General features: G+C 54.3%; 45 protein-coding genes and 6 pseudogenes (1 of these 51 running past the window's edge). 32 read left to right on the top strand and 19 right to left on the bottom strand.

All coding sequences use genetic code 11. The annotated features are described in order from the left end of the window. The first annotated feature begins 694 nt into the window (after positions 1–694). On the top strand, positions 695–1588 hold the full coding sequence (locus ABE528_RS11030; RefSeq protein ID WP_346652942.1) for a serine hydrolase domain-containing protein: 894 nt from the start codon (positions 695–697) through the stop codon (positions 1586–1588). Between the two features lie 20 nt (positions 1589–1608). Here ABE528_RS11030 and ABE528_RS11025 read toward each other — a convergent pair whose 3' ends face one another. From ABE528_RS11025 to ABE528_RS11015, 3 genes are read right to left on the bottom strand one after another with little or no spacing between them, the layout of a single operon-like run. Then, positions 1609–3135, bottom strand: coding sequence for an IS66 family transposase (locus ABE528_RS11025; RefSeq protein ID WP_346652941.1), 1527 nt, complete (start codon positions 3133–3135; stop codon positions 1609–1611). A 49-nt stretch (positions 3136–3184) separates the two neighbouring features. Beyond that, a complete protein-coding gene (gene tnpB / locus ABE528_RS11020) occupies positions 3185–3520 on the bottom strand; it encodes an IS66 family insertion sequence element accessory protein TnpB (protein ID WP_057433590.1) in 336 nt (111 codons plus the stop codon). Beyond that, on the bottom strand, positions 3517–3834 hold the full coding sequence (locus tag ABE528_RS11015; RefSeq protein WP_057433589.1) for a transposase: 318 nt from the start codon (positions 3832–3834) through the stop codon (positions 3517–3519). The genes tnpB and ABE528_RS11015 overlap by 4 nt, the downstream gene beginning before the upstream one ends. A gap of 102 nt (positions 3835–3936) precedes the next feature. On the opposite strand from ABE528_RS11015, the gene ABE528_RS11010 reads away from it, so the two are divergent. After that, a complete protein-coding gene (locus ABE528_RS11010) occupies positions 3937–4254 on the top strand; it encodes a hypothetical protein (RefSeq protein ID WP_346652940.1) in 318 nt (105 codons plus the stop codon). Between the two features lie 127 nt (positions 4255–4381). On the opposite strand, the gene ABE528_RS11005 is transcribed toward ABE528_RS11010, so the two are convergent. Continuing rightward, entirely contained in the window at positions 4382–6100 is a 1719-nt protein-coding gene (locus ABE528_RS11005; RefSeq protein ID WP_346652939.1) for an ATP-binding protein, read from the bottom strand. Next, positions 6097–7401, bottom strand: a complete 1305-nt coding sequence (locus tag ABE528_RS11000) for an SIR2 family protein (protein ID WP_346652938.1) — start codon at positions 7399–7401, stop codon at positions 6097–6099. The genes ABE528_RS11005 and ABE528_RS11000 overlap by 4 nt, the downstream gene beginning before the upstream one ends. Before the next feature lie 310 nt (positions 7402–7711). Between ABE528_RS11000 and ABE528_RS10995 the strand changes: the two are divergent. Further along, a pseudogene (locus ABE528_RS10995) lies at positions 7712–8014 on the top strand (IS3 family transposase); the annotation flags it as partial. Between the two features lie 150 nt (positions 8015–8164). Beyond that, entirely contained in the window at positions 8165–9790 is a 1626-nt protein-coding gene (locus tag ABE528_RS10990) for a methyl-accepting chemotaxis protein (protein ID WP_346652937.1), read from the top strand. Between the two features lie 145 nt (positions 9791–9935). Here the strand turns inward: ABE528_RS10990 and ABE528_RS10985 are convergent, their stop codons facing one another. Next, positions 9936–10337, bottom strand: coding sequence for a response regulator (locus ABE528_RS10985; RefSeq protein WP_252461100.1), 402 nt, complete (start codon positions 10335–10337; stop codon positions 9936–9938). Between the two features lie 255 nt (positions 10338–10592). Here ABE528_RS10985 and ABE528_RS10980 point away from each other — a divergent pair. From ABE528_RS10980 to ABE528_RS10955, 6 genes and pseudogenes are all read left to right on the top strand, one after another. Then, positions 10593–11657, top strand: a pseudogene (locus ABE528_RS10980) (NtaA/DmoA family FMN-dependent monooxygenase); the annotation flags it as partial. Positions 11658–12467: 810 nt separating this feature from the next. Beyond that, the gene (locus ABE528_RS10975; RefSeq protein WP_252461099.1) at positions 12468–13781 is read left to right on the top strand and encodes a PAS domain-containing methyl-accepting chemotaxis protein; all 1314 of its coding nucleotides are present in this window, start codon (positions 12468–12470) and stop codon (positions 13779–13781) included. Positions 13782–14186: 405 nt separating this feature from the next. Further along, the gene (locus ABE528_RS10970; RefSeq protein WP_339533467.1) at positions 14187–14600 is read left to right on the top strand and encodes a DUF393 domain-containing protein; all 414 of its coding nucleotides are present in this window, start codon (positions 14187–14189) and stop codon (positions 14598–14600) included. Further along, on the top strand, positions 14585–15145 hold the full coding sequence (gene folE, locus ABE528_RS10965; RefSeq protein WP_054881842.1) for a GTP cyclohydrolase I FolE: 561 nt from the start codon (positions 14585–14587) through the stop codon (positions 15143–15145). The genes ABE528_RS10970 and folE overlap by 16 nt, the downstream gene beginning before the upstream one ends. Positions 15146–15518: 373 nt before the next feature. After that, positions 15519–16499 (top strand): TerC family protein, encoded by a 981-nt coding sequence (locus ABE528_RS10960; RefSeq protein ID WP_346652936.1) that lies wholly within the window; start codon positions 15519–15521, stop codon positions 16497–16499. 18 nt (positions 16500–16517) lie between these two features. After that, entirely contained in the window at positions 16518–16997 is a 480-nt protein-coding gene (locus ABE528_RS10955; protein WP_339533540.1) for a LysR substrate-binding domain-containing protein, read from the top strand. 14 nt (positions 16998–17011) lie between these two features. Here ABE528_RS10955 and ABE528_RS10950 read toward each other — a convergent pair whose 3' ends face one another. Together ABE528_RS10950 and ABE528_RS10945 are read right to left on the bottom strand one after the other, a co-directional pair. After that, entirely contained in the window at positions 17012–17371 is a 360-nt protein-coding gene (locus ABE528_RS10950; protein ID WP_339533466.1) for a cyclophilin-like fold protein, read from the bottom strand. A 242-nt stretch (positions 17372–17613) separates the two neighbouring features. Continuing rightward, on the bottom strand, positions 17614–18522 hold the full coding sequence (locus tag ABE528_RS10945; RefSeq protein ID WP_252461156.1) for an AraC family transcriptional regulator: 909 nt from the start codon (positions 18520–18522) through the stop codon (positions 17614–17616). A 262-nt stretch (positions 18523–18784) separates the two neighbouring features. Here ABE528_RS10945 and ABE528_RS10940 point away from each other — a divergent pair, with 262 nt between their 5' ends. The 4 genes and pseudogenes from ABE528_RS10940 (at position 18785) to ABE528_RS10925 (ending at position 22446) form a co-directional block, all read left to right on the top strand. Beyond that, entirely contained in the window at positions 18785–19813 is a 1029-nt protein-coding gene (locus tag ABE528_RS10940) for an alpha/beta hydrolase (RefSeq protein ID WP_252461096.1), read from the top strand. 79 nt (positions 19814–19892) lie between these two features. After that, positions 19893–21086 carry an MFS transporter gene (locus ABE528_RS10935; RefSeq protein WP_252461095.1) on the top strand — a complete coding sequence of 398 codons (1194 nt, stop codon included), beginning with the start codon at positions 19893–19895 and terminating at the stop codon, positions 21084–21086. Between the two features lie 21 nt (positions 21087–21107). Then, positions 21108–21395, top strand: a pseudogene (locus ABE528_RS10930) (DDE-type integrase/transposase/recombinase); the annotation flags it as partial. 268 nt (positions 21396–21663) lie between these two features. Beyond that, positions 21664–22446, top strand: coding sequence for an EAL domain-containing protein (locus ABE528_RS10925; protein ID WP_252461094.1), 783 nt, complete (start codon positions 21664–21666; stop codon positions 22444–22446). A gap of 286 nt (positions 22447–22732) precedes the next feature. Here ABE528_RS10925 and ABE528_RS10920 read toward each other — a convergent pair. Then, positions 22733–23046 (bottom strand): annotated as a pseudogene (locus tag ABE528_RS10920) (DUF1264 domain-containing protein); the annotation flags it as partial. A gap of 295 nt (positions 23047–23341) precedes the next feature. Between ABE528_RS10920 and ABE528_RS10915 the strand changes: the two are divergent. The 4 genes from ABE528_RS10915 to ABE528_RS10900 all read left to right on the top strand — a co-directional run bounded on the left by ABE528_RS10915 (position 23342) and on the right by ABE528_RS10900 (position 26027). Further along, positions 23342–23908, top strand: a complete 567-nt coding sequence (locus tag ABE528_RS10915) for a TetR family transcriptional regulator (protein ID WP_252461093.1) — start codon at positions 23342–23344, stop codon at positions 23906–23908. Between the two features lie 53 nt (positions 23909–23961). Beyond that, the gene (locus tag ABE528_RS10910; protein WP_346652935.1) at positions 23962–24438 is read left to right on the top strand and encodes a nuclear transport factor 2 family protein; all 477 of its coding nucleotides are present in this window, start codon (positions 23962–23964) and stop codon (positions 24436–24438) included. Positions 24439–24637: 199 nt separating this feature from the next. Beyond that, complete coding sequence (locus ABE528_RS10905; protein WP_346652934.1) at positions 24638–25114, top strand: nuclear transport factor 2 family protein; 477 nt, start codon at positions 24638–24640, stop codon at positions 25112–25114. A gap of 193 nt (positions 25115–25307) precedes the next feature. After that, positions 25308–26027: a type 1 glutamine amidotransferase gene (locus tag ABE528_RS10900; RefSeq protein WP_252461483.1), complete on the top strand. Its 720-nt coding sequence runs from the start codon at positions 25308–25310 to the stop codon at positions 26025–26027. A 441-nt stretch (positions 26028–26468) separates the two neighbouring features. Here the strand turns inward: ABE528_RS10900 and cynR are convergent, their stop codons facing one another. After that, a complete protein-coding gene (cynR, locus tag ABE528_RS10895) occupies positions 26469–27356 on the bottom strand; it encodes a transcriptional regulator CynR (protein ID WP_346652933.1) in 888 nt (295 codons plus the stop codon). A gap of 109 nt (positions 27357–27465) precedes the next feature. Between cynR and ABE528_RS10890 the strand changes: the two genes are divergently transcribed. From ABE528_RS10890 to ABE528_RS10875, 4 genes are all read left to right on the top strand, one after another. Continuing rightward, a complete protein-coding gene (locus tag ABE528_RS10890) occupies positions 27466–28125 on the top strand; it encodes a carbonic anhydrase (protein ID WP_252461479.1) in 660 nt (219 codons plus the stop codon). A 39-nt stretch (positions 28126–28164) separates the two neighbouring features. Further along, a complete protein-coding gene (cynS, locus tag ABE528_RS10885; protein ID WP_252461477.1) occupies positions 28165–28635 on the top strand; it encodes a cyanase in 471 nt (156 codons plus the stop codon). A 109-nt stretch (positions 28636–28744) separates the two neighbouring features. Further along, the gene (locus ABE528_RS10880) at positions 28745–29002 is read left to right on the top strand and encodes a DUF2790 domain-containing protein (RefSeq protein ID WP_252461475.1); all 258 of its coding nucleotides are present in this window, start codon (positions 28745–28747) and stop codon (positions 29000–29002) included. A 45-nt stretch (positions 29003–29047) separates the two neighbouring features. Beyond that, on the top strand, positions 29048–30064 hold the full coding sequence (locus tag ABE528_RS10875; protein ID WP_252461474.1) for an alpha/beta hydrolase: 1017 nt from the start codon (positions 29048–29050) through the stop codon (positions 30062–30064). Between the two features lie 301 nt (positions 30065–30365). On the opposite strand, the gene ABE528_RS10870 is transcribed toward ABE528_RS10875, so the two are convergent. Further along, on the bottom strand, positions 30366–30749 hold the full coding sequence (locus tag ABE528_RS10870; protein ID WP_346652932.1) for a helix-turn-helix transcriptional regulator: 384 nt from the start codon (positions 30747–30749) through the stop codon (positions 30366–30368). A gap of 192 nt (positions 30750–30941) precedes the next feature. Between ABE528_RS10870 and ABE528_RS10865 the strand changes: the two genes are divergently transcribed. Then, positions 30942–31187 (top strand): hypothetical protein, encoded by a 246-nt coding sequence (locus ABE528_RS10865; protein WP_252461472.1) that lies wholly within the window; start codon positions 30942–30944, stop codon positions 31185–31187. 610 nt (positions 31188–31797) lie between these two features. Here ABE528_RS10865 and ABE528_RS10860 read toward each other — a convergent pair. Beyond that, positions 31798–32016: pseudogene (locus ABE528_RS10860) on the bottom strand (ethanolamine ammonia-lyase light chain EutC); the annotation flags it as partial. A 38-nt stretch (positions 32017–32054) separates the two neighbouring features. Here ABE528_RS10860 and ABE528_RS10855 point away from each other — a divergent pair. From ABE528_RS10855 to ABE528_RS10845, 3 genes are all read left to right on the top strand, one after another. Next, the gene (locus ABE528_RS10855; RefSeq protein ID WP_252461471.1) at positions 32055–33425 is read left to right on the top strand and encodes a sigma 54-interacting transcriptional regulator; all 1371 of its coding nucleotides are present in this window, start codon (positions 32055–32057) and stop codon (positions 33423–33425) included. Positions 33426–33588: 163 nt separating this feature from the next. After that, positions 33589–34737: an iron-containing alcohol dehydrogenase gene (locus tag ABE528_RS10850; RefSeq protein ID WP_252461470.1), complete on the top strand. Its 1149-nt coding sequence runs from the start codon at positions 33589–33591 to the stop codon at positions 34735–34737. A gap of 67 nt (positions 34738–34804) precedes the next feature. Further along, on the top strand, positions 34805–36205 hold the full coding sequence (locus ABE528_RS10845) for a hypothetical protein (protein ID WP_252461469.1): 1401 nt from the start codon (positions 34805–34807) through the stop codon (positions 36203–36205). A gap of 392 nt (positions 36206–36597) precedes the next feature. Here ABE528_RS10845 and ABE528_RS10840 read toward each other — a convergent pair whose 3' ends face one another. Further along, positions 36598–37239 carry a 4-carboxy-4-hydroxy-2-oxoadipate aldolase/oxaloacetate decarboxylase gene (locus tag ABE528_RS10840; RefSeq protein ID WP_346652931.1) on the bottom strand — a complete coding sequence of 214 codons (642 nt, stop codon included), beginning with the start codon at positions 37237–37239 and terminating at the stop codon, positions 36598–36600. Positions 37240–37488: 249 nt separating this feature from the next. On the opposite strand from ABE528_RS10840, the gene ABE528_RS10835 reads away from it, so the two are divergent. The 4 genes and pseudogenes from ABE528_RS10835 (at position 37489) to ABE528_RS10820 (ending at position 42077) form a co-directional block, all read left to right on the top strand. Further along, positions 37489–38142, top strand: coding sequence for a GntR family transcriptional regulator (locus tag ABE528_RS10835; RefSeq protein WP_346652930.1), 654 nt, complete (start codon positions 37489–37491; stop codon positions 38140–38142). Positions 38143–38547: 405 nt separating this feature from the next. Further along, positions 38548–39933 carry an MFS transporter gene (locus ABE528_RS10830; protein ID WP_346652929.1) on the top strand — a complete coding sequence of 462 codons (1386 nt, stop codon included), beginning with the start codon at positions 38548–38550 and terminating at the stop codon, positions 39931–39933. Between the two features lie 54 nt (positions 39934–39987). Further along, positions 39988–41049 (top strand): hydroxyacid dehydrogenase, encoded by a 1062-nt coding sequence (locus ABE528_RS10825; RefSeq protein WP_346652928.1) that lies wholly within the window; start codon positions 39988–39990, stop codon positions 41047–41049. Positions 41050–41445: 396 nt separating this feature from the next. Next, a pseudogene (locus ABE528_RS10820) lies at positions 41446–42077 on the top strand (amidohydrolase family protein). Between the two features lie 203 nt (positions 42078–42280). Here ABE528_RS10820 and ABE528_RS10815 read toward each other — a convergent pair. Both ABE528_RS10815 and ABE528_RS10810 read right to left on the bottom strand, forming a co-directional pair. Continuing rightward, positions 42281–43645, bottom strand: coding sequence for an MFS transporter (locus ABE528_RS10815; RefSeq protein ID WP_346652927.1), 1365 nt, complete (start codon positions 43643–43645; stop codon positions 42281–42283). Between the two features lie 133 nt (positions 43646–43778). Next, a complete protein-coding gene (locus tag ABE528_RS10810; protein ID WP_346652926.1) occupies positions 43779–44750 on the bottom strand; it encodes a LysR family transcriptional regulator in 972 nt (323 codons plus the stop codon). A 47-nt stretch (positions 44751–44797) separates the two neighbouring features. Here ABE528_RS10810 and ABE528_RS10805 point away from each other — a divergent pair, with 47 nt between their 5' ends. After that, on the top strand, positions 44798–45970 hold the full coding sequence (locus tag ABE528_RS10805) for an alpha-hydroxy acid oxidase (RefSeq protein ID WP_346652925.1): 1173 nt from the start codon (positions 44798–44800) through the stop codon (positions 45968–45970). 194 nt (positions 45971–46164) lie between these two features. On the opposite strand, the gene ABE528_RS10800 is transcribed toward ABE528_RS10805, so the two are convergent. From ABE528_RS10800 to ABE528_RS10790, 3 genes are all read right to left on the bottom strand, one after another. After that, positions 46165–47469: a cation:dicarboxylase symporter family transporter gene (locus ABE528_RS10800; protein ID WP_346652924.1), complete on the bottom strand. Its 1305-nt coding sequence runs from the start codon at positions 47467–47469 to the stop codon at positions 46165–46167. Between the two features lie 86 nt (positions 47470–47555). Beyond that, entirely contained in the window at positions 47556–48764 is a 1209-nt protein-coding gene (locus tag ABE528_RS10795; RefSeq protein WP_346652923.1) for a pyridoxal phosphate-dependent aminotransferase, read from the bottom strand. A 10-nt stretch (positions 48765–48774) separates the two neighbouring features. Further along, the gene (locus tag ABE528_RS10790) at positions 48775–49437 is read right to left on the bottom strand and encodes an RraA family protein (RefSeq protein ID WP_346652922.1); all 663 of its coding nucleotides are present in this window, start codon (positions 49435–49437) and stop codon (positions 48775–48777) included. Between the two features lie 220 nt (positions 49438–49657). Here ABE528_RS10790 and ABE528_RS10785 point away from each other — a divergent pair, with 220 nt between their 5' ends. Next, entirely contained in the window at positions 49658–50566 is a 909-nt protein-coding gene (locus tag ABE528_RS10785) for a LysR family transcriptional regulator (protein WP_346652921.1), read from the top strand. A 168-nt stretch (positions 50567–50734) separates the two neighbouring features. Here ABE528_RS10785 and ABE528_RS10780 read toward each other — a convergent pair whose 3' ends face one another. Then, positions 50735–50859: the 3' portion of an NAD(P)H-quinone oxidoreductase gene (locus tag ABE528_RS10780; protein ID WP_346652920.1), read on the bottom strand. The gene runs 871 nt beyond the window's last position; only the last 125 of its 996 coding nucleotides appear in the window; its start codon lies beyond the right edge, outside the window — the gene reads right to left on this strand; it ends in the stop codon at positions 50735–50737.

Here is a 50859-nt window from a genome sequence, read left to right as displayed (position 1 = left end):
CCTGATGAGCCACTACAACTGGATCCGACCTCATCAGTTCAACGATGGACTGGCTCCGGCGAAAGCTGAAGAAAAACTCAAAACCCTGTCCGGGATGAGTTGACCACTACAATTTGTGGATGTCATCCACTAGGCGTTTCCAACGCTCGGCTTGGCGTTTGCCGGCAGGGTCGCAGGAGAAAGTAGGAGCGTTAAGGAGTGACTCGTAATAACCGGGCGCAGCTAGCGTGCTCAAGCGGGATGCTCCAGAGATTGAACTTGAGACAAGGTTATCATGCGTACACTCAATCGCCTGTTACTGGCCCGTCAGGGGTAGGCTCCTCGCATCTAGGCGCTGGAAGCTGTGCATTGAGTTGTGGCGTCTGGCTAGGCACATGCAGGCAGTTTGCGGAGGTGCTGTATGAAGGTAAGCGTCTGGCCATCACACGATAAGCCCGCCTCGCTCGATTGGGATAAAGATTGGCTCCGCTTCCTGCCACCCTGAAGCAATCGCTTCGCGCGTGAAGCTATGACCGAGTATCAGGATCTTTTCGAGTGTCCGCTGTGAGGACGCATGTAGCTACCGTAAAATGGAAGCAATCTGCGATTGATCCCTGGGCAGTCTGCACGGCCACTATACCCTGTAATAGTCAATGCTCTTTTCTGCCGAAGCCTTCGCTGGTTTCAAGCCTTCGCCCTACAAGGAAGTCTAAGGATGCTTTGTTCCACAATATTGAACGGTAAACAGTTGCCTCCGGAGCAATCACAAGTGGTTGTCCCTTGGTGGAGCTTTACCAAGACGGTGTTAGCTGCGGCGGCGCTTTCTCTTGTTCGTGACGGATTGATCCAGCTTGACGATCATGTCCAAGAAGGCCAGTTCACTCTTCGGCAACTGCTCAAACACCAAGCCGGACTTGCGGACTACTCAGAGCTGGAGGAGTACTACGCGGCTGTTGCCGAGGGCCAGGCGCCGTGGTCAGCAGATGAAATGATGCAACGTCTTGACGGTGCCAGACTACGTTACGCACCAGGGGCTGGCTGGCGATACTCCAACGTAGGCTACATGCTTGTTGCCAGACTGATCGAGCGAGTTACGGGGGTAAGTCTAGGAACTGCACTGACCCAACGTGTGCTGTCGCCCCTCGGTTTGACACATACTCGGCTCGCAAAAAAGCAAGAAGATCTGGATGAGGTATATCTGGGAGCCATTGAGTCATACCACCCTGGCTGGGTCTATCATGGTTTGCTGGTAGGCCCGCTCTCAGAGGCGACTATGTTGCTGAACAAGCTGCTGACCGGGAAGCTTCTTCCTTCTTCATTGCTGCATGAAATGCATGATGCAATTGTGCTCGGAGGGCCAATGCAAGGAAGGCCGTGGGCCAGTCCGGGCTATGGGCTGGGCTTGATGATCGGCGGAACTAAAAGTGGGCATATGCTTGTTGGGCACACAGGAGTCGGGCCAGGCGGCGTAATCGCAGTATTTCATTATTCAAGTGGCAATAATGCGGCGACTTGCTCTGCGTTCAGGGAGGGCAGCGATGAAGGGGGGGTTGAAGCGCAGGTCTTGGAGCGGCTTTTAGCCGCTGTCGGAACTTGTGAAGATAGATGACCGCACTAGAGATACGTGATTCAGGCAGGTGTCCATTGATGCGGCAGCAGTTGGCCGATCTCGCTGGCCCGCTGCGTCGGCAGCCGCGTCAGCACATCCTTGAGGTAAACATACGGATCATGCCCATTGATACGCGCCGACTGGATCAGGCTCATGATCGCCGCCGCCCGCTTGCTGCTGCGCAGCGACCCGGCAAATAACCAGTTAGACCGCCCAAGCGCCCACGGCCGGATCAAGTTCTCGATCTGGTTGTTGTCGATGGGCACAGCACCATCTTCCAGGTAGCGCGTTAGCGCTACCCAGCGTTTGAGGCTGTAATCCAGAGCCTTGGCCGTGGCCGAACCCTCAGGCACAAGTTCACGCTGGGCCAACATCCACTCATGCAGCTTTTCGGCGATGGGCACGGCTGTTTCCTGACGTAATCGCCAACGGTCTTCGTCGCTCATTTTCTTGGCGTGTCGCTCGACTTCGTACAACCCGCCAATCGAGTGAAGCGCCTGCTCCGCCAATTGGCTCTTATTGGCTACATGCAAGTCAAAGAACTTGCGGCGTGCATGGGCCATGCAGCCGATCTCGGTGATGCCCAGCTCGAAGCTGGCCTTGTAGCCGGCAAAGTCATCGCAGACGAGCTTGCCGTTCCAGGGGCCCAGGAAGTTACGCGCATGTTCGCCAGCACGGCTGGAGCTGAAGTCGTAGACCACAGCCTTTAAGACCGAGAACGGCGTAGTGCCGTAGGCCCAAACGTAAGCGCGGTGGGTTTTCTTCTCGCCTGGAGCCAGCATTTGTACCGGCGTTTCATCGGCATGAACCACGCGCTGGGCCAACACCACTTCGCGCAGCGCATCGACCAAGGGCTGAAGCTGCACGCCAGTTTGGCCCACCCACTGTGCCAGGGTCGAACGCGGGATGGCCAGACCGGCACGACCGAAGATCTTTTCCTGTCGATACAGCAGCAGGTGGTCGGCGAACTTGGCCACCATTACATGGGCCAGCAGGCCCGGCGTGGGGATGCCTTTGTCGATTACCTGCGGCGGCACCGGCGCCTGGATCAGCGTTTCGCATTGGCGGCAGGCCCATTTCCCACGAACGTGCTGTTCGACGGTGAACACGCCCGGCGTGTAGTCCAGCTTCTCACTGACATCTTCGCCGATACGCTGAAGCTGGCAGCCGCAGGTGCATTGGGTGTTGTCTGGCTCGTGATGGATCACGGTACGCGGGAACTGCGGCGGTAACGGCGCACGCTTGGGTTGCTGGCGTGGTTCTGTCTGCGCAGGTGCGGGATGAAGGGCTTTTAACTCCGCCTCGAAGGCTTCGAGGTCGGTATTGAGCAGGTAATCAAGCAGGCTGTCTTGCGCCGGGCTGATATGCTCGCTGCGCTTGGCGAACTTGTGGCGTTTGAGAATGGCGATTTCGTGAGTGAGTTGCTCGATGATCGTCTCAGCACGATGAATCTTTCTGTCCTGGGTCTCAATCTTGGACATCAACTGCGCAGCCAGTGCGCGCAGTTGTTCGGGAGTCATTTGGTCGAGATCGGGCAAGGAAGTCATGCCGTGGATTTTACCAAAGCAGCCCGAGTGCTACAGCCGAAAGGAGCGTTCAAAGCAATGTAATTGCGCCGCCCGCACCGACTCGTTGCCAGGGCAATCCAAGTACCAGCGCCTGAAGTTGTTCAGGGTCGAGTTCGACCTCCGTCCCACGATGGAGGCCTGGCCAATGAAACTTACCTTGGTTCAAACGCCGCGCCGCCAGCCAGATACCGACGCCGTCGTGCACCAGGACTTTCATCCGGTTGGCCCGGCGGTTGGCAAAGATGTAAGCGCAGTGCGGCTTCGCCGCACCGAACACCGCGACCACTCTGGCCAATGCAGTCTCAGTGCCGGCGCGCATGTCCATGGGCTCGGTGGCGAGCCAGATGGCATCGACGCGAATCATAGGGCCAAGCCACGAATGAAACACGCGCAGCCGTCCGGATCCGAGGCTGGCCACTTTACGGTGATGGACTTATCGCCCAGAGGCAGCGAGATGATCACCATCTCTTCTGATGCTCGCCTTGGTGCCGTTTTCACCGGAACGAAAGCAGGCAAGGTTGCATGCGATTGATCCCTGTAAGTCGGTAGCCACTTGCGGATAACGTTGGCGTTGATGCCGTGATGGATGGCTACGCTGGAAATCGTCGCTCCGGGTTGCAGGCATTCCTGGACGACTTGGGCTTTAAATGGTTTGGGGTAAGAGCTTCGTTGGCGCATGCAAATCCTGGCGATAAGGGCGATCGCGTCCGCTTAAAAATACGCGGACACCATCGCCCTTAATGCTGGAGTTCGGTAGGTGACTTGGCCGGACGGTTACGTATGAAGGTCACGCAAGCAGGTGAACATGACATGGCCATCGACGTGATTTGCGATGTTTGCGGTATGTCTACGCGAGATGGCGAAGGTGAGCCTCAGTACGGAACGATGCATGCGTCATGGGGCGAGGGTTCAACATATTGCGGCGAGGAGTATGAGCTTCACTTGTGCGAGAGCTGCTTTTTCTCGCAAGTAGCTGAGATGAAGCGGGCGCGGTGGCTTGCTGTGATGTTCGATGAGGAAGGCGATGCGATTTTGGTTGATGACGCCTACGGAAGGGTTACTAAATCTGCCAAGGAGGGCGGCGGAGAGCCTTGCTGACCGTAAGCCGACGGTTTAGGTCGAATTATGGAAAGGCAATAATTATTGCTGACACATAATTTTCGCCAGCCTGCAGCGACCGCAAGTGGCGCGCTTCAACGATAGAAGGGCGCCACTGGGTAGTAGACTAGCTTGGCTTCCCCCAAGTGCTTTGGAAGCTGGGGCCGTCAGACTTTGGTGGCTGAGTTGGTTTGGCAATCTGAATCGTCACCGGGATCGGGAAGTCGACACCTACCATCGCCACTTCACCTTGCTTTAGGTTTGGCAGGAATGCAGCAGCGGAGCGATCGATCTCACCGCAGGCTCGTTCAACGACTTCGCGGTCACGGTCGTTAGTAAGCCGGTGGACGAGCAGGGTACCCATCTGACTGAGCACGCCTTCGGTTATGTCTCGCGGCCGCTGCGTCGCTAGGCATATGTTCAGCCCGTATTTACGACCCTCCTTCGCGATTAGTTCAAAGGCATCCAGATTCTGTAGGTCATCCTCGTTACCGACCGTTTTCCCCAGGAAATTATGGGCCTCGTCGAGGATAGTGATCAGCGGTCTTGATCTGAAAACCTCAGCCCTTGCTCGCTGCAGAAGAAGCCTACCGATAACGTTGGCCACGACCTCACGAGCGTTGAACTCGTATCCAATTGAGCTCAAGCAGACCCTGAACAGCTTCTTGTCGCTGCGAATGAAGCTCTCCAGTTGATCTACGAAACTGGGAAGGTCGGCAGCGGGACTGAAGACGCAGCCCAGCGACGGCGACTCCATCACGCCAAGGATGCGGGTCATCAGGGATGAGCAGTGTGAGATCTCATTACTCGCACCCCCAAAACGCTCAGAATCGTTGAAAGCGGTCGGGTAGCAGCACTCCTGCACTAACTGAGATACCAGCTTACGAGGGTTAAATGGCGTGGTTGGATTTCCTACTAGGCTTGCGTTGTTTCCTCTGTTCATGGCCTCGCGATAGACCTCTTTTGATTGGTCTACCTTAAAGACGATGTGCCTCGGGAACAGGTCAGGTGCGAGATGTACGAGTCGGAGGCTTTTGATCGCCTCCCTCAGCTTAGGGCCTTGGGTTTTACCCGATGGCTGGAAGAGGGCTATGAAGTCGGACTCGGTGAAGCTCGTCGGCGGAATCGCGACTTCTACAGAGCCTCCAGCTAAGTGGAGAGGGCTGCCAAGGTGGCAATGAACTGTGTCATCGCCAACGAGTGAGCGGTATTCGCCCGTGGCATCGATCAGCACTACCTTGGCTGAGAAGCGGCGACACTCCTCGATCAGCTTGGATGTCGTCCAGCTCTTCCCTCCGCCTGTGGAGCCAAGGATTGCGCAGTGCCTTCCGAAAATTTTCTCGGGAGTGACAGCAATAGGAAATCCACCGTCACCGGCAACGTGACCAAGGTTCAACGCTACCTCAGGTGGTGCACCGTCTACCCCGGTTGAAGTCAGCAACGGGATTTGGGAAATAAACTCCCCTGGGGCGGAATAGACACGGTCGCCAAGCCGTGGGTATGAGCTTACTCCCGCCGTGACTCTTAAGGATTGCGGGTTTACGGAGCCGAGCAGGCGTATGAAGCCGATCGCATCTATATGTCGGCTACCTGCAAAGTCCTGGGAAATCTCTGTGCGATCCCTGTCAGGTAAAGTCACCTCGGTAATTCGCCCGAGCAGAACTGCTTGCTGGCCTTCGATGAGCACGAGCTCGCCCACTTCACCTTTACCGTACCGGTTGTGTCCCAAGTACTGGCCGCTCACGTTGCCGGCATGTGCCAGGTTGGTCTTTACCAGGTGGGCGCTCACACTCGAAACCACGCCAATTTTGAGGTTACTGGCCAAAATCCCGTCGAGAGAACTCATGCGTTTTGGCCCCCCAGGCGTCTGACGGCATTCGCCAACTGCTCTGCGGGAGAGGCTGTTCTCAGGTGCGGAATGTGGCTGACCAGATCGCTGAACGAGCCACTGATGAAGTGGATGTCCAGGCCACGCTTGGCGAGGTCATGGAATCTGCCCCAATAGTCGCTTGAGCCATGATGCCCCCGATTATGCAGGTGCGTGATGCATTGGAAATCGCAGAGTATGAGTTTCAGGCTAGGGTTGGATTGGATAGCTGAAAAGACTGGCTCGGAGAGATGATCATCGTTGAAGCCGAAGCCCGCCACGATGAGGCAACTGTTGGGCTGACGCAGAAATTCCAGGTAGCGCGACAGAAGCTCCAGGTGAGGCTGCAGGAATGCCTGCTGGTATTTCCCTTTGGCAGGGTAGATGAGGCACGCGTTCGCAGGCGTAGGCGCACTGTCCTCGTAGATGTCCTTTTCCTCTCTGCTCCAGCTGACTGATCCATGCAACTTCAGTAGCTGGAACACACCTTCGGCGAACTCATGACCTTCCGCCTCTCGCCTGACGATGTCGTAGCTAAAATGCTTGCCATCGAACCGCCGCCTACGGGTGTAGGAGAAACCATCGATGGCCATCATGCCGAGGTCAGAGGCTGCTGTCTCGAAGCACATGTCATAGTTTGTGGTGAAGACCTTCAGGCGAGGATCTCGAACTCGTCGTCTCGCCAGCTTCTGCAGCAACTGCCTGTATGCCGAAATATCGGCGGTAGGGGCCCTCAGGAATGCAGAGCATGCGTCCAGGATGACTGCTTTGACCTCGCTGACGAACTCTTCGACGGTCGCGTCTTTGTTGAAGGCGAGATAGGCGTCGCACTGTGAAAGGAAATGCTCGATGTTTGGATTGATGGTTTCTTTGTAGTGCACCACATCCATCACGCGTGCTGACGCTTCGGTAGGATCCCCTGAGCCAGCTGTGCACATGGAGCGCTTCCACAGATCCCACATGCTTGGCCCACCTGGTGCGCCTAAAGACGTTCCACTTCCTGCCAAGAAGCCCAGATTGGGAACTTGCAATGCCGCAGCAAGCATATCCGACAGAGCTGTGCGGTTGGAAACGATCCTCGCTGGATCAGGTGGTGGAACGCCCTTGAGGACGATGTAGGCTTCTTCATTCAATGGCGCCCAATCAGAAGCTCCTGGTGCCAGGTAGGCCTGAAGGCCCTTACGGTTGGCATCAAGCTCCACAGGTTTGTCAGCAGCGGGCGAGGGTACCCCGGCATCTTCAGACGGGGTGACGGCTGGCGGGGCGTCTTCGTTGGACATCAACACGATCCTTGAAGGTGTGGCGTATCCCGATGGCTTCCTATGGGCCCATCGAGTGCGCGTGATGAAACCTATGGGCAACGCAGTGTGAGCATAATGCCATCAGCGTTCTCAAGCTGATAGATGGGGATCAGAACTCCCTCTTTCAGAATGAGAATTTGAAGATAGCTGAGGTACGTGTACCGAGAAGGCTTCAGGTACAGCAAGCCGGCGGTACTGCTTGACTCTAAACAGCCCGAATGAAATGACGGGTGGCTTATTACCGGCTTTTCAGCCTGAGGGAGAAGCCATAGCAGCAAGTGATGATGACTCAGACCAATGCAGTCAGTTCAGTAGCTCAGATTGGCAAAGCTTCCTTAAGGCCAACAATTTGGTCAGCAGCATGAGCCGACGGCGAAACTGCCGCGACAACGCCGTAGCCGAGAGCTTTTTCCAGCTTTTGAATCGGGAGCGAATCCGAGGAAGGATCTACGCAACGCGTGACGAAGCCAGAAGTGATATTTTCGATTACATTGAGATGTTCTATAACCCAAAACGTCGACACAGCAGTGCTATGCAGCTGTCTCCAGTAGAGTATCAGGAACGCTATTTCCTGAGCTTGGAGAGTGTCTAGGAAACCAGGGGCAATTCAAGGTTTATCGGCTGACCTGTCATAAGGAGGGGCAGTATCAACTCCATTGATAGGAGCTATTTTTCTCTAAGCCTAAAGGATTAAACGATTCAGCCGATACATATTCAGTTGTGTCTACGATTGAGGTTTTGCATGAAATTCCGTGATCTTAAAATAGGGCCTCGTGCGGCATTGATTTTTTCAGTGATCGTCGCTGTGGTCGTTGTGATGGGGTTGTTGTCTGCTAATAAGTTGGAAAGGCTTCGTCAAGCAGAACAGGATGTTGAAACAAATTGGATGGCCAGCATCCGGCTAGCTGGGCTTATAAACTCAAGTGTCCTTAGGCTAAGGTTGGAAAGTCTTCGAGCAACTACCACGAATGACCCTGTGGTTCGTGATCAGACAGTAAAAACTTTTCCGGATTATCGGCGGGAATTCACAAGACTCATAGGCAGATATGAGTCGGTTGTGGCAAGTCCTGAAGAACAGTCGCTGTACGACAAGGTGAGGGCAAGCGCTGATCGTTATGAAGGGCTCCTGAATCAGTTAGAACCTATGCTCGTCTCTGGTGACAACGCGGCTGCTTCGGCGTTAATTAGCTCAGCTATTCGTCCGCTTACCAATACTCTAGTTGATCAAATTTCTGATTTGATGGTTTATAACGATCAAGGTGCAAAAGCAGCGGGAGTGTTAGCGGGTGAGATCTATCATAGCGGATTAGTAACAATCTATGGTCTGCTTTTGACTGTGGTGACGCTCACAATTGCTTTGGGTTACTTGCTGGTGCGGAGTGTGACTCAGCCTCTAGATGAAGCGCTTTCAATCGCCAAGGTTATCGCGAATAAAGATCTTTCGCAGACGTTCAAGGTTTCAGGCCGAGACGAGGCAGCTGCGATGCTAGCTGCTATCTCTCAAATGCAAAACAATTTAAAAGACACGTTGACCCATATTTCCGACAGCTCAACGCAACTCGCTTCGGCTGCAGAAGAAATGGCAGCAGTCACTGAGGAAAGTAGTCGAGGATTGGTCAAGCAAAACGATGAAGTTAACCAGGCTGCGACCGCTGTCAATGAAATGAGTGCCGCAGTTGATGAAGTGGCAGTGAATGCTGCGGAAGCCGCTGATGCATCCGGGCGAGCTCAACAACTCACCAAATCTGGACTCGAAAATGTTAAGAGAACCCTAGGAGCTATACAAGCGCTATCCTCCTATGTTGAGTCTACGGGTGAGCAGATCCAAACGCTTTCTTCGCGCGCTCAGGACATCAGTAAAGTCATTGAGGTGATTAGAGCCATCGCTGAGCAAACAAACCTACTGGCGTTGAATGCTGCAATTGAGGCCGCAAGGGCTGGGGAACAGGGTAGGGGCTTTGCAGTTGTTGCAGATGAGGTTAGAGCTCTTGCCCATCGTACTCAACAATCCACTCAAGAAATTGAGCAAATGATTGGCTCTATCCAGGATGATTCGGTTCAGGCCGTTAGGGCTATGATCGAAAGTCAGAAAATGGCTGATGAATCTACCTCTGTCGCACAGCTGGCTAGTGAGTCGCTAGAGGAAATCTCTCAGTCAATCACTATGATCAATGAGCGAAATGTTTTGATTGCGACTGCGTCAGAAGAGCAGGCCCAGGTGGCACGAGAGATTGATCGAAACCTCACAAGTATTCGTGATTTGTCTACCCAAAGCGCTGCGGGTGCAAGCCAGACTGCGAGTGCCAGTGGGGAAGTTTCCAACCTTGCAGTCGGCCTAAATCGTGTAGTGCAAGACTTTAGGCTGTAAGCTTCAGATTTTCATGTGGTTTTGGACTGGTGTTAGCATGGATGCTCTTTTATGTTTTTAAACAAAAGGTCTCAGGTATAAGTATAATTTGAGACTATTTTTCATTTGTGCGTATCGTTGTTTTTTGTGTGTTATATTCTTATAATTATGATCTTTTTTTGGAGTTGCTAAGGTGTGTTGAAATTAATTCTTCTAGCTTAGTCACCTGCCAAGGCTTCGGCAGAAATACGGCGCTATCAGGTAGAGGCCTAATTTCAAACTCATAGTACCCGCTCATCACAATAATGCTAGTCTGAGGGTGTTGCTCACTGGCAATCCAGGCAATGTCCACTCCGCTGAGCGAACCTGGCGTCTGTACATCAGTGACCAGTAAGCTCCAGCCTTGCTTTCTTAGCTTCTCACGGCCTTCATCGGCAGTGCTTACAGCTGTCACCGAAGCACCCCAATCTTCGATCAGTATTGTCAGTAACTCTCGAAGCGTTGGTTCGTCCTCCACAATGAGGACGTTAGGGCGGGGTATCTCGGCGACGGGAAGAAAGTCTTTCATACTAGCACTTGAACATATAGCTACGGTTACAAAAATCTGAATCCACTTGCCGCTTCAATGTATCGTGGACAGCTCGTCACGCATACGACATGTGGACTGTACATAAAGTTCACCTGATCATCAGGGGGGCAATACAGCAGTGATCGGTGGAAGTGCTCGCTATTCTCCTGAATGATTGGCGTGGCTTCAAGAACTGCTGCGAGGTTATGGCAAAGCCTGGACTTCAGTTTTCCTGAATATTTGATCAAGTTGGCGAGTTCAATCACGTTCGTATCTGGATACGAGCACCCGTTCACGCACGCTAGGCGACTTAGCACGCTTGACCACATGACCGGGGGGCGGATCGCCTGGAATATTGTCACCTCCTACCTCTCCAGTGCGGCTCGCAACTTCGGTCTGGAAGAGATGATCAAGCATGCCGACCGCTACGAACGTGCCGAAGAGTTCATGGATGTTGTGTACAAGCTCTGGGAAGGCAGCTGGACTGATGATGCGGTAGTAGGCGACAAGGCAGGGCATGTTTACGCCCATGGCAACCGCGTAAAGCCAATTAACCATTCCGGTGAGCATTACCGTGTTGCTGGGCCTCACCTTACGGCTCCATCGCCGCAGAGAACCCCCTTACTGATCCAAGCTGGTTGGTCGGGCAGAGGTCGTGAGTTCGCGGCCAAGCATGCTGAGCTTATCTTCATCGCGAAATCCAACCCTCACGAAATTCGGCAAGGGCTGGAAGAAATTTGGACGATGGCCCAAGCTCGTGGTCGTGAGCGGGATGACGTGAAATCGCTGACAGTGCTGAGGATTGTCACCGCAAAAACCGAGATCGAGGCTCAACGGAAGTACGACGAACTTCAGCGAAACTATCACTTGGAAGCGCAACTGGTTAGTTATGCAGGTGACACAGGCATCGATCTCAGCCGCTATGCCGATAGCGATGTGCTCTCAACTCACACTGAAGGCCTGACTTCCTACATGATGCGTCCTTATGGAAGCGGTAAGCCGCTGACAGCGGGTGATGTGAGGCAGCGCTTTGCCAACGTCACACGAGGTACTGATCTGATCTTGGTAGGTACGCCCGAACAAATTGCTGATCGAATCGAGGAGCATGCTCGCATCTCGGGCACCAGTGGCTATATGCTTAACCCGCTCGCAAGCCCTGGCACGCTTGAGGATTTCGCCGAGCTGGTCGTGCCAGCGCTCCAAAAACGTGGCCTCTATCGCACTCAACCGCAAACCGGCACTTTTCGATCTCGGCTGAGGACTGACGGCTCTAGTCGGCTACCGTCATCCGCCTATGGGGCTTCTTTTCGGGATCGTTGACATGAAAATCCTATGATCGGATAGCCAAGCCTCGGGATGGTCACTACCGGTGTGACCTACTGAGGAGGCGTTCGACCCGGGGCTAGGGGAATCTATGGCACGGGCTCTGGCATCATCTGTTGCGATGACTCACCGGACAGCTAATCAAGGAGTCTGAGCGGTTACTCGACCAACCGCTTCTGGGTAAAAATCTCTTGGATAGCTCGGTATCCGTGCTGAGATAGCCTTCGCCGGCAGCTTTCGCGGCAGGGGCGTAGAGTGTTCGGTAAGGTCAGAACTACCGATTCGGTTTGATGTCATAATGATGCACAGGGACATCGGCACGTATCCTCGAGCCAGCCCTTCGGGACATCAGTCCAATGCTAAGCAACGACGATTTTAGCTACACCGCTCATAGGCATCTCCTCGAATTGGATGCTTCAAATTCCAGGCTCAGGCACCTAATTTCTCAAGGCGAAGTCAACGGTCTCCTCTGGGACGATGCTGTCCAATGGCACCAGCGCTCATGCGACGCCTGGGCCATCCTCTTGAGCCAGAATGCTCAGCCTTCGTTACCAGCCTGATCTGCAATCGCTGAGAGATCTTCGATTTTCAGAGGTTCCACTCCACATCACTCTACCCCCGTGAGGCCAATGGCGCTTCTAGAGGCTCTGTCTGGTGTCCGAGCGAGAGTCCCTCCTTGTATCTTGACTGGAAACAATAGAGCTGTTGGCGCACCACCCCTTCCAACCCAATCAAAAACTGACTAGCCGCTCAAGAAAAAGTGGCCTGTGTCGATAATTGCTGATTCAGCACGTGTGGAGCCTAAAATTGTTCAACCGCAAACTCAAAAAAACGCTGCAGGAGCAGAGTGCGGAGCTACATCTGCTACGTCAGCAGGTCGAGCAAATGGACAGAGGGATGCTTTCCATAAGACTTGATGCTCAGTTCCGGATCTGTGCATTCAATCGACTTTTTTTGGACACCTTGGGGTATTCAGGCGAACATCTGCATGGCCGTCCGCTTTCGGAGATCGTTCCGCCTTACGTCAAAAATCTCCCTTGCTTCCACGCCTTCAATCAAGCTGTGGCGCGATTCGAACCCGTCAATGACGAATATCGTTACCTTCGTGCTGACGGTACTCTTGCATGGTTGAAAATCTACTGGTTTCCTATCCAAAACCAAGACGGAAGCTTGGCTCATGTCCAGGGCTACGGCAGTGAGATCACTCGTACCGTTGAGCAGGCCAAGGAGAATCAGGCTCTGATTGAGGCATTGGTCAGGTCTACAGCTGTCATAGAATTTAAACTGGATGGCACCGTCATCACGGCGAACAAACAGTTCCTCAATGCCATGGGCTATTCTCTGGGCCAGATCGTCGGCAAGCATCATCGGTTGTTCTGTTCAGCTGAAGAAGCGGCATCCGATGGGTACGTAGATTTCTGGAAGACACTCAACCGTGGTGAGTACGTCGCGAATCGCTTCAAGCGAGTCGATGGACGTGGTAACGATATCTGGTTGGAGGCAACCTACAACCCTGTGCACGACACTGAGGGCAACCTAGCTAAGGTCGTGAAATTTGCAAGTGTGGTTACCGACCAGGTAGCTAGAGAGCAAGAAGTTAAAGATGCCGCCGGTGTTGCTTTTGATGTGTCGCAACGAACGGACTCAAGTGCCGAGCACGGCGCTGTCGTGGTAACGCGAACGGTAGGCACGATGCGAAGTATTGCTGAGCAAATGAAGCTCGCAACCGACAGCATCGAGGCGCTCGGTAAGCAATCTGCGTTGATCAGCTCAATCGTTCAAACCATTGGTGGTATTGCGTCGCAGACCAACCTTCTTGCCTTGAATGCGGCGATTGAAGCGGCACGTGCCGGAGAGCAGGGGCGGGGCTTCGCTGTGGTTGCCGACGAAGTCCGAAAGCTCGCAGGCCATACCAGCTCGGCGACCGAAGAGATTGTGAACGTCGTTCAGCAAAACCAGGAGCTCGCTGATAAGGCCGTCGCCCAGATGTTCAGCAGTCGTGCGAAAGCTGAGGAGGGCTTGGTACTCGCCAACGAGGCGGGCACGGTTATCCTTGAGATCCAAAATGGAGCAAAGCAGGTAGTAGAAGCTGTTGGGCGGTTCGCTAACGAGGTGAAGTAGACGCGCATCCATTGAGGGTGACTACCGATGTGCTTCAGTCACGGACTGGCCAACGCAAAAGGCACGCCCTTTGTGGTGTCTTTGCTTTGGACAGTCATGTGGTTGCCTAAGGTGTATTCCTCAATCACTTCGTTTCTGGACGATTACTCCAATCTTCGTTTCCCCTAGCTGGCTTTCGCAGCGTCTCAAAAGCGATGCAACTATCGCACCCTGGTGCAAACCAGCACGTTCCGATCTCCACTCACATCTGATGACTCCAGTCGCCTACCGTCATCTGCAAACGGCGCTGATCCCGCCAGTCTCGGGCGCATGGGCGCTTCCGAGGTGATCCGTCATCACGGGCATTGCTAATTTCGTAGGTTCCGCTAACTTATACAAAACCTGTACAAGATTGAGGTGTTGTACATGTATTACCAGTGGCCTTTGACCCTTTACTTTGACGGTGCCTGCCCATTGTGCGTCAGGGAGGTGGCCTTCCTGCGCAGGCGTTCAACTGCAGCAAAGCTCATCCTGATCGATATCGATGGTGATGACTTCGATCCCATACCTCTTGGCCTGTCGATTGAGCAATTGAGATCGTGCTTGCACGCAAGGTTCGCGAATAATCAGTGGGTAACAGGCTTGGACGCTACCCTTTGGAGCTGGCGTGCTGCCGGTGTTGGGATGTGGGCCGCTCCACTGGCTTGGCGTCCGCTACGTCCTTTGCTTTCAGTTCTGTACAGGTTGTTCTGTCGTTTGAGGCCAAGTTTGGCCTGGTTACCCCATCCCGAGGGTAGGCAACGTTGCAAAGGTGAGGGATCCAAATGCCACATTCGCTAGCCGAGTATTATCGTGAAATCCTTGTTGGTGTTGGTGAAAACCCGCAGCGAGAAGGGCTCCTGGATACACCCCAACGTGCTGCCAAAGCGATGCGGTATCTATGCAATGGCTATACCCAGAGCCTAGCTGAGATAGTCAATGGCGCTTTGTTCGAAAGTCAGAATGATGAGATGGTGGTCGTTCGCGATATTGAGTTGTACTCATTGTGCGAGCATCACATGTTGCCGTTTATTGGGAAAGCGCATGTCGCCTACCTGCCAACAGGACGAGTATTAGGGCTTTCCAAAGTGGCGCGCTTAGTCGATATGTTTGCCCGCCGTTTGCAGATTCAAGAGAATTTAACTAGACAGATTGCGTGTGCCATGCAGGAAGTGACTGATGCTGCAGGTGTTGGGGTAGTTATCGAAGCGAAGCACATGTGCATGATGATGCGAGGTGTGGAAAAGCAAAACTCGGTGATGATTTCTTCGGTAATGCTAGGTGAGTTCAGAGACTCCCCGACTACCCGGCACGAATTCCTCAACCTCATTGGGCGACACACCTGAAATCCGAACCTGAGCCATACAGGAAGGTCGTACCAATGATTACAGTTTTCAATACGTTATTTCCAAGTCGTTTTACAGTTATGGGTCACGGTGGCTTGCTGCCATTTGGCGGTGGCCCCTGCCTATTGTCAACCAATCGACCTAGTCCTTGGCGCGTTTCGCCCCTTTTTGGTGAGTAGCCGTTGATGTGTCAATGGGCAGGTCAGGACAATCCCATGTCGACTATATGAGAGAAATAATTGGTAAAATTTTTTCTCTTGCAACATTGTTATGTTGGATAAAATCTTAATGTGTGACGCCGGGCCCCTCTGACGGTTAGTAGCCGCCATGTCGGAGTCATAGTTGTTAAACTACGACTATATAGGAGGGGCTCATGTCTGCCCTAAATGCGTATCTCTCTCAAGATTTCCTTGGCACCGATCTGTGGCTTTGGCTTTCCTTTTTCGCTGTCGTGTTAACGCTTTTGGCGCTTGACTTAGGAGTTCTCCATCGAGGGAATCGAGAGATTGGCGTCAAGGAGAGCCTACTGCTATCAGCTGGCTACATCAGCATGGGCCTACTATTCGCTGTATGGGTTTACTTTCAGAAAGGCAGCGACGCCAGTATGGACTACGTGACTGGCTTCTTGATTGAGAAGTCACTGTCGATGGATAACGTATTCGTTATCGCGCTAATATTTAGCTTCCTGGCCATCCCTAGAGAGTTTCAGCACAGAGTGCTGTTCTGGGGGATTATGGGAGTCATCGTCTTGAGGGCCATTATGATAGGCCTGGGAGCCGCGCTCATTTCACAGTTCAGTTGGATACTTTATTTCTTCGGTGCGTTCTTGGTTTTCACTGGGGTAAAGATGCTATTCGCCCGTGTCGATCATGCGCCTGACCTCGAGAATAACCGCTTCGTTAAGTATCTGCGCAGTCATTTGCCCATTACCAAAGAATTACATGGGCAGAGTTTCTTGGTGCGCCTGCCCGATGCGTCAGGTAAAAAGGTGCTGTGGGTTACACCCCTTTTTCTCGCCTTGATTCTTATAGAGTGCGCTGACTTGGTGTTCGCTGTTGATAGCGTTCCTGCAATCTTTGCTATCACACAGGATCCCTTTATTGTCTATACCTCAAACATTTTTGCCATACTCGGTTTGCGGGCACTGTATTTTGCGCTGGCTGCGATGATTAGTCGCTTCGCTTATCTTAAGTATGCATTGGCCTTGGTGCTTGTCTTCATAGGTGGGAAGATTTTCCTTCATGATATTGTGGGCAAGGTACCCGCAGAGATTTCTCTGAGCGTTACAATCGGGCTTCTGATTGGCGGTGTATTGCTGTCGCTTTGGAAGACGAGAGAGCCCGTCAAGCTTTAACGGACTAGCTGATTGATCGTGGCTTTTAGCGAGAAGAAAGCACGGAAGCGTCATGGATTACAGGGTATTGCAGTGGCTTTGCCCATTGGCCCGCCCATGCGGATGGTTACCGTAGCCTCACCTACCTACTTGAACCGATATGGAGTACCCCGCCGCCCCGAGGAGTTGATAGCCCACAGGTGCATCAACCTCCGGTTGCCTACGCACGGCGGCCTTTACCCTTGGGAATTCACCCATGATGGCAGCGAGTTTCGCGTCAGGGTGCAAGGGCCGCTGATCATGAACAGTTCGTTGCTGATACTGGATGCCTGTCTGGCAGGAGTGGGTTTGGCCCAGGTGACCGATGTACACGCTCAGGAGCATATCGGCAGCGGTGCCCTTCAAGAGGTATTGGCTGATTGGTCGGAATTCTCCCCTGGTTATCATCTTTACTACCCCACGCGCCGGCAGCAAACCGCTGCTTTCAGGGTTGTTCTTGAAGCACTCCGAAGTGAGTAGGAGCTTGCGTGATCTCAGATGTCCAGCTGGCTTTCAGTGATGGAAAAAACGACTCGGATATCGTCACTGCCAAGCATCTGCATCAGGCCGTCGGGGTTTTCAATGTTTCCGATAAGGGTGTAAGAGTAGGGCGTTTTGAATGTCTTATAGAAGACCACCAGGGTCTTTGATCCATACAGCATGACGTCCCCTGCCTTAATCGTTCCTGGAACGCTCGCATCCTTGGGGAGTGATACCGCGAGATCGACATACTTTTCGTTACTGTTGAGATCGGCCATTTCAAGCGTCAGGGGTATCAACGAGGAGAAGGCACGAGCTGCCTCAGTGTCAGCCAACCTGATTTTGTAATGCCGCTCGCCTACTGACATCTGCATGTAGGGTATCTCCTGTGGAGCTTTCGCTTCGCCAGATTTCGCCGTTTGAGAATCAGATGCGCTGGCCGAAACTGCGTGAGCTAAACCAAGTGCCATTAGCCCACTCACCCTAGCAAGGTACTGCAGACTAGACCATCGATAGTGAGCGGCCTTGTCGGTTAGAGGTAAAGGCTTGTGGGGTGTGCTCCTTCTCATTGCATCTCCTTGCATCCTGGTTTGGGCGACGTCTTGAAGGCTGAGGATCAGGGCACGTTAGGCGTGGAGGCAGCTGACCTCTCCGCACCTAAACGCAGCTCCGCGATATCGCGTTTTGGAGGCGTGCCGAACTGGCGCCCGTACTCACGGCTGAACTGCGATGGACTTTCGTAGCCGACCTTGAATGCGGCGGTCGCTGCATCGAGGTGTTCGTTGAGCATCAAGCGTTTTGCTTCGTTCAACCTCAACCATTTCTGGTACTGCAGTGGACTCATTGCGGTGAGCTGCCGGAAGTGCTGATGGAATGTGGAGAGGCCCATCTGTACCTTAGAGGCCAGTTCGTCCACCCGCAGAGGCTCGGCGTAGTTGAGCTTCATCCAGTCGATCGCCTTTGCGATTCGATGACCCTTGCTGCCAACGGAAGCGATATAGCGCAGGAGAGGGGCTTGGTCACTTAGCAGCAACCGATAATGGATCTCCCGCTGAATCAAGGGCCAGAGCACCGGGATCGCATCGGGCTCCTCCAACAGCTCAATCAGGCGGGTGAAGCTCTCCAACAGCTTCAGGCCCAGTCCACCAACTCCAGCGCTGGTGTAAAAGGACTGACCGCTCACAGGAGGGCGACCATCTTGCGCGATCAATTCGGCCAGTGTGCGCAAATCGAGCTTGAACACCAAGCCAAGACAGGGTGCTTCCTCGCTGGCCACAGTCACCGCCGAGTTGGCGGGAATGTTTAGCGAGGTGACCAGAAAACGAGTCGTGTCGTATGGGAATACGTCACCGCCGATAACCATTTCCTTTGCCCCTTGCGCAACCAAAACAATGCTTGGTTCGACAATGCACGTAATCGGAGGGGCTGGTGCGTTGCGTCGATAGACGCTTAGGCCTGCAATGCTCGTCGCGAAATCTCCAGCTGTGGGCGCGTGGGCACCGATGACCCTGCACAGTGTGGCCATTGGGTTCGTGCGTGAAGGCGGTAGTGCGGTTGCGGGCATCGTGAGCGTTCCGATCAGCGTGTAGCGAAACACTACTCGCGCGTCGCTTTCAGTGTCCATGCCCCGTCAGCTAGCTCTGGACAATTGGGCAAGAAAACTACCGGTTTGCTCTACTGATGTGCTGGTGCACGCGGGGAACATGGGGGGCAGGTGAGAAGACCCTAGCGTCCGCGAGCGATGTCCTCTCACATCCCTTCCATTTCGAGCAGACAGGAAGATATGCATGAAGTCTTTGTTCGTTGCGTTTGCCTGGATGGCCAGTTCACTCACTGCGGGAGCCGCCGATATGTCCCATGGGGCCAACAATTTCTACCAGAGTGAGCATGTTTCACTCGAGCGCATCACCTTCAAGAACCAGTTCCAGATGACTACTGTGGGTAATCTGTATCTGCCCACAAAACAGAGCGTCAACGCCAAGCATCCCGCAATCATCGTCGGGCACCCGATGGGGGCGGTCAAGGAGCAAAGCTCGAATCTTTATGCTCAGAAGCTAGCAGAGCAGGGCTTCGTGACCCTGGCCATCGATCTGTCGTTCTGGGGTGAAAGTGACGGGCGTCCCCGGAATTTGGTGTCGCCGGACATCTATGCCGAAGACTTCAGTGCGGCGGTCGACTATCTAGGTGCTCAAGGTTTCGTTGATCGGAACCGTATTGGCGTGCTGGGTATCTGTGGCAGCGGCAGCTTTGCCATCAGTGCGGCGAAAATTGATCCACGCATGAAAGCTATTGCCACGGTCAGCATGTACGACATGGGGGCCGCCAACCGCAATGGTCTCAAGCATGGTGTCTCGGTCGAACAGCGCAAAAAGGCTATCGCCGAAGCTGTAGCCCAGCGCGATGTCGAGTTTGCCGGAGGCGAAACTAAGTACACCAGTGGCACGGTGGATCAGTTAACTGAGAGCTCTAATGCCATCGAGCGGGAGTTTTACGACTTTTACCGAACACCTCGTGGTGAATTCACTCCCAAAGGGCTGTCGCCGCTTCTGACGACCCACCCGACGCTGACCAGTAACGTAAGGTTCATCAACTTCTATCCGTTCAATGACATCGAGACGATTTCGCCTCGTCCCATGTTGTTCATCGCAGGAGAGGAGGCTCATTCCCGGGAGTTCAGTGAAGAGGCGTATCGCCTTGCCGGCGAACCCAAGGAACTCGTGATTGTCCCGGGCGCTGGCCATGTGGATCTGTACGACCGCGTCGAGCTGATCCCCTTCACCAAGCTGACGACCTTCTTCCGCGAAAACCTCAAATAAATGGTTCTTGTTCCCAGGCCTAGCACGATGCAGGGCCTGGGCAACCGTGTCTTTTGAAATTGCTACAACGAGAATTGCCATGAGCAGCCCAGCATTACCCATTCAACACTCAAACCGCCAGGTTTGGAGCGCTGTCCTGGCGATGTCGCTCTGTGCTTTTGCCTTGGTGGCTTCTGAGTTCCTGCCTGTGAGTTTGCTCACGCCAATTGCATCCGATTTGTCACTGACTGAAGGCCAGGCAGGGCAGGCCATTTCTATCTCGGGTTTCTTTGCTGTAATCACCAGCCTGTTAATGGCCACCGTAACCCAAGGGCTCGACCGCAAGCCAGTACTGCTGGCTACGACGGCACTTATGCTAGTTTCCGGGGGCATGGTGGCCTTTGCCCCGAACTACTTGACGTTGATGGTAGGGCGAGCCGTATTGGGAGTTGCTATTGGCGGCTATTGGTCGATGTCTACCGCAGTGATGATGCGCATCGCGCCCAAGGCACTCGTTCCGAAGGCTATTGCTGTGATGCAAGGAGGTACCGCGCTGGCTACGGCAATCGCAGCGCCAGTTGGGAGCTATCTAGGCGGCATCATTGGGTGGAGAGGGGCATTCTTTTGCGTGGTGCCTTTGGCTGCACTGGCGATGATCTGGCAAGTCTTCACGCTGCCGGCGATGCCGAGTAAGCGGACTCAAATATCGGCCACTGGCTCGCTGCGCCTGCTTGGGGACAGCAAGGTCGCCCTCGGTATGGCCGCAGTTGCGTTTCTCTTCATGGGGCAGTTCACACTCTTTACGTATCTGCGGCCTTTCCTGGAGACGGTCACGCATGTCGATGTGCCCACGCTCTCGCTCTTGCTCTTGATCATCGGTGTCGCAGGATTGGTAGGCACCATGTTAGCCGGCTCTCTCGTTAGTCAAAGTCTGCACAAGGTTTTGGTTGGAATACCGATGATCATGACTGCCATTGCATTCGCCGTAATCGTGGTTGGTAGCTGGCTCGTTCCTGTGGCCGCATTGCTGGGGCTGTGGGGGCTGGTCGCGACCTGTGCACCGGTGGGATGGTTCACCTGGTTGTCCAACGCATTGCCACACGATGCAGAAGCTGGTGGAGGGTTAATGGTCGCAGTGATTCAGTTGGCTATCACTGCTGGTGCAACTGTAGGCGGGATGCTGTACGACGGCGTGGGTTATCAGGCTACCTTCATCTCTAGCGGCATATTCTTGCTCATTGCAACCACACTCAGTGTTGTCACAAACCGATGGCGTGGCGCGGCATGCACGTAGGACGTTATGGGCCAGCCTGCTTATCGCAAAATTCACGATGAACTGGGTGAGCTGGGAGAAACCTGCGGGCGAAATCGGGTGGGGCGCTTGATGCAGGCAGAGAGGCTGCGTTTGCAAACGGGCTATCAGCGGCGCCCAGGCTTCTATGGCGGGAAGTCGACCGTAGCCTCGCCGAATCACCTTGCGCGGCAGTTCAAGGTCAGTGAGCCGAATAAGGTCTGGGTGACAGATATCACATACATTCGCACCTATGAAGGATGGCTGTATCTGGCGGTAGTGCTGGATCTCTTCTCACGCCAGATAATTGGTTGAGGCAGGAGAGCCGCTCTTGAATAGGCTCTTCAAGCGATACTGGCCCATCAGCAAGCTGTTGATGAGGGGCGACCAGTCGACGAGGTGGAACGGCTTCGCCTGGAGGCAGACCACCTTTATCAAAACGTCATCACTACCAATTACACAGGGCAGGCGCGCTTGGGAGGTCAGTCCACTGATAGATGGATTGGATCGGAGGAGATTGGCTTAAGATGCATATTCAAGCATCCTGCACAGCCATACTCTCTAACCTCGACGATATCCCATGAGCAAGCCTGTTTTCCCCCAGCCCTTTTTAGCGATTGGCTGCTCCCAATGTCGTGACCTCGCTAGCCTGGATTTCGAAATTACCATGGCGTTCCAGCCCATAATCCATGTGCCTTCAGGCAGGCCTTTCGCCTATGAGGCACTGGTTCGCGGACTGAACGGTGAAAGCGCTGCGGAAATTTTGGCCAAGGTATCGCCCGACAATCTGTATCGTTTTGATCAGGCCTGTCGGGTGAAGGCCATTGAGCAAGCCGCTGGACTGGGCTTGGGGCGGCAGAAGGACTGTAAATTGAGCATCAATTTTCTGCCCAACGCCGTCTACCGCGCCAGCACCTGCATCCGGGCTACCTTAGAAGCCACTCGAACATTCGACTTCCCCGCCAATCTGCTGATGTTCGAAGTGACCGAGGGCGAGCGGATCGAAGACACCGAGCACTTGAAATCAATCTTCAAGGAGTACGAGCGACAGGGCTTCACCACTGCAATAGATGATTTCGGCTCGGGTTACTCAGGGCTGAATCTACTTGCAGAATTTCAGCCGGCTGTACTCAAGCTGGATATGGCACTCACTCGTGGAATCAATCAGGATTCGGTTCGCCAAGCCATCGTCGCCGGTATCGTGTTGGTGGCTGAGCGTTTGGGCATTACGCTTATCGCCGAAGGCATTGAGACTGACGAAGAATGCCAAGCGCTGTCGGCGCTGGGGATTGATTTGATGCAGGGGTATCTATTCGCTCGACCGGAGGTAAACGGATTACCGTTGATTGAGCGGCTGTCTTGATCTTGACCAAACAACGCCTCCGTGTCCTAGCCTTCGTGAACCCCGTGCGGATTAATCACCAGTCCCTTGGCGTCAGTTGTGATGGAGCAGTCCCAAGCAAGCGGAGCGCGCCGGCCCCGGACGGGCCAGAGGCGTGAGGATGGAAGCCCGAAGGGCCGCAACCTAGCGAAGCCAGAGGGCGGTTTACGACAGCCGTCTCCAATAGGAGCACCTCCAGATTCAGGCATTCCCGCTGGTGTTACGAACCAAAGCTTTCAGTTTACTGGCCTGATCGACTGTTCGATTTCTAAGGTGTCTTGTTGTTGGGGCGGTGCAGATGATCATTGGTTGGATCGGTGATCTGCATGACGTTGCCGTGCTCCCAACCATCCGCTTGGGGATCAGCGGCAGGGATTTGAATGTCTGCCCGCTTAGCTTTGGTTTTCGCTGCATCCACTCCCAAACGCCGATTTCACTGCTCAATCATCGCTTGCTCAGCCTGTCCATCCGCAGTGAATCCCATCATCAATTGAGGAACACCCATAGGAACCGCTTTGTCCTGATCGGTGTGTCATGTCTTCGGATTTTAGGAAAGGTCGCATGAGATAGGCTCTGGCTGATGTCCAGGGTGGGACTGCTTGGGCCTATCAAATGTGCAGGCCAAGAGACGGCTGCCTAAATGGCCTCCTTACACAGATCAGCAGCAGGTTAGCTGCGGCACCGCCTGAGACCGGAGCCAGGTAGGGTGCTTCGGCAGCATCGGTAACAGAAGCTTTCGATACACACATATGGCCGGGCGCAGACTGGAGCGAAGGCTCGATTGAAAACCCCTCTCCCACGTACAATCAAAAATAATTCCTGCGAGACGCTTGACCGGGGAGAACGACCGTTCTACTCTGGCTACATGGATAAGCCAATGACCGATATACGTGAAAAAATTCTGGCCACCGCCGAAAAGCTGATTTACGAAAATGGGATTCACGCCACTGGTATGGATCTCTTGGTAAAGACCTCGGGCGTAGCACGCAAAAGTATTTATCGCTATTTTGCGAATAAAGACGATGTAGCAGCAGCGGCACTGAATGCACGCGATGTACGCTGGATGCAGTGGTTCAGGAGTGAATGCGAAAAAGCACCAACTCCACAAGATCGTATCTTTAGCATTTTTGATGTGCTCAAGAGTTGGTTTGAGTCTGACGGTTTCCGAGGCTGTGCTTTCATTAACACAGCTGGGGAAGTGGGCGACGCTGATGACCCTATTCGGCAGATTGCAAAGCTGCATAAACAAAAGCTACTGGACTACACGCTAGAACTGACCAAGGATTTAGGCGTAAAAGATCCGATTTCTTTGGCCAGGCAATTCTTTGTGCTGATAGAAGGCACGATAACCATAGCCCGCGTAATGGGTGATTACACCGCTCTCGAAAGCGCAAAAGAAATCGCAAAAACTTTGCTCAAAGAAGTACCGCGCACTAGCGCTTAACGTTTCAGGAACGCTAACTCCGCTAAACGATCCAAATGATTGGAGGCACCCTCATGTCCAACGAACAAGCTCGTCCGCCACTTCCCCCTTTCACTCGCGAATCGGCGATTGAGAAAGTCCGGCTCGCTGAAGATGGCTGGAATACACGCGAGCCTGAAAGAATTGCGCTCGCCTATACTCTCGACACTAAATGGCGTAACCGCGCCGAGTTTGCGACTAATCGCGAAGAGGCCAAAGGCTTCCTCACCCGCAAGTGGAAGAAAGAGCTGGACTACCGCCTGATCAAAGAGCTCTGGGCATTCACTGACAACCGTATCGCCGTTCGGTACGCCTACGAGTGGCACGACGATTCGGGGAACTGGTTCCGCTCTTATGGCAACGAAAACTGGGAGTTTGAAGCAGATGGCCTGATGCACCGCCGTTTCGCCTGCATCAACGACATGCCCATTAAAGAAAGCGAGCGCAAGTTCCACTGGCCCCTGGGTCGCCGGCCAGATGATCACCCGGGTTTGACTGAGCTGGGCCTGTAAATTCCACATCCACTCCAATATTGCAACAATCCTTTTAGTGTAAGAATTTTATTTCTGCCACTAAGGGTGGCTCCCGGCTGCGCTATTTCAGCAGTCGCTTCAAGTCTTTGAATATCGCTTCAGTCGGGCCCAGCCTCATTGGTCTGATTTAACGAGCTGAAACCAACTTTGCATATCCACTTTATTTGGAGGCATCACCATGTCCAACGCACAAGTTCGCCCGCCACTTCCTCCATTCACTCGCGAATCGGCAATTGAAAAAGTCCGGCTCGCTGAAGATGGCTGGAACACTCGTGAGCCTGAAAAAATTGCGCTCGCCTATACCCTAGATACTCAATGGCGTAACCGCGCAGAATTCGCAACCAATCGTGAAGAAGCGCAAGGCTTCCTCACTCGCAAGTGGAAGAAAGAGCTGGACTATCGTCTGATCAAAGAGCTCTGGGCCTTCACCGATAACCGCATCGCCGTCCGATACGCCTACGAGTGGCATGACGATTCGGGCAACTGGTTCCGCTCTTATGGCAACGAAAACTGGGAGTTTGAAGCAGATGGCCTGATGCACCGCCGTTTCGCCTGCATCAACGATATGCCCATTAAAGAAAACGAGCGCAAGTTCCACTGGCCACTGGGTCGCCGTCCCGATGATCACCCAGGTCTGACTGAACTGGGACTCTGAGCCGTGCTAAACCTGATCCCGTTAAGGGATCAGGTTCTTTTTTAGCAAAAGCTCATCATACCCATCGTTGCATTCCAGCCGCCCGTATGGCTGAGAGGCGAAAGCAGCATTCACGATTGACCGCTAACAACCCCGTGTCCTGGCGACGGACGCAACACTTCTTCCACCCTGCCACACTTGTCGAGATCCCCTCATGAAAGTCCATTTCATCGTCCACGAATCGTTTGAAGCCCCTGGAGCGTATGAAGCCTGGGTACAGGCGCGCGGCTACGATGCCAGATATTCACGCGTGTATGCCAATGAGGCGTTGCCAGAGAGTGTGGACGACATTGATCTGCTGGTCGTGCTGGGCGGGCCGCAGGATCCCGCCACAACCGTGGAGCAATACCCTCATTTCAATGCAGCAGCTGAATGTCGCCTGATCGGCAAGGCCATCACTGCTGGCAAAGCGGTTGTGGGCGTCTGCCTTGGGGCCCAGCTCATTGGCGAAGCGCTGGGCGCGAAGTTTGGTCATAGTCCGGAAAAGGAAATCGGAAAGTACCCGATCAACCTTACGGCAGAAGGGAAAGCCAACAACAAGGTCGCACATTTTGGCGATGTCCTCGAAGTCGGCCATTGGCACAACGACATGCCAGGCCTTACTGTGCACGCCAAGATTCTTGCGGTGAGTGAAGGCTGCCCCCGTCAGATCGTCGAGTACGGTAATTTGGTCTACGGATTCCAATGCCACATGGAGTTCACCCACGAAGTCATCGAGCGGCTGATCGCGGCTTCCGAATCTGAACTGCTTACGCTCACCGACCGTCGCTTCGTCCAGCAGCCAGCCGCGCTGCGTGCCAACGACTGGGATGAGATGAACCAAAAACTGTTTACTTTCCTCGACAAGCTGATCGCTGAGTACCAGGCAACGTAAGATCCGACTTGCCCTGCGAAGAGCTTCGCCTTGGAAACGGATCTGCCTTGCACGGTCTATGCTCGTGTTTGCAGGGTAACCCGCCTCACATAGATTGCATCTTGCCTGAGGGCGGCTGCGCTCGGTTCAATGGCCGCATGGGTCGTTAGCTACCAGCCGTGGCTGGCCGCGTTCGCCCCTTAGTCATGCCTGCGAATGATCCGATCAAAAGCAAACGTGTATTTACGGGGTGCAGTTACTCAAGGCGCAGGGTAGCGCTAGGCAGAATCAAATCTCCCCTCGGCGCCTTAAAGGCACACACGCCCAGACCGCCCGTAAACGAAGCCTCAATCCCCCAGCTCCGAGCGGCGCTGCCAGCTTTTAGGCCTAGTATCCATAACTATGACCTCGAAGATGACCAGATTGGTTGCATTAGCGCCCCCCCTCTGCGAGTGATCACTCTCACTCTTCAAGATCGCTAGATACTTCTTTAGCCAAGTCAGTGAAAACCTTCACCGCTGCGCTCAGAAAGGCGTCCTTTCGTCGCATAAGGACGGCTCTTCGCTGTAAGCGCTCTGGCTCGAGTTTAATGGCCACCAGATCATCATGGGCCAACGCAATTTTGGCAGGCAATAACGTCGAGAGACTCGTCCGTCGAACGATTTCAATCACTGCGCCTAAAGCATTGGCCTCCATCTGAACCTTATGGCGAATCCCATATTTGCGGCAGTAGCGATCGATTTGCTCGCGAGTGGCAAACTCTGTGCTGAGCAAGACCAAAGACTCAGCACTCAGGCCTTGCGAGGTGATGGAGCGTTCCTCGGCTAGGCGGTGTCTGCGGCTCACAACCAAAGCGAGTGTTTCGTTCAGCAAGGGGATGGCTTCGATCTCTGGTACATGTATTTCATCGAATGCGATCCCTACGTCCAGCTCTCCCGCCAACAGCAACTCCTCGATACGCTCTTGGGAGATCTCTCTCAGGTTGATGGTGATTTTGGGATGCCTGGAATGAAATGCCTCGATCAGTGGCCCCACCAGATAGGTTGTGAACGTAGGCGTTACGGCAACACGTAATGAGCCACGGCTGAGGTCGCTGACATCATGTATAGCCCTTTTGGCTTCCTGCAATTCCTGATACGCACGTCGCGCATAGAGAAGATAGACAGCCCCAGCGTCAGTCAAACGCGTCGTGCGGCCTGATCGGTCAAACAATTGGGCTCCTAGGCTCTCTTCCAACTGCCTTACTTGCTGAGACAGAGCTGGCTGAGAGACATGCAGCGCCGCCGCAGCCTTCGTGAAGCTGAGATGTTCCGCAACCGCAAGAAAATACTGGATGTGTCGAGCGAGCATGAGTTAACCAATAAGATTATCTGATCTACATCATAATAAATGAGACTTTTACCTTATGTCATGCGTTGCTTAATCTCTCTTTCACACCAGCGACATTGAGACAGCAACCATGAGAGCGATCATCGACGGTTTTCTGAAATTCCAGCAGAACGCCTTTCCTGAGCGGGTCAAACTGTTCAAGGACTTGGCCAACCAGCAGAGCCCAAAGGCGCTGTTCATCTCTTGCTCTGACAGCCGACTGGTGCCTGAACTGGTCACTCAGCGCGAGCCAGGCGATCTGTTCGTCATCCGCAACGCCGGCAACATCGTACCGTCGTATGGCCCGGAGCCTGGGGGTGTTTCGGCCTCGGTCGAATACGCGGTGGCCGGGCTCAAGGTCGCCGACATCGTGATCTGCGGCCACTCGGACTGCGGCGCGATGACCGCTATTGCAACCTGCAAGTGCTTGGATCACATGCCTGCCGTAGCCGGTTGGTTGCGCTACGCCGACTCGGCCAAGGTGGTCAACGAAGCCCGTCAGCACCCGGATAAGCCCAGCAAAGTCGCTTCCATGGTGCGCGAAAACGTCATCGCGCAACTGGCCAACATCCAGACCCATCCATCCGTTCGCCTGGCTCTCGAAGAAGGCCGCGTCACCCTGCATGGTTGGATCTATGACATCGAAACCGGACGTATCGACGCCTTTGATGGCAGCACCGGGGCCTTCGTGTCGCTTGCAGAAAACCCTGAAGTCCACGCCGTTTCCCAACAAGCCAGGCACGTTGCCTGAAACCTGTACCTACGCCTTTATCTACCCAGGAGATTCACCATGATCCAGACTCAAGCCACCCGCACCGCTCGCCAGGAACTGACCGAAAACATCATTCTGGCCAAGGCCCGCAAGGATCTTTCCTTTGCTGAAATCGTTGATGGCACCGGCCTGTCCGAAGCCTTCGTCACTGCAGCCCTACTTGGCCAGCACCCGCTGCCTGAAAGCGCCGCCAAGGTCGTAGGTGAAAAGCTCGACCTCGATGCTGATCAAGTCGCTCTGCTGCAATCGATGCCAATTCGTGGCAGCTTCTTCGACGGTGTGCCGAGCGACCCGACCATCTACCGCTTCTACGAGATGATGTCGGTCTACGGCACCACCCTCAAAGCACTGGTTCACGAGAAGTTCGGTGACGGCATCATCAGTGCGATCAACTTCAAGCTGGATATCAAAAAAGTTGAAGACCCGGACGGTGGCCACCGCGCAGTGATCACCCTGGACGGCAAGTACCTGCCTACCAAGCCTTTCTGATGTCACTCAGCCCGGCGCCTTCTGACGCCGGGCTGCTCCCCAAACCTCTTTACGACTGAGCACTACCAAGTGCTCCGGCCTTCTTACGCCTTCAATACAGGTGATTGCCATGAAGCTGTTACTCGTTTTGTTCCTCGGCTGCCTCGGTTCTGTCGCGATGGCCGATGACCAGGTTGCTCAGACCGCACAAATTCCGGTCGAGCCCTATCGTTACGCTCAGAACTTGGATATCGCGCGTGTTGTAGCTGTAACGCCGGCACCCAATGTCTGCGATGTAGTACCGATGCAACTGACTTACGACGACTCCAAGGGCGACCGGCACATCATGGAGTACCGCGTTATAGGGAATGGTTGCTCCAACAACTAACCCAGCACCTAACGATTACCGGCCCATCGCCAAGGAACTTGAACCATGAAATTGTCACGTACACTCACCGTCGGCCTTCTTGCCATAGCCGTTAACAGTGCATTCGCTACAGGTAGTCCTGGTGTCGAAACCACCACCCAAGCTTTCCTTCAAGCCCTGGAGGCAGGCGGCGGCAAGCCGCTGGAAACCCTTTCACCGAAAGACGCTCGCGCCGTGCTGAGCGGTGCCCAGGCCAGCGTTCAGGTAGATGTCTCAGGTATCCAGGTCGAGCGCCGCAGCATCGAGGTTGAGGGTAAATCCCTGGATATTCGTGTGATACGTCCAGTAGGCGCCAACGGCGACTTGCCTGTATTCATGTTCTTCCATGGCGGGGGTTGGGTGCTGGGTGACTATCCCACTCATGAGCGCCTCATCCATGACCTGGTAGTAGGCTCTGGTGCGGCAGCGGTATACGTCGACTACACGCCGTCGCCGGAAGCGAAGTTCCCCACAGCGATCAATCAAGCGTATGGCGCCACACGCTGGGTTGCCGAACACGGCAAGCAGATTGGTGTTGATGGAAGCCGTCTCGCTGTCGTAGGTAACAGTGTTGGTGGGAACATGGCCGCAGTGGTTGCGATCAAGGCCAAAGAGGCCGGCACACCTAAGCTGCGCTTCCAAGCGCTCTTGTGGCCGGTGACGGATGCAGACTTCAACGACAGCTCTTACAACCGCTTCGCCGATGGCCACTTCCTTACTCGCGGCATGATGAAATGGTTCTGGGACAACTACACCACCGATCCTAAGCAGCGCAGCGACATCCACGCCTCACCACTTCGCGCAAGCCTCGAGCAGCTGACAGGCCTGCCTCCAGCTTTGGTACAGACTGCCGAAATGGATGTACTTCGTGATGAAGGTGAAGCCTACGCCCGCAAACTCAATGCGGCAGGCGTACCGGTTACTGCCGTTCGTTACAACGGCATGATCCATGACTACGGCCTGCTCAACGTACTCGCCCAGGTTCCCAGTGTCCGTGACGCGATGACTCAAGCCGCTCTGGCGATCAAGCAGCATCTGCAGTAGTCCAAGCTAATCAGAATTGTTGGTTGGACGTGGGTGATCACCAGGATTTTGATAAGTCTTGATGACCGTTTTAATCGGAAGCAGTTCTTGTGAAAGATGATGCTCCGTTCGCCCTCCGTTTGTGATCATCGAAGCAAGCGGAGCGCGCCGGCCCCGGACGGGCCAGAGGCGTGATGATGGAAGCCCGAAGGGCCGCAACCTAGCGAAGCCAGGGTGCGGTTTACGACAGCCGTACCCCGGAAGGGGGCACGTCCAGGGTGGTGTTTACCTCCCTTTGATCGCGTACATTTTCAGCGGCTGGCTATCGATTGATGTCATGGGTTTGACCACCCACGAATGTCAGGTGCGGATTTTGAGCTAAGTCGATTCCGCTAGGACGTCTAAGCTCCTCCAGCCCTGGCACGCCACCGTCACCATCCAGGTTCTCAATTTCCAAGCGAAGTTGTTCGATAAGCTCCGCTGATGATTTCCCAGATTCCAAGCTCAAGGTCAGCGTCAGCAGCGTCAGTGAGCTCACTCCTAGCCGCTGACTTACCTGCTTGAGCTTATCCAGTGTCAGGCTGGACTTACCGCCTTCGAGCTTTGAAAGAAACGTTCGACTCGTGTCACCAAAGTCCCGCTGCGTGATTTTTCGCTGACTGCGTAGCGCCCGAAGGACGATGGCGAAAGACGATTTCAGTGACATATGCGATACCTCCGCTTGAGCGTGTCTCCGGTGAAGTCCACGTGGAATTTCCGCTCAGTCTCGAAGCCTGTGGGCTGGCCTGGCCTTTCGGTCATGAAGAGCTACCGTTCCGTCGAAATACTGTTGATGCATCCAGTGTATCTCGCTAAGCTCGTGAGGAGAACATTTGTACTACTCGCGGTGATAAGCGTTATGACCAAGCCAGACCAGACCCTTGATGATCGCTTTGCTTTTTTCTCGCGCGAGGAACTGCTCGAGCAGCAATGCCTGTTGCTGGAGAGCGAAATGGCCGTGATGGGCGAGGAATTGACGGCCTCTCGCGAAAAGATCGCCACCTTGGTTTTGATGTGGACGGGCGTCAAAGCTGAGCTGCAGAAGGCGGAGACGGAGCTAATTCAGGCGAGGTATCAGCTTCAGGTAGCCAGCGCTGCTCACTGAGGAAAGAACTGCGTTTAGCGATATAGGCTGGAACCTGGGTGTGCAGGGCTTGAGCACTCCTCGCGGCCCCCTCGGTTACCCGGTCTTGAGCTGCTGCTTTAGCTTGGCCATGAGGCGCAGACCTGTAGCTTCCACGAGATCGCCATGGTGGCTCAGAGCGCCACAGCCCCTGCAACTGATCACCGATTTACGATGCAGCCTAGTGGGTTGCACAAGCTGCTTTCCATTGCATTTGAGGCAGCGAAGGGTGAGGCTCATCATGCCTTTTCCTTGGAAACTTCATGTACTGGGCCCTCGATCCTTTAGAGAGCGTTACATTGAGTGCTGAGGGGCTTTGATCGTTCAGTCGGTGAATCATGAGCAGCTGCGCAGGCAGTCTCGCTTTGGGTTATCACGCTGAGAGATGGTGCGCGCAGACCATAGCATTCGGTGGAAATCTGCGATGCGTCCTGCACGCCATAGCTTTGTCTCACAACGTCGCCGGGGTTGGAGGAGGAAGGCCTGATAAAACGCAGTTGCGATGAAGCAGGGCAGAAACACCCCCGTAGAATCTCGTTACCTCCCTGGATGATAAGGCTTGCGCACGATCACATTGATCCTAGCTTGCCCAAACGTTGGAGATGCAGTTGCGGCTCGCGTCAGTCAGGCCGAGCTTAGGGGAGAAGGTAAAGTACAAACCCAGGCTGTCAGGCGAGCTCAATCCAGGCCTCTCGCCAACCAGGGTCAAGCTCATCTTGGCATTCAGCAGTTTCCCGATTTCATCAGCTACAGCTACCCGACCCTGTTGCACCATGCAAATGGGAGCGACTTTGCTCCTGTAAGTGGCCAAACCACTTACACTATCCTTTTGTGTGGCAGATCCTGATCGTGGACTTCAACGACCAAACCTTTGACACGTTCTTGAATGCATTGCATGACGGCGTCTATATCACCGATGGTGCCGGTATCACCGTGAAGGTGAACACTGCATACGAGCGACTGACAGGGCTTGAAGGTGAGCAAATCATCGGGCGTAGCATGCATGACCTGGTACGCGATGGTGTCGTATCACAGTCAGCATCATTGCGCGTGCTCCAGCAAGGCGCTCCTGTATCAGTGATGCAAAGCCTGAGTAACGGCAAAAAGCTTTTGGTAAGCGCTACGCCGATTTTTGAAGATCGCCGCATCAGCTACGTCGTCAGCGCAGTTCGGGACATGACCGAGCTTCTGCGTATGAAGCACGAGCGTGATGAGCTAGCTGGGCTCAAAAAGCTTCGTCACAGCACCGCGCAACTGCACGCTGGCGAATACATGAAGCTCGCGATGTCTCCAATGGTTTTCGACCAGGCACAGACTGGACAGCTCTTTTCCCAAGCTCGACGAGTGGCCAGTAGCGATGTGAAGGTGCTGCTTCTCGGGGAGACCGGGGTAGGCAAAAGCCTCGTCGCCCAGTACATCCACAATGCAAGCGCTCGGGCAAATGAGCCTTTCATACCTCTCAATTGCGGAGCAATGCCGGAGAACCTCATAGAGGCGGAATTGTTTGGATATGCGCCAGGAGCTTTCACGGGGGCCGCTGCAAAAGGGAAGAGAGGGCTATTGGAGCTCGCCAACCATGGCACTTTATTCCTCGATGAGATTGGTGATCTCCCCCTATCCCTTCAGGTCAAGCTTCTGAAGGTCATCGAGGAAAATCGCTTTATCCCTGTTGGAGGCCTAGAGCTAAAGGAGGTTGACGTCCGCATCATCAGTGCGACCCACCATGATCTTCGGCAGCGGGTTGCTGATGGCTTATTCCGGGCGGATCTGTATTACAGACTCAATGTCGTTCCTATCAAAATCCCTGCCCTGCGGGAGCGTGGCAGTGAGATACCCACGCTCCTGGAGCACTACCTTGCTCATTTCAACGGCAGGTATAAGCAAAAGATGAAATGGAGTCTCGAGGCGGTTGATCTGCTCTGTGAGTATGCTTGGCCAGGAAATATCCGCGAACTAATCAATCTGGTCGAGCGCTTGGTCGTTACCTGCGAGTCTGAAACGATTGAAGCGCTAGACCTACCGGAGGAGATGCTGAACCTGCATGCAGAGGGCGAAAACCTGAGCCGACTCCCATTGCGCAGGATCATTGAGAATGCAGAACGCAGCGCCATCATGTCCGCGATGCGAATTCACAAAACCACCCGCCTTGCGGCAAAAGCCCTGGGCGTCAGCCAAGCCACCATTGTCCAAAAGATGAAACGTTGGGAAAGGTCTGATTAGGTTTCTAATCGGAGACCAGCTTTCTGATTTAATTCTTGCTCGCTGAACGCCTCCCGACATACACCAGAACGCGGTGAAGGCCAGCAACGGCGGGCTTTTCAAAGCTTTGGCATAGCTTTTGTTATCCACCAGCTCATCACAAGAAAACAAAGAGGATGAGCCCGTGAGTGTTTCTGCCTTTCAAATAGCTAACAAACTCCTTACTGGCCCCGGCGCGATTGACCAACTCGATGCCGAATTAACACGTTTGAAGGTCAGCAATCCCCTCATCGTGACCGATGCGATCCTGGTGAAAACCGGCACCGTTGAGCTCGCCTTGGCCCAGCTGGCTGGCCGCAACTACGGCCTCTATGACCAAGTTCAACCAGAGCCGGAAATTGGTTTGGTTGAAGATTGCACTCGTGCCTACCGTGAAGGCGGTCATGACGGACTAATCGGTCTGGGCGGTGGCAGCGCGATTGATATCGCCAAAGGTGTTGCTGCCTTTGCTGGGCATGAGGGAGCTTTGGCCGATCTTTTCGGAGTAAATCAGGTAGCCCGGAAAGGCCCCCCACTGATCGCAATCCCAACCACTGCCGGCACCGGTTCCGAGGTCACCAACGTGGCTATTTTTTCGGACAAAAAGGCGCAGTTGAAGAAAGGGATTGTGAGCGACTACCTCTTGCCAGACGTTGCCTTGGTAAGTCCGTTAATGACCCTTACCTGCCCACGTAGCGTCACTGCTGCAAGCGGGGTAGACGCGCTTGTACACGCCATCGAATCGTACATTTCTGTAAACCGCTCACCTATCACCGATGCCATCGCGCTGGGCGCAATCCGACTTATCGCACGGGCCTTGCCAAAGGCCTATGCGAACCCTGATGACCTGGTTGCTCGCGAAGAAATGGCCACGGCGAGCCTCATGGGTGGCATGGCGTTTGGCAACGCTGGTGTCGGTGCGGTACATGCCTTGGCCTACCCACTTGGCGGACGCTTCAACATCGCTCACGGTGTCAGCAATGCACTCTTGCTTCCTTACGTCATGCGGTGGAACAAGCTCGCATGTGCTGAGCGCCTCAAAGATGTTGCCCAGGCAATGGGTATCAGCGTCGACGGGCTGAGCGATCTTCAAGCAGCTGATGCTGCAGTTACCGCGATGGCCGAGCTGTGTTCAGCCGTCGGTATTCCAACCGGGCTTCGAGCATTCAGTGTGCCCCATGACGCATTGGCATCAATGGCGGAAGAGGCCAGCAAGATCGACCGCCTAATGCGCAACAACCCTCGCAAACTTTCGCCGGCAGACATTGAGGAAATCTACCGAGCAGCCTGGTAGCAGCCTGATAAATCTGGCACCCCTGCTGGGGTGCCATGCCTACAAGACCAATAATACAGGTGCACTAATGTCAAATTCAGCACATGAAACTCCATACATTCCCCTTGGCCCGTTCAAGGTTCGACTGCCATTTCTGCACTATCGCCTTGAGCTGCCAGATTTCCTTCAGGGCCTCTTAATGTGCGCCGTGGATCTCGCGGCCATCCCCCTGATGACCGAGCTTCTCGGAATGCCATTCGAAGTGGCCCTCGCTGTCGTCATGCTCAATGGTCTGCTTTACCTCACTCACCATCTCCTTGGAGATCCAACCGTTCCAGGATGGATCACGCCAGCAGTCCCACTGCTGATGGCTTACTGCGCGACATTCCCTGAGGGGCCAGAGCGCGTTCATGCACTCATCGCCTTCCAGCTCTTGTTAGGAGTGTTCTCGATAACGCTCGGCGCAACGGGAATGGCCAAGAAGGTCTTCACCTACGTTCCCTCAGCCATCAAGTCGGGCATCATTGTCGGCGCGGGTTTCAGCGCCGTGATTTCTGTGTTCCAAATTGGCGGCAAATTCGATGTGCTGCCGATCACCATCAGCATCACCGTAGGCCTGGCGTTCTATCTGATTTTCTCCCAGCATTTCGCACAGCTGAAAAAAAGGAATCGTTTCTGGTGGAATTTCGCCAAGCTTGGAATTCTGCCCATCATCCTGCTTGCCGTTGTGATTGCGCCGCTGGTGAACGAAGCATCTTGGCCAACCATCAAGTGGGGTATCAGCACGCCTGACTTCATGGGGCTCTGGAACAATTACACAGTCTTCGGCCTAGGCATGCCACCTCTCTCGATGTTCATCTCAGCCATTCCAATGGTGCTTGCGGTGTACATCGTCGTGTTCGGCGACGTGCTTAGCGCCAAGGTTCTGCTGGATGAGGCTGAGCTGGTACGTACCGATGAAAAGGTGGACTACAACCCTGATCGCGCTCACCTGATCTTCGGTGGACGGAATGCATTCATGAGTATCTTCGGCCCAGATGTGGCAATGTGCGGGCCTAAATGGGCGGCAATGCTTGTGGTCATTATCGAGCGGTTCAAAGGTGGCCCACGTGCCATGCAGTCCATCATCGGTGGCGTCGGCTCTTTCCGCTGGGGCACGAACACAGGCTTGCTGTTGCTGCCAGTCGTTACGCTTGTTCAACCCATCCTGGGTGTGGCCTTGGCCCTCACTCTGCTGATCCAGGGCTATGTGAGCGTTCGTCTGGGTGTTCTGGAAGCGAAGAGTCAGCGTGACCTTGGCATCGCAGGCGTGATCGGTGCCGTGCTCGCCATCAAGGGTGCCAGCTGGGCATTCGCCGTGGGAGTCGCGCTTTGCCTGCTGATCTACGGGAAGAATTTCTTCAAAGGCGAGAACGATGGCACCTTCACCCGCGACCAGTCCGTCGACGACAAAACCGCTCCAGTGAAGCGAGAGAAGGCCGTAGCGTAAGCGTCCGGCGAACTCACCTTCCGAACTCCAGCATTAAGGGCGATGGTGTCCGCGTATTTTTAAGCGGACGCGATCACCCTTATCGCCAGGATTTCCATGCGCCAACGAAGCTCTTATCCGAAACCGTTCAAAGCCTAGGTCGTTCAGGAATGCCTGCAACCTGGCGCATCCGAGGATCATCCTGGTCGTATTGCTTGGCATGGCTGGGCCGGGGAGGGCGAAAATAGGTTGGATGTCCACCACGCGTGGCTTATTGAACACTTGGAAAGTGGCCGGGTGCTCTCGGAGCTATGGGCCGATGCCATTTATCTTTCGGGGTTGTCGGCCCAACCATACCCTCAAGGCTGCAGCAATGTTGCTGCTCTTAAGGCCAGCCTTTAGCGTCCAACGCTTTATTTCATACCCAGTCTTTCCAGAGTTGGTGCCAGTCCGAGTAGCTGAACAGTGCTCACGCCGGATTCGATCCCGCGACGAATGCCTTCTTCCTTATCTTCTCGCGCGTGGCTGAGCTGAATCACTTCCTCAACCCGATGCTGCTCTACAACTACCAAGCCGTCTCGATCCCCGACGATGATGTCACCTGGATTGATCAGGACATTGCCGATCATGACGGGTACGTTAACCTTGCCCGGCTGGCACTTGTTGGTGCCCTTGATGCTCAGCCCGCGAGCAAACGTAGGGAAACCCATTTCGATGATTGAGTCAGCATCACGCACCGCACCATTGATGACCAGTCCCACAATGCCCAGGCGCTGCGCAGCAAGGGTCAGCAGATCACCCCATGGGCCGGCTTCAGTGAAGCCTTTTGCGTCCACAACGAGAACGTCTCCTGGCTTGGCTTTGGTCAGTGCATAGTGGATGGCCAAGTTGTCGTCGGGTCGGCAGTCGACGGTGAGGGCAGGGCCGCAAAGCCGTTGAGACGGGTCGACAGGACGAATACAGCTGTCGAGCGCACCCGTTTGGCCCTGAGCTTCGTGAATGGTGGCCGAGCCGAGCATTTTCATTGCATCGATTTCTTCTTGTTGAATGGGCATGGCGTTTTCCGTATGGCTGATCAATTTCACCGCGCAGTTCTGACTAGCTTTTTGCACTAGCCCACGCTTGTGTGGTGGTTGGGTGTATCCGTTAGCAGTGTCCGTGAGTACAATAAAAGTACAATTAGAGCTTTGCAAACAATTTTCGTACAAACGGTCGCTGGTCTCGCGATAATCCGCACATGGATAAAGGGCTGGATGAAGGCATGGCCCTTGTGAAATGACTCTTGAAAGCAGAAAGGGGATGGCATGGCTACAGAGCGGATCTACGAGACTCTGCGCAACCGCATCATTGCTGGGCAGTACGAGCCAGGCACTCAGCTGAAAGAAGAGCCGCTGAGCCGTGAGTTTGGGCTTAGTCGCACGCCTGTCAGGGCTTCGCTGAAACGTCTGGTGGATGACGGGCTAGCTGTGGTTGAGGCTAACCGAGGGGTATTCATCGCAGGCTGGACAAGGTGGGATGTGGAGGAAATGTTCAGCTTGCGGGAGCTGCTGGAGCCGCATGCCGCAATGCTGGCGGCACAGCGCGCAACGCCAGGCGATTTGCAGGAGCTTCACCGCATCAACAAGGATATGGCCCAGGCCATCGCTTTGGGAGGAGAGAACGTGCAGCTCGGAGTGCAGGCTGCAAACAAGGCGTTCCACCATCGGCTACTGGAGACGGCTCGCTCTCAGCGGTTGAAGTCCATGCTTTTGACCTTGATCGATATGCCGGTGATCACCCGCTCGTTCTTTCTTTACGGCACCGCTGACTTCAATCGCAGCCTGCAGCAGCACCTAGACATCACCTATGCCGTTGAGATTGGTGATGGGGAGCTCGCGCGGCAAGCAATGGCCACCCATATCCGCATGGCGTACCGCCGTTTCATGGCCCACCGATCGGAAAATACGCCTGCCCAGTAGAAAAAATACAATTACAGAACAATCTGGGTTACAGTGGCTCCATAAGAACAAGTTTTGGAGGAGCCATGAGCCCTTTCTCCCTCAGCACAGCCTTGAATCTGCCCCTCTCGTCGAGTCTCGATCTGAGCTGCGTCTCCCTCCCACGCTTGTCGCGTCCGCTCATCGATCAACGACGTGGTAACCAGGCCGAGGGGTGGGGCCAACGGCAGCATCTGATCCAGCGTGTTCTGGCACCGCCCCTTCTCCCTATCTGACCTCCAATAGCGCGGCGCCTAAACCGCGTCTGATTGAACGACACAGAACCACTTAGCACGCGGGCGCGAATCCGGGGGCTGAGCGTTGCTGCACTAAACCGAAAGTTATGTTTTGAACCCGCAACCATTAATAATAAAAGCAGGTGTTGGTATGAAAAACGGTATTGATGCATCTGAAAAACCGTCTCGGTTCCGTTGGGTTGTCGCGGGCTTATTCTTCCTGGTGTACACCGTGGCGTCGGCTGATCGTGCGAACTTAGGCGTAGCGCTGCCTTTCATTCGTGAAGAATATCCAATGACCAACGCAGAAGCCGGAGCATTGCTCAGTGTGTTCCTGCTTGCCTACGCGCTTGCCCAGATTCCATCAGGTTTTGCATCTAGTAAGTGGGGCGTGAGGAAGATTTTTTCATTTTCGATGATCGCTACTTCGGTTCTTACCGGCCTGATGGGCACAGTCAGTTCGGTCATTGGGTTGAAGATCTGCCGCTTCTTGCTCGGGATCGCAGAAGGCCCTCTGCCGATCGGGATCGCTTCGACCATCAACAATTGGTTCCCTGCTAAAGAAAAAGGCACCGCGACCGGAATTTTTCTCGCAGCTGTAAAGTTCGGCCCTGTATTGGTACCTCCACTGTGTGTGGCAATCGTCGCGATGTGGGGATGGCGAGAAATCTTCTACCTCTTCGCGATCCCTGGCATTGTACTCGCAATAATGTGGTACTTCTTGGTCGCGAACCAGCCTGCAGAGAGCAAGTTTGTAAATGATAAAGAGCTGGATTACATCACTGACGAGGCCAATAACACCATCTCGCAGCAAAAAGCAGCTGTTGCGCGAGATTTCAAAAAGCTGGACATATTGATACGTGTCTCGCCTGTAACCCCAATTACCACCAGCAAAGAGCTGTTTAGTTCCTGGAACGTGATTGGTTGCTCGTTGGGTTACAGTTTCCAGGTCGGCATCTCGATGATTCTACTATCCTGGATCCCGACCTACCTCGTCAGCGTAAAAAACTTCTCGATCATGAACATGGGCTTCGTAGCGGCAGCACCGTGGGTCGGTGCCATTTTCGGTAACCTGCTGGGTGGAATCCTTTCAGATCGAGTTCTGGGCAAACGCCGTAAGCCAGGAATGATGCTCTCCGCCCTGGCGACCGCTGGGATGATGTACGCACTGATCAATTCGCCCAACGATCCGGTGCTGTACGCAGGCCTCATGTTCCTCACCGGTACGCTTATCAGCATTGGCTACTCATCCTACATGGTCTACCCGATGGGCTTGGCTTCCAAGAAGGTCTTTCCAGTTGCGAGTTCGATCGTCAATACAGGCGGGCAACTTGGGGGGGCAGCGGCGCCGTTTCTGGTTGGGTTGCTGCTGGATAGCTACGGTTGGTCGCAGGTCTTCCTCGGTATGGCAATCGCCTCGTTTATTAGCTTCCTTATACTGCTGACCATTAAAGAGCCTGTGCCCGCAGCCTCCCCGGTAGATGAGCAATCTGACGCTTCAATTCAGCATGCAGAGATGAAACCGTCGAATGGCTAATAGCTATTTCGACAACCGCAAATACAGCTTGTTGTTTTACAAGAGGAACTTTAAATGACTGGTTCATTCAAGGCGCGAGTATGTCGCCTGGATCTTTGGATCAATCCCATCTTTGACGAAACTTTAGCGCGCCGTCCAGATGTATATCTCGATGTGGCATCCAGTGACCCAACTTGCACTGCCACCAGTGAGGCTCTTGCGAACGCACATGCTTACCATGTCTGTGCGGCCAAGGATGATCTGCCAAAGCGTTGGTGGGTAAACACTGATCTGATCAACGAGAGTCCCAACCTGCTGTGCGTGTCAGCCGGCGGCGCCGGATATGACACGGTAGATGTCGATGCCTGTACCAAAGCGGGTATCCCGGTCGTTAACCAGGCAGGGGCCAACGCTCATTCTGTCGCAGAGCATACCTTCGCCCTGCTGCTTGCTGTTATCAAGCGGGTAGTGGAGTCTGACAGGAAGCTGCGGACAGAGTCGGGCTTCAAGCGCGAAGACCTAATGGGCGACGAGATCCATGGCTGCACGATCGGGCTCGTCGGTATTGGAGAGATCGGCACCCGCACCGCCAAGATTGCTGCAGGTTTTGGTCTTAAGGTTCTCGCCTATGATCCCAATGTTTCAGCGGAGGAAATTCGAGCACGCGGCGCTGAGCCGGTGAGTCTGGACGCTTTGTTGAAGCAGAGTGACTTGGTCTCGCTTCATTGCCCTCTGAACGCGCAAACACGGCACATGATCGGTACCGAACAATTCGAAACGATGAAGCCTGGATCAGTATTCATCTCTACTGCCCGTGGTGGTATCCACGATGAAGTGGCTCTGTATAAGGCCTTGAGCTCCGGACGCCTGCGTGGCGCTGGGCTGGATGTCTGGGAAGTTGAACCACCACCTCACGAGGCGCCGCTGCTAAGTCTGTCGAACGTCGTAGCTACTTTCCACACAGCCGGGGTCAGTCACGGCGGACGTCGAAACGTAGCACGATCTTCCGCCGAGCAAATTCTGATGATGGTGGATGGCGCGCGCCCCCCGCACCTTCTCAACCCTCAGGTTTGGGAGCGTTTCTTGAAACGACGTGAACAGATCCTAGGCCTTGCGACGAAGTTTGAGCCGGTTTGATCTAGGTTAGGGCGCCGGCACGTATTTAGAGAACCTCTTGGTGGGGCGCCCAGCCATTGCCCCCATAACAATAAATGGATCGAAAATGAATCTGACCTCGGCGTCAATTCGTTGCCGCTACCGCTGCTGTGACAGGTGTAGCCGCCACAATGCCTGCGTGGGCTGCTGTACCTTGGTCATCAGGCGAGCAGAGGCCGAACCTTCAGTTTCCCGTTGGCAGCGTTGACTGTCACATGCACCTCTTCGACAATCGTATTCCGGCTGTACCTGGAGCAAAGCTGCGACCTGCAAATATTTCGCTGGAAGACTATCGCCAGTTACAGCGGCGTATGGGGCTGACTCGCATGGTCATCGTTCAGCCATCGACTTATGGCTTCGAAAACCAGGTGATGATGGATGGTTTGGTTAGCAGTGAGGGGGGCACGTGGCGTCGCGGTGATCCAGCCTACGGTAAGCGACGCGGAACTGAAGGCAATGCATACCGCTGGTGTACGTGGTATCCGCCTCAATTTGAGTTTTGGTGGTGCTCGTATCGAAGACATGGAGCGCCTGTCCGCCCGTGTGAATGAATTAGGCTGGCAAGTACAATTTGTGTCTCCGGGGAGTTTTCTGCCAGAACTGGAAGCCCGCTTTCGGCGATTGCCAAGCCCCTTGGTGATCGATCACATGGTGGAAATCTCTCAGCCGGGCGGTATCACATCGGAGCCTTTCAAAGTCTTGGAGCGGCTGTTGAATACTGATCATGTCTGGGTGAAGTTGTCTGGTGCCTACATCAGTTCTGCAATCGGGGCTCCTGGTTTCGCAGACGTCGGTAAGATAGCTATGGCACTGGTCGCTCAACGGGCTGATCGATTGGTTGGGGTTCTGACTGGCCGCATGTCACTGAGTGCGGTACGAAACCGGACGATGCGCAACTGGCAGACCTGCTACTGGCATGGGCACCATCCGAAGCAGTGCGTAACCAAATTCTGCGTGACAATGCGTATCGGCTTTACGATTTTACTGAAGAGACGCGTGCCGCCACTTAGGGCTCCCTGTGTCTGGGGTTTCGAGGTCGCATTTTAGTAGACCCAAAGAGCCCCGTTTCTGCGGCGCTCAACCTTTTAAACGTACCTCTGCGCCAAGCATTTCGCAGGATTAATTCTTAAACCTGGCGGGACATGGGCGATTTTTCCTTACTTAGCGTAAGAGGGCCAGGCGCTGTGGACGCCTGGCCAGGGCGAGGAAATATTCAGTTAGCGGGCGCTGTGGGGTGAGGTTCTTCAAGCCCCATGGGTTCAGCAATGGTGAGCAAAATTAGAAAGCTGATAAGCGAGCTGATAGCCATGAACATGAACACGTAATTCCAGCCCAAGCTATCGAGTAGCACTCCGGTGATGAACGGCGTAGCTGCCCCGCCCAGCTGTCCACCCATGTTCACTACCGCGCTGGAAATGGGGAATTTACTCTTCGAAGCCAGGGCCATCGGGTAGACCATGTAGGAGGAGTAGCCGACGGAGAGTAAGACGCCGGTGAGGAGCAGAAGCAAACCGTACTGGAGAGGGTCAGCTGGTGAGTTGATCAACAGATACATCATACCAGCGGTGGCGAGAGCCGAAAGCATCATCCCCGGTTTGCGGCGCTTCCCGAGAACACGGTCGGACAGGAATCCCCCGAGTACGTTGCCAATCACGGCGCCTACCCATGGTGCAGCGGAAACCAAACCCATGTTCACCAGGGAGTAGTTTTTCACCGTCACCAAATAGGTAGGGATCCAGGCCAGAAGCACGCTGGAAATACCCAGTTGGAAGCAGTAGCCAAGCGCGCAGCCCCAGATATTCCAAGAGGTAAAGATCTTGCGGTTGGTATCCAATTCTTGGACGCGGCGGGCACGGATGAAACGATCAAGAGTCTTGAAGTTACGTGCAGGACGCGTGGCTGTCTGTGCATCCGATTTAGGCTGCGAGGGATCTGCGGTGATGTAGTCAAGTTCGGCTTTGTTGACGAAGCGGCTTTGACTTGGATGATCCGTGACCAGCCAGTACCAGGCCAGACCCAGAATGATGCCGGGAATCGCGAAGAAGTAGAAAATCTCACGCCATCCCCAGACTGCGATGATCACGGCGCAAATGGGCGGGACGATGACCGGGCCGAATTTTACGGCTGAGAGAAATATCCCTGTTGCGGTGCCTTTTTCTTTGGCTGGAAACCAGTTATTGATCGTGGTGGTCATGCCGATCGGAAGGGGGCCCTCCGCGATACCGAGGCCGACTCGGTAGAGCTTCAATGTGATAATGCTGTGGATGGTGCCAATCAGGCCAGTGAACACCGACGTGGCAATCATCGCGGCTGGAAGGATTTTCCGTACCCCGAAACGACTAGAGGCGAATCCGGAGGGCAGTTGCGCAAGCGCGTAAGCGAGAAGGAACAGACTGATCAGCGCACCGGCCTCAGTATTACTCATCTCAAATTCTTTGCGAATGAAGGGCAGTGCTACGCCGATGTTCGCCCGGTCGGCGGCGGCAATGGTGTAAACAAGGAAAATCATACCGACGACCACCCAACGGAATCCGCTAGGCTTTTCGGCTTTTGGCGAGGCAAGAGGGGAGTGGGGCATAGCGGTCATACCAGTGATTGTTTTTGTTAACTGGATTCTGATTGCTACGGCTTGGTGGGAAAAAGCGATTTTTTTTAATGTGATTTCTTCGAAAAAAGGAAACTATCACTACGTGGCCTGGACGGGAGTTTTCTCAGAGAAGCGTGACTGGAGCGTGGAAGTCGATACATTCGCTGGCGATGACTCGGCACTGCTCGATCAGCGCTCGGTTGTCGTCTCGTCGCCACTGAAAAGTGTATTGCAAAGGGCGGAGTGCCGGGAATCTGGGCAATTCAACTAGGAGACCGCGTAAGACCAGCGACTGTGCCCAGGCTTTCGGAAGGAAACCTACACCGAGGCCCTGGACGATTAATCCGGCAATCGCACCCCAATTTTCACAAGGAAGCAAACGTCCTGGACTGACGTTTTGATCGGCTAGCCAGTCGTCAAGAATCCGGACTGTACCTGCCGTAGCAGGCAAACTGATGAGTACGGTTTCGACCAGGTTTTCAGGTTGCAGTTTGCTGAGGTCAGCTGAAGCTGGCAGATCGGGACGACTTACCCAGATAAACTCCGCCTGCCCGATAATCTGGGACGAGATACTTGTTCTCGTTGAGGGGCCAGCGATAAGCGCGAAATCCAAATCGCCATCAGCCAAACGCTCTTCAATTGCCTGCCCAACCCCTACGCTTGGCTCGACCAGCAACAGGGGGTGTGCCTGCTGAAGTTTTTCCACCATGCGCGGCAGCCATGTTAGTCCTGTGAGTTCTCCCGCACCAAATCGGCAGCGCCCCTCAAGGGCGGAGTTGCTTTTGGCTAAGGCTAGGAAACGTCCTGCGTGAGATATCAGATCCCTTGCATGTGGTACCAGCTGTTGGCCAGCTGCGGTGGGCGATGCGGCTCGCCCGGTTCTATTGAACAGCTCGGCACCGAGAGAGACCTCAAGCTCGGAAATTCGCTTCGATAGAGAGGACACAGAGATGTTCAGTCTACTGGCCGCAACGGCGAAGCTTGCACAGGTCGCTGCCCAGTAAAATGCTTCCAGTTGCTTGAGCGTCATGAAATGTCTCTTCGAAAAAAGCGAATCTTGGGTTCTTATTTTATTCGCTTTAGGATGTTTATCCACTTCCTTATCGTGTTGAGACTACGTCCCACACAGGTAGAGACTGAATCATGCATCCCGTATTGCGCCACTGCCTTTCACTGCACGACTTCGAGAGGATCGCTCGCCGAAAGCTCCCAAGACCGTTATATGCCTACGTGTCCGGTGCGGTAGAGGACGAGGCGTCAGTCACCGATAACCGCGCTTGTTTCCAAGACTACAGTTTTTTGCCCAGCGCTTTGGTCAATGTTTCGAACGTGAACACCGGCGTCAATCTGGATGGCCTATTGTTCGCGGCGCCCATTGGCATTGCACCGATGGGGATCGCTGCGATCACGAGCTACCGGGGTGATGTGACGATGGCCCGCGCCGCTGCGGCTGCGAACGTACCCTGCATCATGAGCGGCTCATCGCTGATTCGCCTTGAGGAAGTCATGGACGCTGCCCCTGGGACATGGTTCCAGGCGTATCTGCCAGGTGACGAATTACAGATCAATGCGCTGATCGATAGAGTGGCTGCTGCTCAGGTCGAAACGCTGGTACTGACTGTCGATACCCCGGTCGCCGCCAATCGTGAAAACAACGTCCGGGCCGGCTTCTCCACACCATTGAAGCCGAGCGTAAGGCTCGCGTTAGAGGGGATCATTCATCCCGAATGGTTATGCCGTACCTTCCTGAAGACGCTAATGAAACACGGGATGCCGCACTTCGAGAATAACTATGCGACCCGTGGCGCTCCCATCGTTGCGAAAAACGTTTTGCGGGATTTCTCCGATAGGGGGCATCTGAGCTGGGATCATGTGCGAGCGATTCGAAACCGGTGGAAGGGGCGCCTGATCATCAAGGGGATTCTGAATCCAGCCGATGCTGTCAAAGCCATCGCGGTCGGTGCTGAAGGGATCATCGTTTCCAACCATGGCGGGAGACAGTTGGATGGCAGCGTCGCTCCCCTCAGGATCTTGCCGCATATCATCGACGCGATCCCCGATAGCTTAGTCATGCTCGATAGTGGAATCAGACGCGGCACCGATGTCATGAAGGCCATGGCGTTAGGAGCCAAAGCTGTATTCATTGGTCGTCCATTCAACTACGCGGCAACTGTGGCGGGTGAAGACGGAGTTGCTCATGCCATCAAGCTGATCTCTGACGAACTGAAACGTGACATGGGTTTGCTTGGAGTGACTGAGGTCACAGCGCTATCTCTTTCGCACCTTTTTCACAAAGGGCAGGCACGCCGGGACTGATTCCACCAGGAAGGGTTTGTACTTGCTCCGTGCTCCTATGCTCACAATAAAAAGGGCCGCTACATCTCTGTAGCGGCCCTCGACACTGAGCTCCGTCAGAACAGTGCCGTCCCTTTCAGTGGTTCAGTGGATCAAACACTCTGATCAGTGCGAAACCACAGCGTGGTGTGATTTCGCAGGACTCGGTCTAAGTTTTACTTATTCGGTAAGGCCTCTGCCTGATGGCCAATGGCGATTTCCTGAGCGCTAAAATTTTCCTCGGAACCCCCGCGCTTGCTTTCCCATTTGGCAATAACCAAGGGGGCGAGCGCGTTGCCAAGTACGTTCAGTGTTGTGGTACCCATGTCCATAATGCGATAGATGCCCGCGATGAATGCGATCCCTTCGAGTGGCAGGCCTGCACTCGCCAGGGTGGCTGACAGGATCACAAACATGAAACCAGGAACGCCGGCTGCCCCCTTAGAGGTGAGTACCATGGTGACAACCAGAAGTGCCTGCTGAGTCAGATCCAGTTCAATTCCATACAGTTGAGCGACAAATAGCGTACCGATGCCAAGGAACAACGAGGCGCCATCAAGGTTGAATGAATAGCCAACTGGGACGACAAAGCTGACCAGTTGCCGAGGCGCGCCAAATTTCTCAAGCTTGTCCATCAGCTGTGGCATCACCGCTGCAGAGCTGGCAGTGGAAAAGGCGAGAACCAGCTCGTCCTTTATATGCTTGATCAGCGCAATCAGGTTGATGCCGGCGATCTTGGCGATTGTCCCGAGGACGAACACTGCGAACAGCACATATGCGAGGTAAGTAACGACAATCAGCTTCCCCAAGGGCAGTAGTGAGGAGAATCCGAAGTTGGCTACGGTCACGGCAATCATCCCGAAGACGCCAATAGGCGAATAGGCCATGACCATTGAGGTGACGCGAAACATAGCGTCACTGACGCCACGGAACACATCCAAAACTGGCTTTTTGCGGTCTTGTGGCAGGCTCGACAAGCCCAACCCAAACATCACTGCGAAGAATAGGATAGGGAGAAGGCTGCCGGTAGCCATGGCGTTTACAATATTGTCCGGCACGATTCCGAGAAGCAGGCCTGCCACACCATGGCCGCCTGAGCCGGAGTTGGTAAGGTTGACGCTCACGGCCTTGAGGCTGTGTAGATCTGTGCCAGCGCCGGGTTGAAGGACATTACCGATAACCAGGCCGAAAATGATCGCCGTGGTGGTTACGCAGAAAAAGTAGAGCAGGGTTTTGGCGCCCATTCTTCCCAGCGCTTTGCTGTCGCCATGGCCAGCTACGCCGACAACCATGCAACAGAATACGATTGGGACGACGATCATCTTCATCAGCTTGATGAAAAGGTCACCAGCGGGCTGCAGGATGTTATCGACCAACCACGGTCGTGCATCAGGGTAATGGTTAAGAATGGCACCTACGATGATGCCAGCAACGAGACCAATAAGAATTTGGGCGACGAGTGGAACTCTTGGCTTATGCATGTCCGTCTCACAGATTAAGCGGCAGGATCTTTTTGTTGGTAACCCGAGCGCCTCCGTGCGCGCGTAATTGTATTTATGGGTAACGCTTAGGTCAGGGACTCACAGGCTTTGCGAAGACGTGCGCAACCTTCCCGGATGACCTGATCTCCACTAGCAAAGGACAAGCGGACATAAGGACTGATGCCGTAGGCCTCACCGAGTACAGTGGCCACGCCGGCCTCTTCGAGCCAGAAGCGCACCACGTCCGCGTCGTTCGAAAGCAGCGATCCACTAGGCGTCTTCTTGCCGATGAGCCCTTCAACGTTCACAAAGACGTAGAAGGCTCCATCCGGAGAGGCGAACGAAAGGCCTGGCACATCACGGAGCAAGCCAGTCATAAGGTCTCGCCGGGTCTCATAGAGATCGGCCATCGCTTTGACCGGAGTTTGGTCGCCTGCAAAAGCTGCAACGGCTGCAGCCTGGCTGATCGAACTCGGACAGGTCGTGCTTTGCGACAGCAATTTGCCAATGGCGGCGATCAACCACTTCGGGCCGGCGCCGAAGCCAAGCCGCCATCCGGTCATGGCATAACCTTTCGACGCACCATTGATGATCAGAATGCGATCCTTCAGATCAGGTGCTGCGGTGACGAACGATATGTGGCTTTTGCCGCCATAGACAAAGTGCTCGTAGATCTCGTCCGACATCATCAGAACGTGCGGATGATCGCGAAGTACCTGAGCGATGCCTTTGAGCTCAGCCAGGGTGTAGACGGCACCGCTGGGATTGTTCGGGCTATTGAGAATGAGCCATTTGGTTTTCGGGGTGATCGCTTGATCAAGCTCTGCTGCGGTCAGTTTGAAGCCGTTTTCCTCACGACCTTCAATGACTACCGGGGTGCCACCACTGAGTTTGGTTATATCCGGGTAGGACACCCAGTAGGGGGTATGGACGATGACCTCGTCACCTGGATTCAGGGTGGCCGCTAAGGCTTCAAAGATGATCTGTTTACCACCCGTGCCGGCGACGACTTCATCGACGGAGTAATTCAAGCCGTTGTCCCGCGATAGCTTGGTCACAATGGCTTCGCGAAGAGCGGGAGTGCCCAAAGTGCTGGTGTAATGTGTGTCGCCACTTGCCATCGCTTTCGATGCCGCGTCCAGGATATGCGCGGGGGTGTCCAGATCAGGCTCACCCACAGTGAAATTCACGATATCGCGGCCTTCAGCGCGCAGCTTTGCTACCAGAGCATTCGCAGCAATGCTGGGGGAAGGGGCGATGCTTAGTACGCGCTTGGAGAGGTAAGTTGTAGTCATGGTCGTCACCTCACAGCAGGCCGGCTTTGGATAGGGCGTTGTTGATCCAGGATTGATCGGTTGATCCGTTGGCAATCTCGGCTTTAACACGCTCTTCCAAGGTCTCGTGGTTGCGCGCCATGACCAGCAAGTCTTTAGCGATGGCCTGCGGGAAGGCCACGAGTCCATCCTCATCCCCCACCACGATGTCGCCGGGATTGATGACCATACCGCCAATGCTTACAGGGACATTGATTTCGCCAGGCCCTGTCTTGTACGGGCCGCGATGAACTACTCCACGGGCGTAGCAGGGAGTTTCACTAAAGCTCGCGACGTCGCGGATGGCGCCATCCACCACGAAGCCAACACAACCGTGCTGTAGAGCATAGAGCTTGATCAGTTCGCCGATAACCGCGTTCGTGGTGTCGCCCTGAGCATCAACGACCAGTACATCGCCGTGACGCAGCATGGTCAGTGCCTTATAGATGTACAGGTTGTCGCCGGGGCGAGTTTTAACAGTGAGAGCGGTGCCGACCATCTTTCCGGTTTGGTTATAACGAGTCAGTCCTCGCGCGCCGATGTGCCGACCCATGTTGTCGCTGATGTGAGGCGTGACGACCGTGCGAAACGCGTCGATCAGATGATTAGCCGCAGGGGCAGGAGAAGGATTGATTCGAGTGCCGGAAAAAGACATGGGGTCTCCGTGAAGCTCATTTTTTGTTCGGAGCCTGATCTTAGGGCGGCCTGCACTCAATTTTTAGCGATATTTATCTATGCTGTAATATCTCTTTTTGGAATGTTTTCTGGGTGGTGTATGGTAGAGCTGCACTGGTTGGCGGCGATGATTCTCCACTCGGACGAGATCTTCTAAGCCCGACTCCACACCAATTTTGGAAAGCTGATGGACTAAGTGAATGATTACCTTCAAGCAGCTAGAGGCGCTCTACTGGGTTGTCGAGATGCGTGGGTTTGAACCAGCATCCGCAAAGCTAAACATGACTCAGTCTGCTATCTCCAAGCGTGTTCAGGAGCTTGAGGTGGCACTGGATATTGAAATATTTGACAGGGCCAAGCGAAATGCTCGCCTTACGGAGAAGGGCGCCGAGCTTTACCAATATGCCGCCGACATGCTCAGTCAACGCGATTTGATGCTTGAGCGGGTGAGTTCCAAGCACGTCTTAGTACGGCGATTTCGCATTGGCGTTACAGAGCTCACTGCGTTGACTTGGTTGCCCAGCTTGATCGAAAGCATTCGCGATGCTTACCCCTTAGTTACCATTGAACCCTCGGTGGAGCTGAGTACTGAACTGTTCAAAAAGCTCGAGGCAGACCAGCTCGATCTTATCATCGTGCCGGATATATTCGATGATGCCAGGTTCCTGTCCACGCCGTTGAAAGCTGTCGAAAACGCCTGGATGTGTTCCCCGACTTTGTACTCCAGCACAGAGCCTATGGAGCTTCAGGATCTTGAACAGTTCACTGTTCTAACTCAGGGCGGTAGTTCGGGAACTGGTCTGATTTACGATAGATGGTTTACGCAACACGATGTCAGATTCAATCGAACGATCATCAGTAACTACCTAGTGGCCCAGGTTGGCCTGACGCTATCTGGCCTTGGGATCAGCTATCTGCCTAAACGATGCATGTCATTCCTGATCGACCAAGGGCAGCTGTCTGTAATCAACACTAAAACCGCTTTACCGCTGGTTAGATACTCCGCTGTGCATCGGGCTGACCGGGTGTTGGGCCTGACCGTTGAGGTTTCCAAATTGGCTGTAAAAACCTGTAATTTCGATCAGATGCTTCTGCACACGCTGCCCTGAGGAAGTGGCTGGGCCTTTGAAGCGGACATCCTAATGGACGAATGGCCAGTCTCGAAGAGGAAGTGCGGGCAAAAGGAAGCCCGCTGCTAGGCGGCAAAGACTATTACACGTAGGGGGATGGCTTCAGAATATCCGATGATCCGCCAAAATTGAGTGAAAGAAACTGAATCAGGTGCCTGGCGGCATCGTCAGAATGATCTTGCCGACATTGAGTGAGGCTTCCATTTTCCGATGAGCATCCGCGGCCTGCGCCAATGGGAAGATGCTATCAACAACGGGCACGAGACTACCTC

It is taken from the genome of Pseudomonas sp. TWI628, assembly GCF_039673865.1.
In the GTDB taxonomy this organism is placed as follows: Bacteria; Pseudomonadota; Gammaproteobacteria; order Pseudomonadales; family Pseudomonadaceae; genus Aquipseudomonas.
This window is presented reverse-complemented; position numbering and strand designations above follow the sequence as displayed.

Coding starts and splice junctions, on each gene's coding strand:
- ABE528_RS11030 (WP_346652942.1), top strand. CDS start 695: ATGCTTTGTTCCACAATATTGAACGGTAAACAGTTGCCTCCGGAGCAA.
- ABE528_RS11025 (WP_346652941.1), bottom strand. CDS start 3,135: ATGACTTCCTTGCCCGATCTCGACCAAATGACTCCCGAACAACTGCGC.
- tnpB (WP_057433590.1), bottom strand. CDS start 3,520: ATGATTCGCGTCGATGCCATCTGGCTCGCCACCGAGCCCATGGACATG.
- ABE528_RS11015 (WP_057433589.1), bottom strand. CDS start 3,834: ATGCGCCAACGAAGCTCTTACCCCAAACCATTTAAAGCCCAAGTCGTC.
- ABE528_RS11010 (WP_346652940.1), top strand. CDS start 3,937: ATGAAGGTCACGCAAGCAGGTGAACATGACATGGCCATCGACGTGATT.
- ABE528_RS11005 (WP_346652939.1), bottom strand. CDS start 6,100: ATGAGTTCTCTCGACGGGATTTTGGCCAGTAACCTCAAAATTGGCGTG.
- ABE528_RS11000 (WP_346652938.1), bottom strand. CDS start 7,401: ATGTCCAACGAAGACGCCCCGCCAGCCGTCACCCCGTCTGAAGATGCC.
- ABE528_RS10990 (WP_346652937.1), top strand. CDS start 8,165: ATGAAATTCCGTGATCTTAAAATAGGGCCTCGTGCGGCATTGATTTTT.
- ABE528_RS10985 (WP_252461100.1), bottom strand. CDS start 10,337: ATGAAAGACTTTCTTCCCGTCGCCGAGATACCCCGCCCTAACGTCCTC.
- ABE528_RS10970 (WP_339533467.1), top strand. CDS start 14,187: ATGTATTACCAGTGGCCTTTGACCCTTTACTTTGACGGTGCCTGCCCA.
- folE (WP_054881842.1), top strand. CDS start 14,585: ATGCCACATTCGCTAGCCGAGTATTATCGTGAAATCCTTGTTGGTGTT.
- ABE528_RS10960 (WP_346652936.1), top strand. CDS start 15,519: ATGTCTGCCCTAAATGCGTATCTCTCTCAAGATTTCCTTGGCACCGAT.
- ABE528_RS10950 (WP_339533466.1), bottom strand. CDS start 17,371: ATGCAGATGTCAGTAGGCGAGCGGCATTACAAAATCAGGTTGGCTGAC.
- ABE528_RS10945 (WP_252461156.1), bottom strand. CDS start 18,522: ATGGCCACACTGTGCAGGGTCATCGGTGCCCACGCGCCCACAGCTGGA.
- ABE528_RS10940 (WP_252461096.1), top strand. CDS start 18,785: ATGAAGTCTTTGTTCGTTGCGTTTGCCTGGATGGCCAGTTCACTCACT.
- ABE528_RS10935 (WP_252461095.1), top strand. CDS start 19,893: ATGAGCAGCCCAGCATTACCCATTCAACACTCAAACCGCCAGGTTTGG.
- ABE528_RS10925 (WP_252461094.1), top strand. CDS start 21,664: ATGAGCAAGCCTGTTTTCCCCCAGCCCTTTTTAGCGATTGGCTGCTCC.
- ABE528_RS10915 (WP_252461093.1), top strand. CDS start 23,342: ATGACCGATATACGTGAAAAAATTCTGGCCACCGCCGAAAAGCTGATT.
- ABE528_RS10910 (WP_346652935.1), top strand. CDS start 23,962: ATGTCCAACGAACAAGCTCGTCCGCCACTTCCCCCTTTCACTCGCGAA.
- ABE528_RS10905 (WP_346652934.1), top strand. CDS start 24,638: ATGTCCAACGCACAAGTTCGCCCGCCACTTCCTCCATTCACTCGCGAA.
- ABE528_RS10900 (WP_252461483.1), top strand. CDS start 25,308: ATGAAAGTCCATTTCATCGTCCACGAATCGTTTGAAGCCCCTGGAGCG.
- cynR (WP_346652933.1), bottom strand. CDS start 27,356: ATGCTCGCTCGACACATCCAGTATTTTCTTGCGGTTGCGGAACATCTC.
- ABE528_RS10890 (WP_252461479.1), top strand. CDS start 27,466: ATGAGAGCGATCATCGACGGTTTTCTGAAATTCCAGCAGAACGCCTTT.
- cynS (WP_252461477.1), top strand. CDS start 28,165: ATGATCCAGACTCAAGCCACCCGCACCGCTCGCCAGGAACTGACCGAA.
- ABE528_RS10880 (WP_252461475.1), top strand. CDS start 28,745: ATGAAGCTGTTACTCGTTTTGTTCCTCGGCTGCCTCGGTTCTGTCGCG.
- ABE528_RS10875 (WP_252461474.1), top strand. CDS start 29,048: ATGAAATTGTCACGTACACTCACCGTCGGCCTTCTTGCCATAGCCGTT.
- ABE528_RS10870 (WP_346652932.1), bottom strand. CDS start 30,749: ATGTCACTGAAATCGTCTTTCGCCATCGTCCTTCGGGCGCTACGCAGT.
- ABE528_RS10865 (WP_252461472.1), top strand. CDS start 30,942: ATGACCAAGCCAGACCAGACCCTTGATGATCGCTTTGCTTTTTTCTCG.
- ABE528_RS10845 (WP_252461469.1), top strand. CDS start 34,805: ATGTCAAATTCAGCACATGAAACTCCATACATTCCCCTTGGCCCGTTC.
- ABE528_RS10840 (WP_346652931.1), bottom strand. CDS start 37,239: ATGCCCATTCAACAAGAAGAAATCGATGCAATGAAAATGCTCGGCTCG.
- ABE528_RS10835 (WP_346652930.1), top strand. CDS start 37,489: ATGGCTACAGAGCGGATCTACGAGACTCTGCGCAACCGCATCATTGCT.
- ABE528_RS10830 (WP_346652929.1), top strand. CDS start 38,548: ATGAAAAACGGTATTGATGCATCTGAAAAACCGTCTCGGTTCCGTTGG.
- ABE528_RS10825 (WP_346652928.1), top strand. CDS start 39,988: ATGACTGGTTCATTCAAGGCGCGAGTATGTCGCCTGGATCTTTGGATC.
- ABE528_RS10815 (WP_346652927.1), bottom strand. CDS start 43,645: ATGCCCCACTCCCCTCTTGCCTCGCCAAAAGCCGAAAAGCCTAGCGGA.
- ABE528_RS10805 (WP_346652925.1), top strand. CDS start 44,798: ATGCATCCCGTATTGCGCCACTGCCTTTCACTGCACGACTTCGAGAGG.
- ABE528_RS10800 (WP_346652924.1), bottom strand. CDS start 47,469: ATGCATAAGCCAAGAGTTCCACTCGTCGCCCAAATTCTTATTGGTCTC.
- ABE528_RS10795 (WP_346652923.1), bottom strand. CDS start 48,764: ATGACTACAACTTACCTCTCCAAGCGCGTACTAAGCATCGCCCCTTCC.
- ABE528_RS10790 (WP_346652922.1), bottom strand. CDS start 49,437: ATGTCTTTTTCCGGCACTCGAATCAATCCTTCTCCTGCCCCTGCGGCT.
- ABE528_RS10785 (WP_346652921.1), top strand. CDS start 49,658: ATGATTACCTTCAAGCAGCTAGAGGCGCTCTACTGGGTTGTCGAGATG.